Source organism: Crossiella sp. CA198, assembly GCF_052078295.1.
In the GTDB taxonomy this organism is placed as follows: Bacteria; Actinomycetota; Actinomycetes; order Mycobacteriales; family Pseudonocardiaceae; genus Crossiella.
Genome location: NZ_JBQJIM010000002.1, coordinates 113,491 through 167,553, shown reverse-complemented (window position 1 = coordinate 167,553; position 54,063 = coordinate 113,491). Strand labels below are relative to the sequence as shown.

Genomic DNA, 54,063 nt, shown 5'->3' with positions numbered 1-54,063 from the left:
CCGAGGCGGGTGAGGGTGTTGCCGCGCCACCGGGCCAGGTGTACGTCCGCGAGGAACAGGAACGGCAGTGCCGGGTCGATCGAATCGGGCGGCAGCAGGCTGCCCGTCTCGTCGAACGTGCGGAGTGCGTCTGTTCGCTGGCCGGTTGGGGCGAGTCCCTCGCCTTGAGCAACGGCGGCGTGGCTGCCTCGGCCTGGGTGCGCGCCTCGGCGAGTTGTTCGGACGCTCATCGCGCGGTCGCGCCACCGCAACTCGCGTGCAGTCGGTCGGTGATCGTAGCGAGTAGTTCGTAGGATCGGCGGCGGTCCGCGTGGCGATAGACCGGAGTGGTCACCATGAGTTCGGTGGTGCCCGTGGCGTCCAGGATCGCTTGCAGGTCGGTGGTCAGTTTTTCCGGGCTGCCGACCAGGAGCTTGGCGGCGTGGGCGGCCAGGTGGGTTCGGTCGGCTGCGGTGTAGGGATAGGTGGCGGCTTCTTCTGGGGTGGGGAGTTGGATTCGGGTGCCGTGGTGGCGGCTGAGGACTTTTCGGCGGATGGAACCTGCCAGGTATTCGGCTTTCGGGTCGGTTTCGGCGGCTATCGCGGAGAGGCTGATCAGGGTTGTCGGGGTTGGGGTTTGGGGGGTGGGGCGGAAGTGGGTTCGGTAGGTGTGGAGGGCTTCTGCCGCGGCGGTGGGGTTCAGGTGGTGGGCGTAGGCGTAGGGGAGGCCCAGGGTGGCGGCCAGTGTGGCGCTGGTGGGGGAGGAGCCGAGTAGCCACAGGGGTGGGGGTGTGCCGTTGATGGCGGGGATTGCTTTGATGGGCGCGTTTTCCTGCGGGTTGAGGTAGGTCTGGAGTTCGGTTAGTTGGTGGGGGAAGGGTTTTGCGGTTCGGGTGGGGGCGGGGCGGATTTCGTTGATCACTTGGGGGCGGCCGCCGGGGGCTTTGCCGATGCCGAGGTCTATTCGGCCGGGGTGTAGGGCGGTCAGGGTGGTGAATTGTTCGGCGATCACCAGGGGGGAGTGGTTGGGGAGTAGGACGCCGCCGGCGCCCAGGCGGAGGTGTGTGGTGGTGTTGGCCAGGTGGGCGATGAGGACCGCGGGGGAAGTGCTGGCCACGCCGCGCATGCCGTGGTGTTCGGGGACCCAGTAGCGGTGGTAGCCCAGGGTGTCGGCCAGGGCGGCCAGGTCGACCGTGTTGCGCAGGGCTTGTTGGGGAGTGGCGCCTTGGGCGATGGGGGAGGTGTCCAGGATGGACAGGCGGATGGGTTCGTTCATGGGGGTCCTTTGCGGGGGCTGGTGTTACCGGGATTCTCGCTGGTGGCTCAGTAGGGTGGGGTGGTGCGTGCGATTTCGGTGATTACCGCCGTGTACCAGCCTCGGATTGAGCATTTGCTGGCTGCTTGGGAATCGTTGCGGGGGCAGGAGTTGCCCGCGGGGTGGCGGTGGGAATGGCTGGTTCAGGAGGATGGGCGGACCGGGGTCGCGGTGGAGGTGTTGCCCGCGGATGAGCGGATCCGGTTCGGGGACGGGCGGCCGGGTGGGGTGGCGATCACCCGGAATCTGGCGTTGGCGCGAGCTTCGGGCGAGCTGGTGAAGAACCTGGATCAGGATGATGTGCTGACGCCGGGGGTGCTGGCGCGGGATATCGCCGCGGTCACTGGGCAGGACGGGGTGGGGTGGGCCACCTCGCGGGCGTTGGATTTGTTGCCCGATGGGGAATTGGCAGGGTTCGAGGGGGATCCGGCGGCGGGGCGGCTGGAGCCGGGGTTTGTGCTGGATCTGTGGCGGGAGAACGGGTTTCGGTTGCCGGTGCATCCGACGACCTTGTGCATCCGGCGGGAGCTGGCGGTGTTGCTGGGTGGGTGGATGGCGGTTCCGGGTAGTGATGACACCGGGTTGTTGCTGGCGGCGAGTGTGGTGGCGGGCGGGTTTTTCGAGTCCGCGGTGGGGTTGCACTACCGGAAGTGGCCGGGGCAGGGGTCGGCGGCGGGGAGTGCGCACTACGAGGCGGTGGAGTGGGCGGCGCGGATGAAGCTCGTTGGGGAGCGGGCCGACGCGTTGCGGGGGTTGGGGATGAGGTTGGGGGACTAGGTGGCCTTTGTGAGGGTTGCCAGGAGTGTGGTGGCGGAGGACTGCCAGTCCATGGTCGCGGTGGTGGCCTGGGCCGCGGTGGTCAGGTGGGTACGCAGGGTTTCGTTGCGGAGCAGGCGGAGGATGGCCGCTGCCATGGCGGTGCGGTCGCCTACGTTGACCAGCAGGGCGGTTTTGTTGTGGTGGCAGAAGTCCTCCACGCCGCCGTTGCGGGTGCTGACCACGGCGGCGCCGCAGGCCATGGCCTCGGCGGCGGGGAACCCCCAGCCTTCGGTGCTGGAACTGCACAGGTAGATGGCGCATTGGCGGTAGACGCGGTCGGCGAGGGCCTTGCCGGTCAGGCCCTGGGTGTAGTGGATCCAGGGTGGCAGGCGGCGGGGTTGGGGGATGACGCCGAAGGCCCGGACCTGGAGGGCGGGGTACTTGGCGTGCACCTGGTGCAGGGCGGCCAGGGCGGTGGGGGAGTCCTTGGCGGTGCTGTCGCTGAGCAGGACGGCGACGCCTGTGCGGGGCTGGGAGCGCGGGGGCGGGTGGTAGGTGGTGTGGTCCAGGCCGTTGGGGATGGTGGTTATCTGTCCACTGTGGACGCCCAGGTTGGTGAGGACTCGGGTGAGGTGGGTGGAGACGGTGATTTTGGGGATGGGGAGCAGTAGGGCTTCGTTGACGGGGGCGGGGTTGGGGACGTTCCAGGTTTCGTAGCCCTGGACGAGGTGGTGGGGGGCGCCATGGGCGGGGGCGAGGTGGGGGAGCAGGGTGGCGGTTTTCCAGTGGGTGGCCACGACCACGTCGGCGGGTGGGATGTGGTCGGGGGTGAGGGTGGGGACGATCGGCAGGCGGACCTGGGGGTCTATCGGCAGCCAGGGGATCGCTTGGTGCGGGGCGCGGGAGTTGCGGTGGTCGCGGGCCTGTTCACGCAGGTGGCGGAGGGGGTGCCTGCGACCTTCGCGCCAGCGTTCGTGCACGACCGTGACCTGGCAGCCCAGGGCGGTGAGGCGGTTGGCGTACTCGTAGACCACCCGGAAGCCGCCGATGGGGGTCCGGGGGAACACCGGCAGGATGAAGGTCACGCGCAACGCCATGCCTCCAGTTCTACCCGGCGGTGCTGAGCCAACTCACCCGGTGGGCCTCGGTGAGGTCGGGGGTTTCCCAGCGGTGCAGCAGGCGGTCGATCACCGCCGCAGGCACCGGCGCCGGCCGGGACCGGTTGCGGGCGTGCAGGATCGCCGGCGGGGCCTCCAGGGAGACCAGGTCGATGCGGGCGTGGTAGGCGGCGGCCAGGCCGATGCAGCGCTCGCGGAGCTGGCGGGAGATGTTGGTGGCGTTCCAGACGAAACTTCGGCCCGCGCGCAGGTGTTCGCGGGCGGCCTGGTGTGCGGCGGCGGCCACCGGGCGCTGGTCGCCGTCGGGGGCGATGCGGAGTTCCGCGCGCAGGGCGTCCAGGCTGACCACCGGGATTCCTGGGCGGTGCCGGGCGATCCAGTGGTCCTTGCCGGCGCCGGGGAGTCCACTGAGGACGGTGGCGGTGAGGCGGGTGTCGTCGTGCGCGGCGTAGTCCGGATCGCGGCCGGGGGTGCGGAAGTAGGTGAAGCGGGCGTGGTCGGAGGGAAACTCGCGGGGGCGGTCCAGGCAGCGGGCTTCGGCGCAGTACTGCTGGTACAGCGCGATGTTCTCCAGCACCTCGGCGGTGTCCGCGCAGCTCCGGCCGAGGATGTCGGCGGTGGCCAGCAGGACCAGGTCGGCGTTGCTCGCCAGCAGGCTGGCGCGGAAGGCGATGCGGTCCAGGTCCGGGCGTTCCAGGGCCCAGAACGGGACCTGGTGGTGCCGGATCAGGCAGCAGACGTGCTCGCGCCAGGCAATGGGCGCGTCCAGCTCCCACAGGATGCGGCGGGCCATGATCTCGCCGCGACGGGAATGGCCGCGGGCGGTGATCCGGCCCTCCTGGTCCACCTGGGTGCACACCGGTTTGGCCACGTCGTGCAGCAGGACCGTGGCGAACAGGCGTACTCGCTCCGCTGCCGGGCGGGACCGCCATTCGGGCAGTGCGGCCAGGGCCTCGCAGGCCATCCGGGTGTGTGTCCAGACATCGCCCTCGGCGTGGTGCACCGGGTCCTGGGCCACGCCGCGCAGGTGACGCACCCAGTCGAACGTCTCGGTGATCTCCGCCCACGGCACCGTCCACTGTGGACCGGTCGGGCAGAGTCGCTCAAAGACCCGCATACAGCGCCTCCGGGTCGGCGAGCCGGTTGGGCGTGATCGGGCGGTCCAGCCAGTGGCCGCCGGAATCGAGCACCTCGGTCAGGAAACTCGGGCGCACCCACTTATACCGGCCGATGGTCTCCGCGCCCTGCTCGACCTTGATGTAGAGCCCTTCCATCTGCTCCGGTCCGCAGGTGGACGGGCCGAGCAGCGCGGTCAGTTCGGCCACAGTGGACAGTGGGCCGGTGTGCAGCACCGGCACCGGGCACACCGGCAGCCCGTCGAGCAGTGCGCGACGGGCCGCGGTGGACAGGTAAACCCCGGTGTGCCGGTCCAGGGCGTCGAACTCGCAGAAGTAGTGCGGCAGCCGGTCGTAGTAGACAGTGTGCTTGGCGTAGAGCCATTCCCCGTACAGCACGTACCGGTCGGACAGCCGCGGCCACAGCAGGTGCGCGGCCGCCGCGGCCCAGGACTTGAACTGGTCGAACTGGCGTTCCCGAGGGCCGCCGGTGAGGTAGTGGCCGCGGCTCTGTAGCCGCAGCTCGCCCTCGGCGGTGAAGCTGATCGCGGCGTTCGCGCCGTCCAGCTTCTCCTCCACCACCAGGTACCGGCCGGCGATCTCGGCGTACCCGACCGCGGCGAGGTCGTGGTCACCGGGTTGCAGCCGGGACCCCTCCAGATGCGGCGTGCGCGGGTACTTGCGAAGCATGGCTGTTGTTCTACCGGCCCGTTCATCCCCCCGGCGACCGGATTTCGCGGTGGCTCAGGCCTTCTGGCGGCGGTTGCGGAAGATGATCACACCGGCGGCCACGGCGGCCAGGCCACCCGCGGCGAAGCCACCGACGGACATCCAGTCCAGGCTCTCGCCGAGGCCCTGCTGGGCCAGCGCGCCGCCACCGGTCTCGGCCGCACCCTTGGGCTTGACCTTGACCTGCTCGTTGGCCTTGGTCTCCACCGGCTTGCGCGGGGTGGCGCCGGGACGGCGCTTGCCGGGCAGCACCTCGAAGCTGCCGGTGATGGTCTTGCCCGCGCAGACGAAGGACAGCGTGTGCGTGCCGGGCCTGGCCTCCGGCTTGATCCGGCCGTCGGAGGTGTAGGACTCGCCGGGCTTGCCGGTCAGCGGCGGCGCGTCCAGCACCGCGGAGGTGATCTTCGAGCCGGTGAACCTCGGGTCCTTGCAGTAGGCCCGGACCAGGACCTCCTGGCCGGCCCGGATCGACTTGTCCTGCACGCCGATGGCGCCGATCACCTCGTCCGCGGCGAACGCGACCGGTGCGGCCAGAAATGCGGTGGCGATGGCGGCCGCGGTAATTCCGGTGAATGCGAGACGAGTACCCATTTCCTTTTTCCCCCTTGATGGATCGCCGCCGCGCAATTGGGGCGGTCTTGGTGGCTCCGTGAAGAAGACGCCTCCTGGGGCCCAGGGGTTGCCACCAGGTCTGCCGGTATATCGAGTCGTTATATTCGCTGGTGACGGAGGTCGTAGGCAACCTTTGACCGGCTCGCGCGTCGGGCGACCCTCAGTGCACCATCGAATGAATGTGGCGACGATGATCTTGGTTCGCCGTGCGCGCCCCCAGCGGTCGCCGACATACTCCCGGGTATGCGTATCGCTCGATCACTCACCGTTTTCGCTTTCGCGGTGACCGCATTCTCCGGCAGTGCGGTCGCCCTCGCGTCCCCGTCGGCTGAACAGGCGCCGTGCGGATTCTTCGTGGAGAACAACTACGCCAAGTACAACCACTGCGGCGCCGCGGACCGGATCACCATCCGGGTGCGCTGGTACGGCGGTCTCGGCGGCACCGCGGACCGGTGCGTCGGCAAGGGCGTGACGAACCTGGAACGCCAGGACAGCGTGGGTGACCGGTTCATCTCCAACGCCTATTACCTCCGCGACGGCTGCTGACCGACCGGCGGGACCGGGATGCGCCGAGAGCGAACCCGGTCCCGCGTTCCGGCCACCCGGTCTACCGTCGAGGGCAGACAACGACCAGGGAGGTGGGAACGTGGCTCAGGACAATGGGTTGCGGATGCGTGCGGGGGCCGGGTTCAGCCTCAGCGACTCGGTGTTCGACCGGCTGCTGAGCGAACGCATCGTGTTCCTCGGGTCCGAGGTGGACGATGAGAGCGCGAACCGGATCAGCGCCCAGATGCTGCTGCTGGCCGCCGAGGACCCGGAACGGGACATCGTCTTCTACATCAACTCCCCCGGCGGCTCGGTCAGCGCGGGCCTGGCCATCTACGACACCATGCAACTGATCGCCCCGGACGTCTCCACCTGGGCGATGGGCATGGCCGCCTCGATGGGCCAGTTCCTGCTCTCCTCCGGCACGCCGGGCAAGCGGTACGTGCTGCCGCGCACCAGGGTGCTGATGCACCAGCCGCACGCCGGACTCTCCGGCACCGCCTCGGACATCGCCATCCGCGCCGCGGAGTTCGCCAAGCTCAAGCTGCTGGTCGCGGAGATCACCGCGGCGCAAACCGGCAAGACGGTGGAGCAGATCACCGCCGACGCCGACCGCGACCGGTGGTTCAGCGCGCCGGAGGCGGTGGCGTACGGACTGGCGGATGAGGTGGTCAGCCGGCCGGGTGTGGTGGGCTGAGCCGGTCAGCGGCGGCGGTCGCCGAAATGCACGCCGCCGTGGATCTCACCGGCCTGGACGCCGTTCATCTCGCCGTGCACCGTGTTGTTCACCGCGCTGCTGGCCGCGACCCGGCGGGCCGCCTCGCCGGGCTTGTCCTCGGGCTTGGTCACCGGTTCGGGTAGTGGCTGGGGTTCGGCGAAGGCGGTGAGGCTTTCGGCGGCGAAGCCGGGGACCCGGATCCAGGCGGTGTTCTCGGTTTCCTTGTGCTGGAAGGTGATCCGGCTGAAATCGGATTGCTTGACCAGGTCGGTGTACGGGCCGCCGAAGACGTCCTGGTAGGCCTTGGCGGAGAGGATCAGGCCGGTGTTGAACTCCGCCGGAGCGGCCTGGGCACACTGGCGGAGCACGGTGCGGAAGGCCGGGGCGTCCAGCATCCGGGCGCAGTCGATGTTGGTGCGGTGCAGGCCCTCGTGGGTGGGCAGCGGGCCGATGCCGAGACAGACGCGCAGGCGGACGTCGGGCTTGTGCCAGCGGTTGTGCTCGGCGGCCAGTTCGTCGAGCAGCTGGGTGGCGTCGAGAAGGTTGCCGAGCATCTCCTGGGGGAAGGCGGCCAGCAGGCCGTCGCCGGTGTGCTGCCAGTCCACGGCGTCAGCCCTGGTTATCTCGCGGCCGGTCAGGGCCGCTTCGGTGAGTTCGCGCATTTTCTGGGCCGCCACGTCCAGGTGGTAGCCGGGGTTGCTGCCGGAGTCGATCAGGTCGATGCCGAGCACGGTCCGGTTTACGGGCATGAGGGCCACGCACTACCTCCACACGGGTGACAGACGGATAGGCCACGTCATGGGCGGGAGTGTGCTGCGAATGGCCGATGAGTTCTCCCGCGTCCCAGGGAGAACGGGCCAGACTGGGCTCAGACCTGTTCGGCCAGGCGGCGTGGGTCGGGCAGCAGGTAGCGCAGGCGGCTGGTGCGCACCAGGCCCTGGGCGCGGAACCGCTTGAGCGCGGCGTCCACCGTCTTGGCCGATGCGCCCACGGACTGGGCCAGTTCCTTCTGGCTCATGCCGCGGATGGCCACCCCGTGCTCGGTCTGCTCACCACGGTCATCGGCCCAGCTCAGCAGCTGTTTGGCCACCCTGGTCGGCACGTCCTGGAAGGCCACGGACAGGCCGCGGTGGTCGGCGTTGCGCAGGCGGCGCTGCAGGGTGGAGTTGACCAGCAGCAGCACGTCCTGGTTGGTGCGCATCAGGCTCAGGAACACCGCCCTGGGCACGTGCACGGCGCTGCCCGCGGTGTGTGCGATGACCGTGGCGCTGCGCGGCACCTCCTCGATCACGCCCAGTTCGCCGATCAGCTCGCCCGCCCCGTAGAAACCGGCGATCAGCTCGGTGCCGTTGCCGCCGGAGAGCAGCACCTTGACCAGGCCCTGCTCGATGAGCAGGACCTCGTCGCTCTCGGCGCCTTCGGACAGCAGGGTCTGTTGTCGGTGGAAGTCCCTGGACCTGCCGTAGCGGCGCAGCACTGCGCGGACCGCGTCCTCCCTCGCCATCACCGCATCATCTCCAACCGGCCAGCTCGCCAGGGAGGGACCGACCGGGTGAACGGTGGCTGCTCCGGTCACCCGATCGATGCAAGTCGGCGCCGGGTGTCCTCGGTGGAAAGGATGAAAGCCGCCATCGCCGCGTCCACGGCCGCCCGGTCGCCGGTGGCCAGCAGGTCCAGCAGCAGGCCGCGGGTGACCGCCACGCCGAGGCGGGCCTGGGCTTTGGCGGCCGCGTCCGGGAAACCGTTGGCCCGCAGCCAGTCCGCCATCGGTTCGGTCCAGGAGGTGACGATGCCGTCCAGGAAATCGGTGGTGCCGGGGCGACCCTGCAGGGCCTGGCCGTACAGCTCGAAGAACAGCCGGATCAGCGGGGCCAGTTCCGGATCGGTGAGCCTGCGCCAGAACTCCCGCGGCGCGCTGGCAGGGGAGGCGCCGGTGCGGTCCAGTTCGGCGAAGGCGGCGCGCTGGCGGCGTTCGACCTCGCGGACCACCTCGACCAGCAGGCCCGCTTTGGACTCGAAGTGGTAGATCAACATCCGGTGACTGGTGCCCAGCGCGGTCGCCAGCTGCCGCAGGCTCAGCTCGCCGACGCCGTGCTCCGCGCACCAGGTCACCGCCGCGGCCAGCAGTTTCTCCTTCGCCGCCGACACCGGCCGCTCCTTCCGTCGAGGTGAACCATATGGTACATGTACCAACTGGTACACGAGGGAGGATGCGAGATGGCGGTGCAGCGGATCGATGTCCGGGTGCGGTCCACGGCCGCGCCCGCGGCGGTCTACGAGCTGGTGCGCAGTGGGCCGAGCTGGCCGGGGTGGGCGCCGTTCACCGGGTTCGAGCTGGAGCGCGCGGGCGAGTCGGGCGGGGAGAGCGTGGGGGCGATCCGGCTGTTCCGGCGGGGTAAGCGGACCACCCGGGAGCAGGTGGTGGAGCTGGTGCCGGACCGCAGGCTGGGCTACACGCTGCTGGGTGGGCTGCCGCTGCGGGAGTACCGGGCGAACATCGACCTCGAACCCGCCGGGACGGGCACCGAGATCCACTGGCATTCCAGTTTCCGGCCCAGGGTGCCCGGCACCGGCTGGCTGTACCGGTGGGCGCTGACCGCGTTCATCCGCCGCTGCGCGCTGGGCCTGGCCGAGCACGCCGGCCACCGCTGAGTCCGGCGCGCACTGCGGTTTCCCGCACTGTTTTCCTGCGGTGCGCCCACCCGGATCCGATGGTCTGCCTCAGAGTGTTCTCAGGCCGGAATTCCTAGCGTTGGCACCATGTTCGACGGAATCATCACCTGGGTCACCGACCTCATGACCACCCTCGGCGCGCCGGGCGCCGGTCTGGCCATCGCGCTGGAGAACCTGTTCCCACCACTGCCCAGCGAGGTGTTCCTGCCACTGGCCGGGTTCACCGCCAGCCGCGGCGGGATGAGCCTGCTGGCCGCGATCATCTGGACCACCGCGGGCTCGGTGGCCGGCGCGGTCGCGCTGTACTACCTGGGCGCGCTGCTCGGCCGGGACCGCACCCGCGCCATCGCCGCCAAGCTGCCGCTGGTCAAGGTGGCCGACCTGGACCGCACCGAGGCCTGGTTCGCCAGGCACGGGGTCAAGGCGGTCTTCTTCGGCCGGATGATCCCGATCTTCCGCAGCCTGGTGTCGGTGCCAGCGGGCGTGGAGCGGATGCGGCTGGGCGTGTTCCTGCTGTTCACCGCGCTGGGCAGCCTGATCTGGAACACCGTGTTCGTGCTCGCCGGGTATTTCCTGGGCGAGAACTGGACGCTGGTGGAGACCTATGCCGGGTTCCTGTCCAAGGCGGTGCTGGCCGTGGTCGGGATCGCGGTGATCGCCTTCGTGGTGTCCCGGGTCCGGCGCCGGAGCAAGCAGCGGGTTTAACTGCCCAGGTAGCGCAAAATTGCCAGCACCCGGCGGCTGTAGCCGGTGGTGTGCGACAGGTCGAGTTTGTCGAAGATCGCGTTCACGTGCTTCTCCACCGCGCTCTGCGAGATGTGCAGCGCGGTGGAGATGCTCGCGTTGGTGTGGCCCTGGGCCATGTGCCGCAACACTTCCCGCTCCCGTTCGGTGAGCCGCGCGAGTGGATCGGTGTGCGTGGTGCGGGCCAGCAACTGGCGCACCACCTCCGGGTCGAAGGCGGCCCGGCCGGAGCCGACCCGGTCCAGCGCGTCCAGGAACTCCCCGACCTGGGCCACCCGGTCCTTGAGCAGGTAGCCGACCCGGGCGCTCTCCCCGGTGAGCAACTCGGTGGCATAGCGCTTCTCCACGTACTGGGACAGCATCAGCACGCCGACCTCGGGCCAGCGGGCCCGGATCTCCAGCGCGGCCTGCAAGCCCTCAGCCGTGTGCGTGGGCGGCATCCGGACGTCGATCACGCACACGTCCGGCTGTTCCTGAGCCACCGCGGCCAGCAGCGCGGCGCCGTCGCCGACCGCGGCGAGCACTTCGTGGCCCTCCTCCACGAGCAGGCGCACCAGGCCTTCGCGCAGCAGGATGGAATCGTCGGCGAGGATCAGGCGCATGGCAGGCTGGCTCCGATGACAGTGCCGCCGCCCTGGGGTGAGCGCACCTGGAACTCGCCGTCCATGGCCGCCACCCGCTGGGCGAGGCCGGCGAGGCCGCCGCCGTGTGGATCGGCGCCGCCGACCCCGTCGTCGGCGATCTCCACCAGCAGCCGGGCCGGTGCGTCGAGGCAGGTGAGCCGTACGGCCAGGGTGGCGGCGTTGGCGTGTTTGGTGGCGTTGGTGACGGCCTCGCACACGATGAAGTACGCGGCGGCCTCGACCTGCGCTGGCGGCCGCTGGGGCGGCAGTTCGCAGGTGACCGTGGTGCGCAGCGGGGAACCCTCGACCACCCTGGCGATCGCCTCGGACAGGCCCAGGTTGTCCAGCGCGGTGGGGTAGACCCGCCAGGCGACCTCGCGCAGATCGTTGAGGATCTCCTGGCATTCCTGGTGCGCCTGGGCCAGCAGCGTCTCGGCGCGGGCCGGGTCGGCGCCGCGGCGGGCCCGGCCGATCAGCAGGCCGAGCGCGACCAGGCGTTGTTGCACGCCGTCGTGCAGATCGCGTTCGATCCGGCGGCGTTCGGCGTCCACCGCCTCGACCACGCCCGCGCGGGTGAGCGTGAGGTCCTCGATCCGCTGCCGCAGCTCGGCCGGGCTGCGGCCGAGGAACTCGCGGACCAGCCGACGCTCCACAGTGGACAGTGCGTACAGCCCTTGCAGGGCGAGGTAGAGCAGCACCAGGCCGGGCAGGCTGAGCGCGAGGATGGACTCGGTGGTGATCCGGCCCGCCGGGTTGCCGGTGAAGATGCTGCCGCCGGTGAACCAGGCGCCGAAGCTGGCCACCACCGTGAGCAGGCCGTAGCCCAGCAGGAACAGGATGACGCCGCCGCCGAGGCCGACCGGTGTGCGCAGCAGCAGGTACATCCAGGTGCGGCTCTGCGCCTCGGCCTCGCCGCCGCCGAAGTACCTGGCCACCCGGCGGGCGTCCCGGCGGGCCAGCAGGCGCGCGCCCCGGAGCAGCAGTGCGCCCAGCCGGTGCCGGGCGGCGGGCCAGGGCAGCAGCAACACCAGCAGCAGGCCGGAGCTGACCAGGTAGGCGAGTTCGGCCAGGGCGGCCAGCGCGCCCAGGGCCAGCCCGGCCCCGATGCGCGCGGCGGCGGTGAGCAGGGGCAGCGGACGCACAGCGAGCAGGCTAGCGGGCAGGGCCGTTCGGGGGACTGTGGAAAACCGTACGAGTGGCGGGGGAAACCCGCAGCGTGGCTGACCTCATTGGACGATTGACCGGTGCGCGCGGGCGAACCTAGCGTCAGTCCGTCATGGAGTGGCCGGGCTCACAGCGAGGTGTGGCATGTCGGTAGGCATCGCAGGTCGGCTGACGACCATCGGGGCGGTGGCGGTCGCCGCGGCCGCGTTGTTCGCCTCTGGGGCGGAGGCGGCGGTCCGGCAGGTCCGGCATTACGTGGCACTGGGCGACTCGTTCACCTCGGGCCCGCTGATCCCGCTGCCGCGGCTGAACCCGTTGGGCTGCGCGCGATCCACCGAGAACTACCCGAGTCTGCTGAACCGGCGGATCCGGCCGGCCCGGTTCACCGACATCAGCTGCGGGGCCGCGGACACCACGAACATGACCCAGCCGCAGTCGGTGCCGCTGGGCCGCAACCCCGCCCAGTTCTCCGCGCTGACCAAGGACACCGACCTGGTGTCGGTGAGCATCGGCGGCAACGACTTCAGCGTGTTCGGCGACACCATCGCCACCTGCGCGAGCCTGCGACCCAGTGATCCGGGCGGCGCGCCGTGCGCGAAGAAGTTCGGCGATGAGCTGAGCAAGCGGATCGGGCAGACCGAGGGCCGGGTGCTGGCGGTGCTGCGCGGGATCCGGGAACGCGCGCCCAAGGCCAGGGTGCTGGTGGTGGGCTATCCGCGGATCGCCCCGCCCAGCGGCACCTGCCCGTCCACGCTGCCTTTCGCCACCGGCGACTACCCGTTCCTGGACGGGGTGGAGCAGCAGCTCAACGCGGCGCTGCGGCGGGCGGCCGGAGTCACCGGCGACACCTATGTGGACACCTACGGCCCGTCGCTGGGTCACGACGCCTGCCAGCGGCGCGGGGTGGCCTGGGTGAACGGACAGCACACCGACCTGCTCGCGGCCGCGAGTTACCACCCGTTCCGCACCGGCATGGTCGGCATGGCCGACGCGGTGCAGCGGGCGCTGACCACCCGGGCGCGGACCTAACCCACCCCCAGTCCGTCGAGTTGGCCAAACCGGTACGCCCGGTTGGGCCAACTCGGCGTACCGGTTGGGCCAACTCGGCGGGTCAGGGCTTGGTGGTGGCGAAGGCGAGGCCCATGCGCAGGGCGGCGGCGGCTTCCAGGGCGGCGTCGCGGCCGGTGTGGCCGATGCCGAGCACGTTGGCGAAGCCGTGGATCAGGCCGCGGCGGCGGCGCAGGAACACCGGCACGCCCGCCTTGGTCAGCTTGTCCGCGTACTCCTCGCCCTCATCGCGCAGCGGGTCGAAGCCCGCGGTGACCAGGTAGGTCGGCGGCAGCCCGGAGAGGTCCTCGGTGAGCAGCGGCGAGGCGCGCGGGTCGAGCACCTCGTCGGCGGAGCCGAGGTACTGCTCCTGGTACCAGTCCATCTTGTCCGAGGTCAGCACGAAGCCCTCGCCGAACAGGCGCCGGGACTCCCGGCGCACCGAGAAGTCGACCGCCGGGTAGATCAGCAGCTGGAAGGCGGGCACCGGGTCCCCGGCGGCCTTGGCCAGCTGGGCGGTGACCGTGGCCAGGTTGCCGCCCGCGCTGTCCCCGCCGACCGCGATCTGGCCGGGGTGCAGGCCGAGGGAGTCCGCGTTCGCCAAGGCGTAGCGGTAGACCGTGAGGGCGTCCTCGGTGGCGGCCGGGAACTTGTGCTCGGGGGCCAGCCGGTAGTCCGCGGCGAGCACCACGACGCCGGCGTGCACGGCCAGGAACCGGCACAGGTTGTCGTGGGTCTCCAGGTCGCCGACCACCCAGCCGCCGCCGTGGTAGAAGACCAGCGCCGGGGCCGGGCTGGGCAGTCCGGCTGGGAGGTAGACCCGGGTGCGGATCGGGCCGCCGGGGCCGGGCACGCTCAGCTCGCGCACCTCGGCCACCTCCAGCGCGGCGCCGCCGATGATGGCCGCGGTCTTGCGCAGGCCGCGCCGCGCCTCGACGACCGAACCCGCGCTGAGCGGGTTCTCCTTGGCCAGGCTCATCAGTTTGAGCATGGACTGCACCTCGGGGTGCAGTTCCTGACCGTCGATGACGGTGGTGCGGCCGCCGATCGCGCGCTGCGCCGGAGCGGGCAGCGCGCCGACCGCGGTGGCCAGCGAGCGTTCGACCAACTCACGCAGTGCCGGACGAGGAGGGGTCATGGCCCCGATGCTACCCACGGGTAGTGCGCTTGGCAGCCAACTGGATCCGGCGGCTCAGGGCGCGGTCAGGCCGGTGCGGTAGGCGTAGCGGGTGGCGTCGGCCCGGTTGCGCGCGCCGATCTTGGCGAAGGCGTTGTTGATGTGGGTCTTCACCGTGGCCTCGCTGATGAACAGGGCCGTGGCGATCTCCGGGTTGCTGCGCCCGCCCGCGATCAGGGTCAGCACCTCGGCTTCTCGGGCGGTCAGGCCGTCCGGCGGGCGGTGCGGTTTTGGCGGCTCTTGGCGGGTCAGCGCGGCGACCAGGCGCTGGGAGACCGCGGGGGCGAAGGTGGACTGGCCCGCCGCGGCGGCACGCAGGGCGGCGGCGATCTCGGCCCGGCCGGCCTCCTTGGTCAGGTAGCCGCGGGCGCCGGCGCGCAGCGCGTCGGCGATGGACTCGTCATCGGCGTAGGTGGTCAGCACCAGCACCCCGACCCCTGGGAAGCGCTCGGTGATCCGGCGGGTGGCCTCGACCCCGTCCAGCACCGGCATCCGCAGGTCCATCAGCACCAGGTCCACCTCGTGTTCGGCCAGCAGCGCCAGGGCCTGCTCGCCGTCGCCGGCGTCGGCGACCACCTCGATGTCCTCGACCAGGCCGAGCAGGGCGACCAGGCCCTCGCGCATGATCTGCTGGTCGTCGACGACCAGGACCCTGATGGTCATTCCGGCACCTCCGCGCGCACCAGCCAGCCGTCCCCGTCCGGGCCCGCGGTGAGTGTGCCACCCAGCAACGCCAGCCGCTCCCGCATCCCGGTCAGCCCGAACCCGCCACCGGGCACCTCCGTGCGCGCCGTGCCAGCCGCGTTGCGCACCGACAGCCGGACCGCTCCGTCCACATAGGACAGATCGACCTCGATCGGCGCGCCTGCGGCGTGTTTGCCCGCGTTGGTCAGCGCCTCGCGGGCGGTGCGCAGCAGGGAGACCTCGGCGGCGGGGGACAGGGCGCGGGTCTCGCCGTCGGTGCTCAGCCACACCGGGGACTGGTGATCCCGTTGGTGCGCCTGGGTCAGCTCGGCCAGTGCGGTGGGCAGCGGTGGCACGTCCGAGCGCAACGCGGCCACCGCGGCCCGCGCCTCGGTCAGCCCGTCCACGGCCAGCCGCCGGGACCGCCGCACCCTGGCCAGTGCCGCTGCCGGATCCCGGCCGTCGCTGAGCAGCGCCTCGGCCACCTCCAGCTGCACCGCCAGCGCGCCAAGGGAATGCGCCAGCACGTCGTGCAGTTCCCTGGCGATCCGGGTCCGCTCGGTCTCGGCGAGCAGCCGGGCGGCCTGCGCGGTCTGCTGCCGGTGCTGCCGCTGGACCAGGCCGAGCAGGGTGAGCAGCGCGAAAATGCCCAGGTTGCTCAGGATGACGCCGGTGCCGCGGTCCCAGAGCAGGCCGCTGACGGTGACCAGGGTGACGTCCGCGGCGGTCAGTGCGAAGCCGAGTCCCAGACTGGGCACCGGGTGCGAGATGAAGACCATCAGCCCGACCGCGGCCATGGTGGTGGCCGAGGCATCCGGCGCGCCGACGGTGGCCGAGGCCAGCAGCGAGCAGGCGGCCAGCGCGCTCAGCGCCACCCGCGGCGCGCGCCGGGTCAGGGCCAGGAACACCAGCCAGCCCAGGAAGGCCGGGCCGAGCACCAGCCAGGCCCATCCCGGTGTGCCCGGCGAGCTGAGCAGCGCGTACACCAGCAGCGCGGTGACCAGGACGTGCATGGCCCTGCGGTCGTTCACCGACGGCGTGGGGTGCATGGGGGCAGTCTGCGGGTGCCGGGGGTTCAGTGCCGCACCGGATGCCCCACCCGGGTGGCCAGCACCAGCGACTGGACCAGCAGGCTGACCCCCAGTGTCAGCATGATCGCGCCGCCGCCGCTGGTCAGGGTCGCGCCCATGGCGTGGCCGAGGAAGCCGAGCAGCACCCGCAGCCCGATGAAGCCGAGCCACACGCCGATGGCCGGACCGCGCATGCGGGTGAAGATCCGGCCCTCCTGGAGCCGCACCTCGCTGGCCCGGCCCAGGCCGACCCCGGCGCCTGCCGCCAGCAGCAGGCCCAGCACCAGGAAGGTCAGGTCGACCGGCGGGATGTGGTAGTCCGCGCCCAGCTTGTTCCTGAGCTGGAACAGGCCGATCACCGCGATCACCGCCGGGCCCACCCACACGTCCTCACCGCGTTTGGTCAGCTCGTGCCAGTTCATCCGGCGGATGATCACGAAGACCACCACGGCGATGGCGATGGCCCCGTTGAACAGCGTGCTCATGGTCATGGGAGCACGGTAGGAAGATCAGGGGGTGGAGTTCGTGGGCTCAGGGGTGGAGCCGGGGGTGGAGATCGAGCCCGGCGGCGGCCACTCGTCCTCCGGCACGCCGGGGAACAGCCGCCGCAGGTAGTAGTCGGCGGCGGCCATCGCCTCCTCCGGGGTGCTGTTGTCGAGCAGGATGTCCGAGCCGAGGGAATCGGCGATGCACCACAGCATCATCGATTCCTTGTCCGGGTCGATGCCCGGCGCGGTCACCCCGCGCTCCCGCGCCGCGCGGATCATGTCGGCGAAGAAGTTGAACAGCTTCGGCTGGCCCTGTAGGTAGATCCGGCGCAGCGAGGGCTCGTTGAGCGCCCGGATGAAGTAGGCGATGGCCACCAGGCGGCCGGTGCGGGTGTGCTCGTCGATGGGCATCGTCTCGACCATGCAGGCGCGCAGCACCGCCCACGGCGGCGGGTCGCCCGCCAGATCGCGGGCCAGCCGGGCCCGCACCCGGTCGCCGGTCTGCACGCTGCTGAACTCCAGCGCGAACTCCAGCATGTGGTCCTTGGTCTTGAAGTAGTGCTGGACCGATCCCATCGAGACGCCTGCCTCGGCGGCCACATCCCGCAGGCTCACCGCCTCCATGCCGTGCTTGGCGACGATCCGCCACAGCGCCTCGGCGATGTGCCGCCGACGTTCCTCGTGGTCAACCTGCTTCGGCACCGACAGCCACACTTTCTTCATGCGGACGCATTGCAACGGCTCCCACGTCGTGGTTACCATGCACCTGCATTGTAACCGGCCGGGAGCTGGTTACCAGGGGATCAACTGGGGGAGTCGTGACGCAAGTCCAGGTCAGCGGGCAAGGAGTGGAGACGCGGGTGCTGCCGCCGTTCGCCAGGGTGCCGGTGCTGGCGGTCGCCGGGGTGCTCGGCGTGCTGCTGGTGGCCCTCGCCGATCGGTACGGGTGGTTCGGGGACGAGCTGTACTTCATCGCCGCCGGGCAGCGGCTGGACTGGGGATATGCCGACCAGGGGCCGCTGGCGCCGTTGCTGGCGCTGGTGATGGAGTCGGTGTTCCCCGGCTCGCTGACCGCGCTGCGCCTGCCGTCGGTGCTGATGGTCATGGCCACCGTGGCGGTGACCGCGCTGATCGCCCGCGAACTGGGCGGCGCCCGGCGGGCGCAGACCCTGGCCGCGCTGGTCACCGCGGGTTCGCCGTTCTTCCTCGGCAACGGGCACCTGCTCACCACCAACTCGCCGGACGTGCTGATGTGGGCGCTGGCCTGCTGGCTGCTGGTGCGCTGGGTGCGCACCCGGCGGGACGCGGTGCTGCCCTGGCTGGGTGTGGTCACCGCGATCGCGATGCAGAGCAAGTTCCTGATCGCCGGGTTCTGGGTGGTGCTCGCGCTGGCCGTGCTGGTGGCCGGGCCGAGGGAGCTGCTGCGCAGGCCGATGTTGTGGCTGGGCGCGGGAATCACCCTGCTGGCCACGCTGCCCAGCCTGCTGTGGCAGGCCGAGCACGGCTGGCCGCAGCTGGGCATGACCGGGCAGATCGCCACCGAGGGCGCGGTGATGCACGGCGGGCTGCTCGGCTACCTGCCGATGATGCTGTTCCTGGCCGGGCTGATCAGCGGGCTGGTGGTGCTGCTCTACGGGACCTGGCGGCTGCTGCGCTCGGCCGAGCTGCGGCCGTACGCCTTCCTGGGCTGGACCTTCCTCGGCGTGGCCGCGCTGTTCCTGATCGCCGGCGGCAGGCCGTACTACGTGGCCGGGATGTTCCCGGTGCTGTTCGCGGCCGGGGCGGTGGAGCTGTCCCGCAACCGGGTGGCCGGCTGGTGGCGCTGGTCGGCGAGCCTGCCGGTGGCGGTGGTCTCCACACTGGCCATGTCCTTCTTCGGGCTGCCGCTGGAACCGGTGGCGAGCCGGGCCGGGGCCGGGTCGGTGGACTTCATCAGCACGCACAGCGTGGGCTGGGCCGAGCTGGCCGACCAGGTGGCCGCCGAGTACCGCAAGCTCCCGCCGGAGCAGCGGGCCCGGACCGCGGTGCTGACCAACGGCTACTGGACGGCGAGCGCGCTGGCCTGGTTCGGGCCGGAGCGCGGACTGCCCGCGCCGCAGAGCGGGTCCAGGGGCTACTGGTACTTCGGCGCGCCGCCGGAGTCCGCGGACGCGGTGCTCTTCGTCGGCCGCCCGCAGCCGGTGCTGGCCGAGTCCTTCCGCACGGTGACCCAGCTGCGGGTGCTGGAGACGAACTTGAAGGCCAACAAGGCCGTGGACGGCGCGCCGTTGCTGCTGGCGACGGGGCGCACACAGAGCTGGGCCGAGCTGTGGCCCCGATTCCGGAAGCTGGGGTGACCCCATGACCGTGCTGAACCCTTCCGCGCCCAGGCTGCGCCCGCCGCGCTACCGGGTGGATCCGGGCGCGCGCCGCTGGTGGACCGTGCAGGCGCTGCTCACCGTGACCGGGCCTGCGTTCCTGGTCGCGCTGACCATGACCACGCTGTCCCTGCTGTTCTTCCCCGGCGCGCTGCGCTGGCTCGGCCCGCTGCTGCTCGGCGTGCTGGTGCTGCCCGGCCTGGGCTACCTGCTGATCATGCCGCCCTGGCGGTACCGGGTGCACGCCTGGGAACTGGGCGAGCACGCGGTCTACTCGGCCAGCGGCTGGTTCTGGCAGCGGCGGCGGATCACCCCACTGACCAAGGTGCAGACCGTGGACACCGTGATCGGCCCGATCCAGCGCGGTTTCGGCCTGGCCACGGTGATCGTGACCACCGCCTCCACCGCGGGGGACGTGCGGATCTCCGGGCTGGCCCTGGACGAGGCGAACGAACTGGCCCGCCGGATCGGCGAGGCCGCCGCGGTCGAGGAGGCGTGATGGACTGGCGCAGGCTCGACCCGCGCATGATCGCGGTGCACTCGAGCTGGCTGGCCGCCCCGCTGGGCTCCTTCCTGCTCACCCTGCTGATCTCCGGCGGCCGGCTGGACCTGCGGTCCTGGCTCACCCTGGCCGGGGTGACGCTGGGCTTCCTGACCTTCACCACGATCGGGATCGCCACCTGGGCCAAGACCCGGTACCGACTCACCGCCGACGCGGTGGAGGTGCGCACCGGGATGTTCATCAAGACCCTGCGCACGGTGCGGCTCAACCGGATCCGCAACGTCGACCTCACCGCCAGCCCGGTGCACCGGATCTTCGGGGTGACCACGCTGCGGATCGGCACCGCCGGGTCCAACGACACCGGCAGCGAGATCAAGCTGGACGCGTTGTCCAGGGCGGACGCCCAGGCCCTGCGCGCCGAACTGCTCGCGCACGTCACCCGCTCCGCCGCCCAGGACCCGGTGGTCTCGGCGATGAACCTGCGCTGGCTGCGGTACGCGCCGCTGACCTTCTGGGTCTTCGGCGGGGTGGTCCTGGTGCTCGGGCTCGGCTACCGGGCGCTGGAGGCGATCGGCATCGAGGCCTGGCGGCTGCCGGTGGTGCAACAGCTGGCGGTGGAGTTCGGCTCCAGCGCGCTGTGGCTGACCATCCCGCTGGTGTTGCTCGCCTCCACCCTGCTCGGGGTGATCGGCGCGCTCGGGCTGTACCTGGAGAACTGGTGGCGGTACCGGCTGGAATGGGTCAGCGACCACCTGCTGCGGGTGCGCCGCGGCCTGCTCACCACCCGCTCGGTCTCCATCGAGCGCAACCGCCTCTTCGGTGTGCTGCTGCGCGAACCGCTGCTGCTGCGGGCAGGCGGCGGCGCCACGGTGAAGGTGGTGGCCGGTGGGCTGGGCAACGAGGAGCAGGACAGCGCGCGCAGTGCCGTGCTGCCGCCCGCGCCGCTGACCGAGGCGCTGCGGGTGACCGCGGGCGTGCTGCGTGAACCCGTTGGCCCGCTGGTGGATCCGGTGCTGGCCGGGCATCCGCGGGTGGCGCTGCGGCGGCGGATCGTGCGCGGGCTGCTGTTCGTGACCGCGCCTTTGCTGGTGGTGCAGGGGATTCTGGGCTGGCTGCTCACTGATGTGTTGCTGCACTTGGCCTGGAGCACCGCGCTGGCCAGCCTGCCGTTCGTGCTGTTCTTCGCCAGGGACGCCTACCGCAACCTGGGCCACGGCCTGTCCGGGGCCTACCTGCTGGCCCGCTCGGGCACGTTCAGCCGGGACACCGCGGCCCTGCGCCGCGACGACGTGCTGTCCTGGACCTTCACCGACAGCCCGTTCGCCCGCCGCGCCGGGGTGGTCACGCTGACCGCCGCGGTGGCCACCGCCGCGGGCGGCTACCGGGTGCCGGACATGGCCGCGGCGGACTCGGCCGGGTTCGCCGACCGGGCCGCGCCCGGGATCCTGACCGAGTTCCTAGACCGCGACGCCGACCGGGAACAGCTCCCGGCGGAGTTCCTGTACTGCGGTGCGAGCGGCCCGGTTGGCGCCGATGGTGCTCGCTGACGGCCCGTAACCCACCAGGTGCAGCCGCGGCTCGGCGGCGGGATGCCCACCGGCCATCACGATCCCGCCGCCGGGCGCGCGCAGCTTCAACGGGGCCAGGTGGTTGAGCGCGGCCCGGAACCCGGTGGCCCAGATGATCGTGTCGACCTGTTCGTGGCTGCCGTCGGCCCAGGTCACGCCGTCCGGGGTGATCCGCTCGAACATCGGGCGGCGGCGCAGCACACCCCGCGCGGTCAGGTCCTTGATCAGCGGGGTGAGCGCGAGCCCGGTGTTCCAGACCACGCTGCGCGGTGGTTTCCCGGCCCGCACCGACTCCTCGACCCTGGCGATGATCGCCCGGCCGCGTTCGGGGGTGAACTCGGCGTCGCTGAACTCCGGTTCCCGCCGGGTCACCCAGATCGTCTCCGCGATCGGGGACAGCTCGTCCAGGAACCGCAGCGCGGAGGCCCCGCCGCCGACCACCAGCACCCGCTGCCCGGCGAACCCGGCCGGTCCGCGGTAGTGCGCGGTGTGCAGCTGGGTGCCGAGGAACTCCCGCGCGCCCGGGTAGTGCGGCCACAGCGGATGGCTCCACGAGCCGGTCGCGTTGATCACGCCCCTGGCCCGCCAGCTGCCCTGCGGCGCCTCCACCAGGAAGTCCGGGCCGTCATGCCGGACCGAGCGGACCTGGACCGGGCGGATCACCGGCAGGTCGAAGCGCTGCTCGTACTCGGTGAAGTAGGCCGGGAGCACCTCGGCGGCCGGCCGCTGCGGGTCGGGCACGATCAGCGGCAGGTCCTGCAGGGCGTGGAAACCGTGCACATCGGCGTAGCGCAGCGAGGGCCAGTAGTGCTGCCAGGCGCCACCGGCGTGCGGAGCCGAGTCCAGCAGCACGTGCCCGATCCCGGCCCGGCGCAGGAAGTACGAGCTGGACAGACCGGCCTGACCGGCCCCGATCACCACCACGTCCGTGTCCACGTCCGCGCCAACGCCGGTGGGCGGGTGGTCCATTCCCCTGCGGAAGGAAAGTCACACCCGCCCACCGGCACGACGACCGTCGAGGGTCGGCCGGTCGCCGCGGCCTTACGGGGCGCCGCTGGTCAGCGTGTAGGCGCCGGATCCGCTGTAGGCGTGCACGCGGTAGCGGTAGTAGCCCGCGGTGCCCTGGTAGGTGATCTTCTCGGTGTTGCCGGGACTGGTGGACTCGGCCACGTCCGCCCAGGAGCCGCCGGTCCACTTCTGCAGGTACAGGTCGAAGTCGGCGCCGGCGGGCCCGCTCAGGCAACCGGTGTGCGGGCCTGAAGCGGTGGACTGGTAGTAGCTGTTGTCCGGCTGGTACGCGCTGCCGTTGGCGGCCAGCGAACCGGTGTGGGTGCCCTTGCCGCACGCGCCGGGCGGCGGGGTGCCGCCGTTGGTGAGCAGGGTCAGGCCGTAGGTCTGCAGGATCTCGTTCACCGGCTGGAAGTAGGTGGTGCCGCCGCTGGAGCAGTTGCCGGAGCCGCCGGAGGTCACGCCCTGGGCCTGGTTGCCCGCCAGCAGCGAGCCGCCGGAGTCACCGGGTTCGGCGCACACACTGGTCTGGATCAGCCCGCTCACCGTGCCCTGCGGGTAGGTCACCGAGGAGTTGCGGGCCTGGATGGTGCCGCAGTGCCAGCCGGTGGTCGACCCTGACCGGCACACGGTGGCCCCGACCGGCGCGTCCTGGGAGCCCGCCACCGCCACGCGGCCGCCCCGGTAGTCGTTCACCGCGCCGATCGGGGTGTTGCCCGCGGCCACCTGCACCCAGGCGTAGTCGTTGCCGGGGAAGCTGGAGCCGCGGAAGCTGCCGCTGGGGTTGCTGGTGGCCGCGCCGGTGTTGCCGCAGTGCCCGGCGGTGACGAACCCGCCGGTGACGGCGAACCCGACCGAACAGCGGGAACCGGAGCCGATGTGGTAGGCGTTGCCGCCCACCACATCGATCAACGGCCGGGCCTGCTCCAGGCTGGACTCGAACCGCACCGCGCTCGCCTCCGCCCCGCTGGCCAGCACGAACGCCCGCGCGGCTGCCAGCGCCTCTGGCCGGGACCGGATCACCACGGCGTTGCGGGCCGGGTCCACGTACCAGCCGTGCACGGTGGCCGGGGCCCTGCCAGCCGCACTGTCCACAGTGGACTTGACCGCGGTGAGCGCGTGCTCGGTGCGGGCGACCGGCCGCGGGATCGCCCCGGCCCGGCGGACTGCCTCGGCGCGGGCCTGGTCGGTGACGCCGACGACCAGGCGGCCGGTGGCGTCCAGCCAGGAACCGCCGTCCGCGATGCCTGCCAGACGCTTGCGGGTGACCCGTGCGGTGTCCTCAATGGACAGTCGACCGCGGGCCTGGTCCGCGGTGAGGCCCAGGTCGCGCTGGAGTGCGGCGAGCAGGCCGGGGTCGGTCTCGGCGGGCGCGCCGACGGAAGAAGGGGCCACCGCGCCGGAGAGCGCCATGGTGGTGAACGCGGCGGCCAGCAACGCGGACAGGCGTCGGCTCATGCCGGATCTCCTCGGGGACAGGGATGCAGGGACCTGCACGTTAGGCCCGGCTCGTTCGCCAGTGGGAGATACCAGTCAGCTCATACCGAAGCCGGGATGCCCGGCCAGCCAGTCGGTGTAGCGCGGGCTGCGGGCCAGCACGTCGGCGTAGGCGGACAGCGCGTGCCCGGCCAGTCTGGCCACCTCGTCCGGACTCTGGCCGCCGCTGTGCCAGCCGATGAACTGCCGCCAGCGCAACGGGACCCCGGCGATCGGCACCGGGATGACGCCCGGCATCTCGCGGAAGGTCGGCTGGCACAGCGCGATCGCGTCCCCGGAGCGGACCAGGTCCACGCAGCTGACCACATCGGTCTCGTAGAGGTCCCTCGGCGCGAATCCGGCGCGGGCGCAGGCGGCGGCGAAGCAGTCGCCGAAACAGCCGTCCCCCGGGGTGGCCGACCAGCGCGCCTCGGCCAGATCGCTCAGCTCCACCTCGTCCTTGTCCGCCAGGGGGTGGTCCTCGGGCAGCAGCACGAACACCGGGTCCACCGCGAGCAACCGCCACCGCACGCCCGCCGCGACCGGCGGCGCGGACTCCCCGCACACCCCGACCAGCGCGTAGTCCAGCCGGCCCGCGGCGACCAGCTCGGTCAGCTCATCGGCCGACCAGGAACTTTGCGGGGAGATCCGGGCCTGCGGCCGGGCCGCGCCCAGGTGGTGCATCAGCCCGCCCAGCATCGGTCCGTTGGTCGCGCCGATCCGGTAGTGCGCGGTGTCCTCGCCCGCCGAGTTGGCCAGTCGCGCGGCCTCCTCGCGCAGTTCGCTCACCGCGGGCAACAACATCCGGGCCCTGGCCAGCACCAGCTCGCCGAGCGGGGTGGGCCGGGAACCCCGCCGGTCCCGCTCGAACAGGGTGCCGCCGAGTGCGCGTTCGATCCGGTTGAGCTGGGCGGTCAGCGCGGGCTGGGCGAGTCCGAGCCGGGCCGCCGCCTTGGTCACGCTGCCGGTGTCCGCGACAGTGCAGATGACCCGCAGATGCCGCAGCTCCAGTTCCATACGTCGACGCTAAATCCCTTGCGGCTCAGGCGGAAGGGTTTGCCTCCAGTGGCGGGAACCGGTGCTCGTTGCGGTCGATCTTGGCGTGCGCCTCGGCAGGGAGGTCCAGACCACACACATCGGCGAAACGCACCAGGTAGAGCAGCACGTCGGCGACCTCGTCGGCCACCCGCTCGCGCAACGCGCCATCGACCAGCTGCGCGCGGATCTCCTTGTCGCTCAACCATTGCAGTTCCGCGACGAGTTCGCCGACCTCGCCGGAGAGCGCCATGGCCAGGTTCCGCGGGGTGTGGAAGGGCTCCCACTCCCGCGCCGCCGCGAACGCCCGCAACCGGGGGACAAGCTCGTCGAATCCAGACATGCCGCAACCCTAGGACTCGCTCAGCTCCCGCTTGAGCAGGGTCAGCTCCCGCCGCCGGATCGCCCTGGTCAGCACCACCGCCGCCAGCGCGACCAGGCGGCCGCCCAGCGCGAGCGCCACCGGCAACGCTGTGTCCGGTCCTCGGTCACGCACTCACCTCCCAGCCGGTCACCGGCTCAGTCGGCCCGGCCCCCGGAAAGGTTCGCGCCCCGCCACAACCCACCCTGGGTAACGACCCGGTCAGCCCCCGTGACCCGGCTTGCTGTCGATCTACCTAGTCATCCAGACTCGCACACGTGTTCGACCGAACGGTGCAACTCGCTCCCTCCCTCGGCCGGGTCTACGACCGCAGCAAACCGGTCTGGGTGGACCTCAACGAGCTGTACCGGCACGGCTTCCTGGGCGACCGCACCGCCGCCAGCCTGCTCATCCGCCAACAGGGCCTGGTGCTCACCGGCCGGGTCCCCGGCACCCTGCACGCCTGGCTGCGGACCGAGGAGGGGTACTGGGCGGGGCTGGTGTCCTACTACGTGGCGGCGCGGCCGGGCGGGGCGGTGCCACCGCTGGAGATCAAGAACCTGGTGCCGAGGGGGGCGTTGCGGCCGCGGGCGCCGGAGGACCGGGATCGGGAGTCGCGGTTCTGAGCACGGCCGGGCCGGGTGGTTCCTCGGCGCCGTCCTGGGAGGAGGGCGCGGTGGACACCAGGGCCACCGGCACCTCCTCGGGCGGGATGAAGGCCGAGTCGGGCCGCAACCGGGGCGGCTGCGCGGCCCAGGGTTTCAGGTTCTGCAGCACGTCCTCGTAGAAGCGGTTGACGGCCTCGAGCACGGAGTCGATGAACGCGCCCCGGCCGGTGCCGCGCTTGCCGCCGAGCGGGAAGGTCTGGGCCACCCGGAAGGACCGGATCTCCTTCTTCGGATCGTCGATGAGCACCGCCGGATCCAGCCGCACCGCGCGCAGCAGTTCCGCCGCGCCCGCGCCGCGCGCGTGCAGCACGGCGGATTCCACCCGCACCTGCTCGGGGGCGTCCTTGAGCTGGCGCACCAGCCAGTTGACCCGGGTGGTGGGCCGTCCCTCCCGCGGCGCGTCGACGTCCACCAGGCAGCACACCTGGCTCGCGCGCAGGTCCGCGGTCACCGACAGGGTGCCCACCGTGTCCGGGATGCGGATGCCGCCGGAGAGCGTGCCGCCGCCGACCAGCTGCGCCACCTGGCTCTGCACCCGCAGTTGCGGGTCGGCCAGTTCGCGGCGGCTCAGCGCGGGCACTACCTCGGCGCCGAGCCTGCGGCCCAGCTGGAGTCCGGCGAAACGCAGCAACGCGTCGAAGCGCAGGGCGATCTCGGCGGCGGTGGTGTCGGTGGCGCGCAGGGTGCCCGCGCTGACCGCCTCCCGCAGCGGAACCCAGGCCGGACCCATGTCCTCGAAGGCCATCGCGCCCGAACGCGGATGCTCCAGGTACCGGATCAGCTCGCCGAGGATCCACGCCTGGTCGGGATCGGCGACGCCGCGATGCTCCTTCTGCAGCACCGCCTCGCAGAGCACGTGCGTCCAGGACCAGTGGTGCAGCGCGACCTTGCGCAGCTTGCGTTTGTCGATCCGGGCCGGGTGCTGGCCGGGCATGGCCGGGATCTGGTTGGAGATGGTGATCAGCGCGTCGAAGCCCTGTTCCCGCGCCAGGTCCAGGTAGTTCTCCAACTGCTCGGTCTGCAGTTCGTTGGTGCCGGTCTTGACCTCCACCAGCGCAGTCCAGCTGCGCTGCCCCCTGCTCACCCGGATCAGGCCGTCCGGGATGACCTTGCGATCGCCCAGCGCGAAGGGCACCTCGATGAAGGTGCGCACCGCACCGGCCGGGGCACCCAGTGGCTGGGTGAGCACCCGGCCGAACTCGCGCACCGCGGCGAGCACCGCCAGCAGCGCCGAGGTCGCGCGCCGCTCCTGCTCCTCGGCTCCGTTGATGCCGGAGGTCGGGATCAACCGGGCCGAATGCCAGGACTCCTCGGACAAAGACGCCTCCCCGCGTTTGGTCGGCGCTGCTCCGGCCGACACCACCTGCACGGAGAGTCGCGAATCACTGACCGGGCGTTAGCGATCTTCCGGGGGTTTTGTCCGATCGTGTCCGGCTAACCCCGGTAGTGTCCCGGCCAGTCCTGGTGCCGGATCCGGGTCGTCTCCAGCACCTCGCCCACCGTCCCCCACTCGTCCCGCCCCAGCCGCGCCAGTGGCCGCAGCCGCTCGATGTCCGGCAGGTCGTCGGTGCACATCTCCTCGGCCACCGCCGCGTGCACCACCCGGCCGAACACCACCGTCGAATCGCCCAGCCGCACCGTGCTGTGCAGCACGCACTCCAGCGCCGCCGGACTGCTGGCCACCCGGAACGGCTTGACCTTGCTGCTGGGTTCCCTGGCCAGGCCGACGGCGTCGAACTCGCTGATGGTCGGCGGGAAGTCGGTGCCGGTGGCGTTGATCTGGGCGAAGTTGGCCTGGTTGGCCAGGTTGACCACGAACTCGCCGGTGGCCTCGACGTTGGTCAGGGTGTCCTTGCGGCCGACCGAGGTGAACTGGACGATCGGCGGGGCGACGCAGGCCACGGTGAAGAAGGAGTGCGGGGCGAGGTTGTCCACGCCCTCGGCGGAGACCGTGGACACCCAGGCGATCGGGCGCGGCACCACCACGGCGGTGAGCAGCCGGTAGAACCGGCCGATGCCCGTGGTGTCCGGGTCGAAGTCCAGGCGCATGGCCCGATTCTCACTCAGCGGTGCCTGCGCAACAGTTCCGCCTCCCACTGGCCGCGGACCATCTCGGTCAGCGTTGACTGCTGGGGTGACCAGCCCAGACGTTGTCTGATCAGCGTGGTGTCGCCGACCGAGCGCTGGGTCTCGCCGGGGTTGGCTGGACGGTGGGTGACCCGGATCTCCCGGCCGGTCACCGCGCGCACGGTGTCCACGATCTCGGCCACGCTGGCCGGGATGGCGCCCACGTTGTAGACGTCGAACCGGCCCGGCGTGGCGTCCTCCAGGGCGTGCACCATGGCCCTGGCCACGTCGTTGACGTGCACGAAGTCCCGGATCGCCGAACCATCCCCGTTGATCTCCACCGACGGCAGGTGGCCGGCGGCCACGCCCACCGCCCTGGTGATGATCCGGGTGTCGTCGTAGTCGCCCAGCTCGCCGACCGCGCCGGCGATGTTGAAGATCCGCAGCACCGCCGCGCCCAGGCCGCCGGTGGCCACCTGCCAGCGGATGGCCTCCTCGGCGGCGACCTTGGAGGCGGCGTAGGGGTTCGCCGGGGCCACCGGGGTGGTCTCGTCGATGGGCTGGCGCGCCGGGGTGCCGTAGACGCTGGCGGTGGAGGCCATCACCAGCCGGGGTTTGACCCCGGTGACCTCGGCCTGCCTGGCCAGCGCCTCCAGCACGTGCAGGGTGCCGCCCAGGTTGACCCGGTAGTACAGCGTGGGGTGCGCGAAAGCCTCTCTGATCCGGGTCAGCGAGACCAGGTGCACCGCGGCATGCACCCCGTCCGCGGCCGCGAGCAGGCCCTCGCCGTCCAGCACGTCGCCCCTGCGCAGCTCCACCCCCTCGGGCAGGTTGACCACTGAGCGGTGGACCAATGCCACGACATCGTGGCCGGTCTGGGAAAGTTGGCGTACGACGGCCTGTCCGACATAGCCGCTCGCGCCGGTGACGAGGACTCGCATACCACCATCTCACCAGAAGGAAATGGGTGTACCGGCAAGTTTTGTGGCCTTCACACGGAGGTCGGGATTACCTTACTCCGGTAGGGAGAAACGCTGTGACAGGGAGTTGTTCGCATTGGGCCGTTCGGGGCATTATCTGCTGGCTATCGGGTGAGTAGTGGACCTTTCCCCTCCATATTCCCTGGCGTCAACGTCGACCCTTCAACTATGAGCGTGGAAGGGCTCGGGGCGGCCAGCCGGGTTTTACTGGCCGACGTCGGGCGTCGTCGCAGCGTGCGCCGGGGCACGGTGCTGTTCAGGCAGGACAACGAGTCCGACTCGGTCCTGCTGGTCGAGCACGGGCTGCTGCGGATCTCGGTGGTGAGCCAGGACGGCACCGACAGCGTGCTCGCGCTGCGCGGCAGCGGTGAGCTGGTCGGCGAGTTCGGCGCCATAACAGCACGTCGGCGCTCGGCCACCGTGGTCGCGCTGACCGACTCGACGGTCGTGGTGATCGCCTCGGCCCGGTTCCGCTCGCTGCTGCGCCAGTTCTCCGGGCTCGCCTGCGACGTGCTGTCTTTACTCGTCACCCGGGTGGATGAATCTGACCGGCGGCGGCTGGAGGTCGGCACCTGCACGGTGTCCCAGCGACTCGCTCGTTTCCTCGGCGAGCTGGCCGCCACGCACGGCACCGAGCGGGCCGACGGCGGGGTGGAGATCGCCGCGCAACTGACTCAGGAGGAGCTGGGCAGCGCGATCGGCGCCACCAGGGAGTCGGTCTCCCGCGCGCTGGCCGAGCTGCGGGACGACGGTCTGCTCAGCACCGCACGCAGGCGGATCACGATTCTGGCGCCCACCCGGCTGGACTCCTACCTTGGGACGTAAGGCTGAATCACACCTCGAAAGTGCGTTGGATCACAGATTGACCTGCGGTTTTAGGGTAAACACACGCTGATGCAATACCACCCGGTGCATTTCTCGATCGTGGTCGTCGACATCGCGAAGTTCGGCACCCGAGATGACCGGTTCCAGCTGCTGCTGCGCAGCGGACTGACGGCTGTCCTCAAGCAGGCGTTCGAGGAGTCCGGCATCGACTGGGACGAACTCGCGATCGAGGACCGAGGGGACGGCAAGTGCCTGCTCATCCCGGCCTCGGTGTCCAAGGTCCGGTTGCTGGACCCGCTCATCAGCAGGCTCGCGGTGGCGCTGCGCCAGCACAACCAGTTCACCAGCGAGCAGGGCCAGATCCGGCTGCGCATGTCGGTGCACGCCGGTGAGGTGCACCGGGACCGGGACGGCTGGTCCGGCACCGACCTGAACTTCGCCTTCCGCCTGGTCGGCAGCGAGGCGCTCTACGAGGTGCTGGCCGCGGTGCCGGAGGCCGAGCTGGTGGTGATCGTCTCCGAGGCCATCCACAACGCGGTGGTCCGGCACGGCTACGGCGCGGTCGACCCGGCCTCCTTCCACCAGATCGAGGTGCGGCGCAAGGAGGTCAGCGCCGAGGCGTGGGTGCACGTGCCGGGCATCCTGGCCCCGCTGGCCCGGCTGGAGCTGGACAGCGGCGGCAGCGGCCCGCCCGCGATCACCGTGCGCGGCAACGTCAACGGTGACGTGGTCGGCCGGGACAAGCACGTCGGCGGGCCATGGTGAGTGCCGACCGCGTCGGAGGACTGGCCGAGCCGCTGCCGGATCGGGCACACCACGGGGTCGACCACACCGGCCGCGCGGGCAGCGGCGGGCCGGGCGCGGCCGAGGGCGAGGGCGGCCCGCACCGGGAGGCGGCCAGGGCGCTGACCATCGACAAGATCAAGGAACAGCTCAGCAACCCGGCCCGGCTGCTCGACTCGGTCTCGCTGGTGGAGGAGATCCACCGCCAGGTCAGCACGCTGCGCCCGGCCGGTGGCGGCGGGCAGGCGGCCGCGCCGATCGTGATCATGGGTGATGTCACCGGGGACGTGGTCGGCAGGGACTCCTTCGTCGGCCGCCGCGGTGGCGGGGTGGACACCGCCGAGCCGGTGGCCCGCCGGGTGGCCGCGCCGGTGCTGGCCGGTTTCCGCGGCGCCTTCGTCGAACCCGGCAGTGCCGGGGCGATCCGGGACCGGCTGGCCCGGCCTGGGCTGGTGCTGCTGGCCGGGCCCAGGGGCTGGGGCAAGACCGCGCTGGGCATGGTGCTGCTGGCCGAGCGCTGCCAGGGCGAGGTGTATGAGTTCGAGCCGATCGAGGACCTGCTGCGGCTGCCCACCGGCGCACTCAAGGCCGGTCGCGGCTACCTGGTCACCGACCTGCCGCCGCATGTGCTGACCGCGGCCCGCGGCGCGGACCTGCACCGGCTGGACGAGGAGGTCACCGCCCGCGGCGCCCGGCTGGTGCTCACCGTGGCCGGGGCGGGCGCCGCGGCCAAGCCCTGCCAGCTCCCGGTCGCCGACCACCCCGAGCCCAGGGCGCTGGTGCTGGCCCACCTGGGCAGGCTGCTGGCCGCCGAGCGGGTGGCCGAGCTGACTGGGCAGCACGCGGTGGCCGAGCTGATCGAGGTCAGCTGCCAGGAGCCGTTCGAGGCCGCCGCGCTGGTCCGGCTGGCCGAGGAGCTGGCCCGGCTGGACCGCGGCGCCGAGGTCACCGAGCTGGCCCAGCGGCTCACCGTGCGCTCCAAGGAGGAGCTGCGGGCCTGGCTGGACGAGGTGTCCTCGCCGGACCGGGCCTTCCTGCTGTGCGTGGCCATGTTCGACGGCCTGGCCTACGGCACCGTGGTGGACCTGGCCGAACGGCTGGACCGGCTGACCACCGGCCGGGCCGCGGCCAGGGTGGACGGGCCGCCGCACGGCCGCCAGGCGCGCTGCGAGCGCACCCGCACCGAGATCCTGCGGGCCTGGAGTCACACGCCGTATGGCCGGGTGCCCACCGAGATCGTCCGGCTGCGCCAGGCCGACCACCGGCCGTGGATCGTGGACCAGCTCTGGTGCGCCGGCTACTACGGCCGCCCCGCGCTGCTGCGCTGGCTGCGCGAACTGGGCACGCACCACGCCCGGCCGGTGCGCGGCGGGGCAGGCGCGGCGGTCGGGCTGCTGATGTCCCGGGAGTTCGAGACCTTCCGCCGGGCGGTGCTGGAGCCCTGGGCCGCGGGCGAGGATCCGGCGGGCCGGGAGGCCGCGCTGGTGGCCCTGGGCGTGGCCGCCGGGGACTTCCAGCTCACCGGCGCGGTGGTGCGGCTGGCGCACAGCTGGTCCCGCTCCGGCGAGTGGCAGCTGCGGCGCACCGCGGCCCGCGCCTTCGGCGAGTCACTGGGTCACCTGGTGCCGGACACCGCCTTCGAGGTGCTCGGCGAGCTGGCCGGGCAGTCCGATCCCGGCGGGGTGTTCGCGATCTCGCAGAGCCTGGTGGAGCTGGCCCGCTCCGCCGACGACGCGCTGCTGGCCACCGTGGTGGCCACGGTGGAGAGCTGGGCGACCTCGCACCGGGCGCACCGCAGGCACGTGGGGGTCTACGGTTTCCTGCAGCTCTGCGCGGACCTGTGCCGGCCCGGTGAGCACAGCGCGCCGCGGCTGTTGCAATGGGCTGACCAGGGCGCGGAGCCGACCATGGCGCTGGCCGGGCTGTGGCGGCGGGCGCTGATCGACCCGCTGGTCAATCGCCCGGCCAGGTGGGTGCTGCGCTGGTGGGCCCAGTCCTGCGAAGGTGATACCGCCGCCACCACGGCCCTGGCCAGGCTGGCCCGCTCCGTCGCGCGACTGCCGAGGGAGGTTGAGATTCTGCGTCGCGCCGCGCTCACCTGGCCGGACGCCGACCCGCCAGCCACCGCGGCCGCGGCCGCGGTGCTCGACGCGCTGTCGTCACCAGTCCGAGGAGCACGGCCTTGACCGCACCCCATGACGAGCACACGGCGGAACCCCACCTCACCGCCGACCTCCGCAGCCCCATCCGCAGTGAGATCGAACTGCCTGCCCGCAGGCTGCTGGCCAACCGCCCGGCGCCCCGCCCGCACACCACGTTCGTGCTGTCCACGGTGGACGGCAACGCCTACGTGCCGACCCGGATGCCCAGTGCCAGGGAATGGCGCTCCACCGGGGTGCGCTGGCTCTACGAGGTGGACCTCGCCGATCACTGGGCGCTGACCACCGTCCTGCTGCCCTGTCACGGCGACCTGTTCCAGTTCCACACCGAGCTGGAGTTCGGCTGGCGGGTGCACGATCCGGTGCAGGTGGTGCGCAACCGGCTCACCGACGCGGTGGAGCTGTGCCGCAGGCACCTGCTGGCCCAGCTCCGGCAGGAGTCCCGCCGGTTCGACCCGGCGGCCACCGCGCTGGCCGAGACCGCGCTCAACCAGCTGCCCGCGCTCTCCCCGGCGGCGCTGCCGGAGGGCGTGACGCTGTTCCGCTGCCACGTGCGGATCACCCAGGACCACCGGCTGCGCGAGCACCGGCTGGCCATGCTGGCCGACCAGCAGCAGGGCGAGCTGATCGTGACCAGGGCGCAGCGGCTGCGCAGGCTGGTCGAGGACGGGCACTACGCGGTGCTGGCCCTGCACCTGGCCGAGCATCCCGGCGACACCGCGAAGGTGGTGCAGCTGCTGGCCGAGCAGGAGAAGCTGAGCCTGGACACCAGCCGGGGCATCGTACAGTCGCTGCTGGACTCCGGCTTCGCCCAGGACGTGGACATCGACCAGCTGGGCGGCGAGGCGCTGCGCCGGGTGCTGGCGCACCTGCAGGCCGGTCCGGGGCGGGCGCTGCGGGAGTTCGCGGCCAATCGCAACCAGCTGCCGGAGATGCCGGACTATCCGGCCGCCTCCCGGTTCCCGCCGGACCCGCGTAACGGCCAGGGGTCACTCTGACTCCCGACTGGTGGAGGATTGTCCAGGAGTAGGACATGTGCGAAAAAGTTTGACATGTTCGCGCGTGTGGTTCGACGGGCGGCGCTCGCCCTGGCAGTGACGACCCTGGCGCTGGTGAGCACGGCCGCTCCGGCCGTGGCCTTCCCCGGCGCGTTCCTCCCCGCGTTAGGCGCGGGCAACCGGGGCGCCGATGTGCTGGCGCTCCAGCAGTTGCTGCGTCAGCAGGCCCAGACCCCGCCCGCTGACGGCGTGTTCGGCGCCAGCACGACCACCGCGGTCCGGGCCTTCCAGCAGGCCAAGGGCCTGGCGGTGGACGGCATCGCGGGTCCGGCGACCTGGGGCGCGCTGCTGGTCACCCGCCGCCAGGGGGACAGCGGCCCCGCGGTCTCCGCGTTGCAGGCCCAGCTCAGCGCCAAACGCCGGATCACCCTGCCGGTCACCGGCACCTTCGACGCGGCCACCCGGTCCGCGGTGCTGGCTTTCCAACAGCACGCCGGGATCGGCGCCGACGGCGTTGCCGGCCCGGACACCTGGCGAAACCTGTTGTGGCACTACGACTATCCCGACCTGACCAGCCTGTGCGACCAGGACCCGGACGGCAACGGCACCGCCAACTGGGGCACCGCCTCGGCCATCGGCCAGCTGGAAGCCGCGGCCCGGAGTTTCGCCGCCACCGGCCAGGGCAAGGTGCCGCTGGGAGACGTGAGCAAGGAACACGGCGGCGACATCGGCGGCCACGCCAGCCACGAGGTCGGCCTGGACGCCGACCTGTGGCCCATCCGCACCGACAACGCCCAGTGCACCGCGGGCCGGATCACCTGGCAGTCCGCCACCTACGACCGGGCCGCCACCAAGGCCCTGGTGCAGGCCCTGCGCGCGGCCGCCCCCGGCCGGGTGAAACTGATCTTCTTCAACGACCCCGAGCTGATCAGGGCGGGCCTGACCACCCGGTATGACAACCACGACAACCACCTGCACATCCGGTACTGCGCGCCGGTGCATCCGAACCCGCTCTACGCCTGTTGATCTCCGCCGGACTGTGGTCTGCTTCCCGGGTGAGCGAACAGCTGAGCTGGCTGACCGGCCGGATCATCACCAGTGACATGCCGCGCTACGCCGAGGTGTGCACCGGGTGGAACAGCCGGATCCGGCATCGCCCGGAGGTCGTGGTCACTCCCGGAGACGCCGCCGACGTGCAGGCCGCCGTCCGCTTCGCCGCCGAGCTGAGCCTGCCGGTCCGGGTCCAGTCCACCGGTCACGGCGCGCTGGCCGCCGCCGAGGGCGGACTGCTGCTGGACACCAGCGCGCTCACCGGCATCCGCCTGGACCCGGTGGCCCGCACCGCCGAGGTGGGCGCGGGCATCCGCTGGCAGGAACTCCTGGAGGCCGCGCACCCCTACGGCCTGGCCGGGCTGTCCGGCTCCTCCGGCAACCTGGGTGTCACCGGCTACGCCCTCGGCGGCGGCTCCGGCTGGCTGGCCCGCAAGCACGGGCTCTGCTCCGACAGCATCCTGGCCGCGGAGATCGTCACCGCCAACGGCAGGCTGCGCTGGGTCGACACCGACCGCGAACCCGAGCTGTGGCAGGCGGTCCGCGGCGGCGGCCCCAACGTCGGCGTGATCACCAAGCTGCGCCTCGGCCTGGTCACCGTCCCGCAGGTCTTCGCCGGGGCCACCTACTGGCCGATCGAGGACGCCGCCGGGGTCTTCGCGCTGTACCGGGACTGGGTCGCGGGCACGCCCCTGGAACTGACCTCCGCGCTGACCTTCCTGCAATACCCGGAGAGCCCCGCGCTGCCGGAACCCTTGCGTGGCCGCACCTTGGTCGCCCTGCGCGGGGTCTACGCCGGGCCGGAATCGGCGGCGGCGGAAGTGTTGCACCCCTTGCGTTCCCGGCCGGGGGCGGTGCTGGACACCTTCCGCGAGATGGCCTACCGGGAGATCGACACGGTGACCAACGACCCGGTGAAACCCTTGCCGCGCACCGGATACTCCACCGCCGTGACCGAGTTGCCCGCGGCCTTGGTCGAGCTGGCCAAGCCGGGGGAGTCCTTCGTCTCGGTGGAGGCCCGGCACGTCGCGGGCGAGGGCGCGCGACTGGGTGCGGCGGGCGCGGAGTTCCTGGTGTTCACCATGGCGGTGACGCCGGATGAGACCAGCGTGGCCGAGGCCGGGGAGTTCGGCCGGAAGGTGGCGCAGGTGTGCGCGCCGTACCGGACCGGGCACAACCTGATGAGCTTCCTGCTGGCGCCGCCGGAGGCCGGTGGCCTGCCGGAGCAGGTGGCCGCGGCGTTCCCGGCGGAGTACCGGGAGCGGCTGGCCGCGGTCAAGGCGCACTACGACCCGGCCGGATTGTTCGGCGGGGACCGCAGGCTGGTCCAGCCCTAGGGCGCGGGCAAGAAGACGACCACCCGGCTCAGCAGGTGGTCATCCCCCCAGAAAAGCCCTGATCAGACGGCAGGCTGGCCGTCGGCGGCCTGCGGCTTGCGGTTGAGCATGAACGCGATGGTGATCAGCGCGCCGACGGCCGCGACGCCGATGCCTGCCCAGGGCTGGTAGTCCTCGATGAGGCTCATCAGGCTGAACTGGAAGCCGATCATGGGCAGGACGAAGGAACCGACGCCCAGGACGAGAAGCAGGATGCCGAACTGCACGGTGTACTCCTTGGAACGGTGAGACGAGCGGTGGACTTTAACCCGATCGGGCTCGTTCCGTAGCAGGTTTGGCCAACCTGTTGCCGAGGCCCGGCTCACGTGTGCGCGGCGTGACCGGTCCGGTCCCAGCGGCGTTCGCGCAGCGTGGTGTGGTCGGCGATCATGCGGCGGGCCAGCCGGTCGACCGCGGCGGTCAGCTCGGCCTCGCGTTCGGGGTCCTCGGTGGTCAGCAGCTCGGTCAGCCACTCCCGCCACACCCCGGCCAGCCGCACCATCGCCGCTTCGCCCTCGGCGGTGAAGCTCAGCCAGTCGCCGTCGCGGGCCAGCAGGCCGCGCCGGATGAGGTCCTCGGCGGTGGGGGCCAGGATGCCCGGCGGCAGGTCCAGCGGGTCGGCGATCTCGGCCAGGGTAGTGCGGCCCTCCTGCTTGCTGTTCCGGTAGATCTGGGCCAGCAGCCAGGCGTCGGTCTCGTCCATGCAGTGCCGCAGGCGTTCGCGCAGCACCGGGCGCAGTTCCTTGCGGCGGCGCTGCCAGACCGCGGCCACCGACTTCTCCAGCTCCTGTTCGCTGGTGTGCGATTCGGGCATGCCGAAGGCATCGCCCAGGTCGCCGGACTTGTCCCGGACCGAATCGCGCAGCTTGACCTCGGGCAGCAGCCAGGCGATGGCGAAGGCCAGCAACGCGACCGGCAGGGCCCACAGGAACACCGTTTGCAGGCTGTCCTGGTAGGCGGTGGCCAGTGGGCCGAGCAGTTCGGCGGGCAGGTGCCGGATCATCTCCGGGTTGGCCGCCGCGCCGGGGTCGAAGCCGGGCGGCAGGTTGGCGCCCGCCAGGTTGGCGGTGAGCTGGGCGGAGAAGATCGCGCCGAAGACCGCCACGCCGAAGGAGCTGCCCAGGGTGCGCAGGAAGGTGACGCCGCTGGTGGCCGCGCCCAGGTCGGCGTAGTCGCAGGTGTTCTGCACCGCGATCACCAGCACCTGCATGCCAAGGCCGATGCCAAGGCCGAGCACGATCATGTACAGCGAGGCGGTGACCAGGGTGGTCTCCCGGTCCAGGTGCGACATCAGCCACAGGCCGACCGCGGTGATGCCGGTGCCGATGATCGGGAAGTGCCGGTACCGGCCGGTGCGGCCGACCATGGTGCCGCTGAAGATCGAGGCCGCCATCAGCCCGGCCACCATCGGCAGCATCCGCAGCCCGGACTCGGTGGCCGAATGGCCCTGCACCACCTGCAGGAAGATCGGCAGGTAGGTGATGCCGCCGAACATGGCGAAGCCGATCACGAAGCTGAGCACGCCGGAGACGGAGAACACCCGGCCGCGGAACAGCCGCATCGGCAGCACCGGCTCACTCGCGCGCAGCTCCACCCAGACGAACAGCGCCACCGCCACCAGCGAGGCCACGCCCAGCCACAGGATCTCCGCGGAGTCCCAGGCGTAGGTGGTGCCGCCCCAGCTGGTCACCAGGGTCAGCCCGCCCGCGCCAAGGGCCAGCAGCAGGATGCCCAGGTAGTCGATCACCGGCCGGGAGCCCTTGGGCACCTTCGGCATCACCGCGCCCGCCACCAGCAGCACCAGCAGGCCCAGCGGCACGTTGATGTAGAAGGCCCACCGCCAGCTGAGCTGGTCCACGAACAGCCCGCCCAGCAGCGGCCCGGCCACCGTGACCACGCCGAAGACCGAGCCCATCAGGCCCTGGTACTTGCCGCGCTCGCGCAACGGGATCAGGTCGGCCACCAGCGCCATCGAGGTCACCATCAGCCCACCCGCGCCGAAGCCCTGCAGGGCCCGCGCCGCGACCAGCCCGAACATGCCGGTGGCCATCCCGCAGAACAGCGAGCCCACGGTGAACAAGGCCACCGAGATCTGGAAGACGACCTTGCGCCCGAACAGGTCGCCGAACTTGCCGAACAGCGGGGTGGCGATGGTCTCGGCCAGCATGTAGCCGGTGACCACCCAGGACAGGTGGTTCGCCCCGCCCAGCTCGCTGACGATGGTGGGCAGCGCGGTGGCCACGATGGTCTGGTCCAGGGCCGCCAGCAGCAGGCCGAGCACCATCGCGCCGAACACCAGGTTCGTCCTGGAACCGCTCTCGACCTCTACGGCAGCCGTCATACCCCGGAACCTAGGGCGCGGCCCCGGGGGTCTGCTGGGCGGCGGAGATCGCTCGTTCGGTGGAAAGCGGCGCGATCAACCCGTCCGCCACCCGATCGATGAGCGCGTCATCCGGCGGCACCCCGCGCACCAGCAACTGGAACAGGTACAGCGCGCCCACCAGGTCGCGGAGCATCTCCGGGTCCACGCCGGGGGCCAGTTCGCCGCGGGCCTCGGCGCGGCGGACCACCAGGTCGGCCAGGTCGGGGCCGGACTGCTGCATGCGTTCCAGGTACAGCCGGGCCAGTTCCTCGTCCCGGCGGCTGCCCTCCAGCAGGCCGATCACCAGGCCGCGGGTGTCGGCGTTGCTCTGCGCCACGGCCATCCGGCCCAGCACCCGGAAGTCCTCCACCAGCGAACCGGTGTCGGGGCATTCCGGGCGGGCCCGGTAGGTGTGGATGGCGTCGATGATCAGCGCGGCCTTGGACGGCCAGCGCTGGTACAGGGTGGCCTTGCTGGCCTGCACGCGGCGGGCGACCAGGTCCATGTTGAACCGTTCGTAGCCGACCTCGGCCAGTACCGAGCGGGCCGCGGACAGCACCTCCCGGTACCGGTCCGGATCGCTGAGCGGGACCTTCTTCCGCGAGCCTGTCACTGCTCCTCCTCGCCGCTCAGCACTCGCGGGTGGCGCGCGGGTGCCCGCCGGGGAACCGGTGTTGCTCCAGGTCCTGCGCGCCGGCCAGCTTGGTCAGCAGCTCGTGCAACCGGGTCCGCTCGTCCTCGGTCAGCGGGGCGGTGACCTCCGCGTCGTGGGTGGCGGCCTCCGCCAGGGCGGTCTCCAGCAGTTCGCGGCCGCGGTCGGTCAGGTGCAGGGCGTAGGCGCGGCGGTCGGCCGGGTTGCGCCTGCGCTGCACCAGGCCGCGGTGTTCCAGGTCGTCGACGAAGGCGACCATCCGGCTGGGCGCGATCCGCATCCGCTCGCCGATGGCCTGCTGGGACTGGCCCTCGGCCCCGGCGACCATCCGGAGCAGCCCCACGTGCCGCGGCTCCAGGTCCAGCGGGGCCAGCCGCTCGGCGAAGCGCCGGGCCGCGGCGAACCCGAGCTGCGCCAGCAGGAACGCCGAGCTGCCGCCCTGGGGATAGCCGCCGTGGTGCATGGGGGCACTCTACTGCCGGGGCAACAATTCCCCGGTTGAACGATTTTCCATCGACCGCGCTCCGTCGTGGGTTGCTCACCGAACGCGAGCGCACCAGGATCGATCCGTGGCGGTGGTGTGGTCGAGGTGGCGTGAACTCCCCGGTGCCTGGGCGGCGGCGGTCACCCGGCCGCGCTGGCAGCTGGTGCTGGCCTTCCCCATCTCGCTGTGGGTGCTGGTCTGGGTCGGCGCCCAGTTCACCACCACCGGCGCGGTGTTCACCCCCCTGGACGCGCCACGGGCGGTGCTGGCCCGCTTCGGTCCGGGCGCCACCGGCTGGCTGGACGTGGTCAGCTCCTGGCTGCGCGATCCAGCGCACACCGGCGTGCTCACCGCGGCGGCCTGGGCGGCCGGACTGCTCTGGGCGGCCACTTCCGAACGCGCCCAGCTGCCCGCGCTGGCCGGCTGGCTGGTGGTGATGGCCGCGGCCGAGGGACTGGGCTACCAGCCCGCCGTCTCCAGGGCGGTGGGCGTGCTCGCCGGGTTCATCGCGCTGCTCGCGCTGTGCGCCCTGCCCAACCGCGGCAAGCTGGTCGACCGGCGGCCCCGGCTGCTGCCCCTGGACGTGCTGACCGCGGGCGCCGTCGCGGCTGCCCTTTCGGGCATGGTTCCGTTGCTGGCCCCCGGTTTGGCGCTCACCCGGCTGCTGCGGCCCTACCTGACCAGACCCGCCCGGCCCGACCCGTCCCGGCCGAACATCCCGGCGGCCCGCCCGCCGACCGACTTGAGGGCGCGGCCGAGTGTCCCTCGGGCGGGTGAAATGAGGTCACCGAGTCGTAACGAGTCCGCTGTGGCCGATGTCTCCGAGTGATCTCAGAGGGGCCGAACGGCAGCTAGGTAAATAGGCTGTTCGGCGTCATTCTCTAGACCAAATGGAGTAAAAGCTGACTACCGGTCAGTTGCGTCCCCCGTTCGGACGATTTTTGTCTGTTTTTGCCGTCGACTACCTTCCGTTCGGGACGGGGAGTTTCACGCAGCGCGGAATCTACGGCGACAGAAGCTTCAGCCTGGGCGCGGCCAGGCGGCTTTCAGTAAGTCTCCGACAGGCAGGCGTTGACCGTTACCTGGTCACGGGGGATTAGGTAACAATCGTGGCTCTCCTATGCCCAAAAAACGGTGGCGTTACCGCGAGGTGAATAAGTGCGAGCCGCTTTGTGGCAAACGGGAGAGAAGAAATTATCGGCAACCGAGGCCCCCGCGTTACAGGCCCGGAAGGTTTTCGCAGGGTGGGAGCTGCGTTACCAACTGGCTGTCGTGGTGGGAGACCTGCTGACCATCGTTTGCGCGGTGGTGGCGGTCGGCGTGTTCAAGACAACCGAGGCGGCCGGGTCAGGTCGCCTGGCCCTGCTGCTGGGACTGGCCACCGGGGCGACGGCGCTGCTGGCGCTGCCGCTGAGCCGGGCCTGGGATCCACGGGTGCTGGGGCAGGGTCCGGAGGAGTTCCACCGGGTCGGGCGCGCCGCGCTCACCGGCATGGTCGCCCTGGCGCTGGTCGCGCTGGCGACCGACATCCAGGGCCTGCGCGGCTGGGTCTTCGCCGCGCTGCCCGCCTTCGCCGGGATCGCCATCCCGGTGCGTTACCTGCTGCGCCGGGTGCTGCACCGGCGCCGCCGGATCGGCAGCTGCCTGCTGCCGGTGCTGGCCGCCGGTAGCCCGGAGGCAGTGCGCGACCTGATCGAACGCACCCGCAAGGACTCACACCTGGGCTGGCGGGTGGAAGCCGTCTGCACCCCGCACGGGGCGGGCTACGGCCGCCGGGTGCCGGGGGAGATCGCCGGCGTGCCGGTGGTCGGCGACCTGGACGACCTGGTCGACCGGGTCCGGCTGGGCGGCTACCGGATGGTGGCCGTGGCCGGGTCCACCGACTGGACCCCGGCCCGGTTGCAGCGGCTGGCCTGGGAACTGGAGGGCAGCACGGCCGAACTGGTCGTGGCGCCCTCGCTGGTGGAGATCGCCGGACCGCGGCTGCACGTGGCCCCGGTGTTCGGGCTGACCATGCTCTGGGTCAGCGCGCCCACCTTCAGCGGCGCGGGCTGGCTGGTCAAGGCGGTGGTGGACCGGTTGTCCGCACTGCTGCTGGCCGTGCTGCTCAGCCCGGCGTTCCTGGTCATCGCGCTGGCGATCAAGACCACCAGCCGCGGCCCGGTGCTCTACCGGCAGTCGCGGGTGGGCCGGGACGGGCGGATGTTCACCATGCTCAAGTTCCGGTCCATGGTGCCGGACGCGCACCACCGCAAGGCCGAACTGGCCGGGGCCAACCAGGCCGCCGGACCGCTGTTCAAAATGCGCCGCGACCCCAGGGTGACCAGGGTCGGCGCGGTGCTGCGGCGCTACTCGATGGACGAGCTGCCGCAGATTTTCAACGTGCTCGCCGGCTCGATGTCCCTGGTCGGTCCGCGCCCGCCGCTGCCGGAGGAGGTCGCCCGCTATGGCCCCGACGCGCGCAGGCGCCTGCTCGTCAAACCGGGACTCACCGGGTTGTGGCAGGTCAGCGGGCGCAGTGACCTGTCATGGGAGGAGTCGGTGCGGCTTGACCTGCGTTATGTGGAGAGTTGGTCGTTGTTCATGGACCTGGTGATCCTGTGGAAGACCGCGTCGGCGGTCGTCGGTGGGCGGGGTGCTTACTGATGACCTGCCGACTGTGCGGCTCCGCCGCGCTGCACAGCGTGGTCGATCTGGGCGCGAGCCCGCCGTGTGAGCACTTCCTCACCGCCGCGGAACTCGACCTGCCAGAGCAGACCTATCCGCTGCACCTGCGGGTGTGCGCGGACTGCCTGCTCGCGCAGCTGCCGCCGCTGATCACGCCGGAGGAGACCTTCACCGAGTACGCCTACTTCTCCTCCTTCTCCACCTCCTGGGTGGCGCACGCGGAGAAGTTCGTGACCGAGGCGGCCCAGCGCCTGGGACTCGACGGTGACTCCTTCGTGGTGGAGGTGGCCAGCAACGACGGCTACCTGTTGCAACACGTTGTGGCCCAAGGCATCCGCTGCCTGGGCGTGGAGCCCTCGGTGAACGTGGGCGAGGCGGCCAGGGCCAAGGGCGTGCCCACCGTGACCGCGTTCCTCTCCCCGGAGACCGGGGCGAAGGTGCGCGCCGAACACGGGCCCGCCGACCTGGTGGTGGCCAACAACGTCTACGCGCACATCCCGGACGTGCTCGGCTTCAGCCAGGGCCTGCGGGCGCTGGTGGCCGAGGACGGCTGGGTCTCCATCGAGGTCCAGCACCTGCTCACGCTGGTCCAGCGAACCCAGTACGACACGATCTACCACGAGCACTTCCAGTACTACACCGTCGCCTCGGCCCAGCGCGCGCTGGCCAGCGGCGGGCTCACCCTCCTCGACGTCGAGCTGCTGCCCACCCACGGCGGGTCCATCCGGCTGTGGGCGCGGCCCAGCGAGATCGCCGGGGAACCCGGCCCCCGGGTCGCCGCGGTCCTCGACGAGGAGGCCGCGGCGGGTCTGCACACCGTGGCCGGGTACGGCGAGTTCGCCCGGCAGGTCGGGCGGGTGCGCCGCGAGCTGCTGCGCTTCCTGCTGGAGGCGGCCGAGGCCGGCAAGACCGTGGTCGGCTACGGCGCGCCGGGCAAGGGCAACACCTTGCTCAACCACTGCGGCATCCGGCCCGATCTGCTCCGCTACACCGTGGACCGCAACCCGTACAAGCACGGGCGGTTCACCCCCGGCACCCGGATCCCGGTGCTGCCGGTGGAGCGCATCGAGGCGGACCGGCCGGACTACGTGCTGGTGCTGCCGTGGAACCTGCGCGCCGAGTTGACCGAACAACTCCGCGGTGTGGCGGAATGGGGCGGTCGTCTGGTTTTTCCCATTCCGCGACTCTCGATAGTCGATCCCGCCGCAGGCACGGCCGACGGACACAATGAGGTGAACCCATGAAGGTAGTGCTGTTCTGCGGTGGTTACGGGATGCGCATGCGCAACGGTTCCGCCGACGATCTGCCCAAGCCGATGCACCCGGTTGGCCCAAGGCCGTTGCTCTGGCATGTGATGCGGTACTACGCGCATTTCGGACACAAGGACTTCATTCTGTGCCTGGGATACGGCGCGCAGTACATCAAGGATTTCTTCCTGAACTACGCCGAAACCACGTCCAACGATTTCGTGCTGCGCGACGGCAAGGTCGAGCTGCTCTCCACCGACATCAGCGACTGGACCATCACCTTCGCCCAGACCGGCCAGAACTCGCCGATCGGCGAGCGACTGCGCCGGGTGCGGCACCTGGTCGAGGGCGAGGAGATGTTCCTGGCCAACTACGCCGACGTGCTCACCGACGCCCCCCTGGACGAGATGGTCCGCCGGTTCGGCCTCAGCGGCGCCTCGGCCTCGATGATGGTGGTGCCGCCGCAGTCCTCCTTCCACTGCGTGGACCTGGGGGAGAACGGCAAGGTTTCCGGGATCACGCCGGTGAGCAGCCTGCCGCTGTGGGAGAACGGCGGCTTCTTCGTGCTCCGGCCGGAGGTTTTCGAGCACATCCCGGAGAACGGGGACCTGGTCGAGGACGGCTGCGGCGCACTGGCCAAACAGGGCAAGTTGCTGGCTTACCCGTACCGCGGTTTCTGGCAGCCCGCCGACACGGTCAAGGAACGGGTCGCACTGGAACAGGGGTACCAGGCCGGTGACCGGCCGTGGATGTTGTGGGAACAGGAGTCCTCGGCCGCCGTGGACTCCGCGCCCGTGGCCAAGGTGCTCCGGCTGAGCGGGGTGTGAGGTGCTCTCGTTGTCCCCGGCCGGATCCGCGCCCGTGGTGGTGCTCGGCGCGCACTGCGACGACATCGCCATCGGCTGCGGCGGCACGCTGCTGTCGCTGTGCGCGGCCCGGCCGGGGCAACGAGTGCGCGCGCTCGTGCTCACCGGCGCGGGCAGCAAACGTGAGGACGAGGAACGCGCCGCACTGGCCGCGTTCTGTCCCGGCGCGGACCTCGAGGTGACCGTGCTCGACCTGCCCGACGGCCGGGTGCCCCAGCACTGGGGCCGGGCCAAGGACGAGCTGGCCGCCTTCCGGGACCGGGTGCGGGCCCAGCTGGTCTTCGCCCCGGCCCCGCACGACGTGCACCAGGACCACCGCGCCCTGGCCGAGCTGGTTCCCCAGGTCTTCCGGGACCAGCTGCGCCTGGGCTACGAGATCCTCAAGTGGGAGAGCGACCTCGCCCAGCCCACCGTCTTCCAGCCACTCGAACCCGCCGTCGCGCAGGCGAAAGCCGCGCTGCTGGACGAGCACTACCCGTCGCAGCGGGCGAAGGACTGGTTCGACCGGGAGACCTTCCTCGGCCTCGCCCGGATCCGCGGCGTGCAGACCCGCGCCCGGTACGCGGAGGCCTTCCACACGGACAAGATCCAGCTCCGGCTGGACACAGAAGGGTGAGATCCATGCGGGTGCTGCTCACCGGGCATCAGGGCTACCTGGGCAGTGTCATGGCCCCGGCGCTGATCGCGGCCGGGCACCAGGTGCACGGCCTGGACTCCGGACTGTTTGCCGACTGCGTGCTCGGCCCCGAGCCCGCCGATCCGCACGGCCACGCCGTCGACCTGCGCGATGTCACCGCCGACCACGTCGCCGGCTTCGACGCGGTGATCCACCTGGCCGCGCTGTCCAACGACCCGCTCGGCTCGCTGGACCCCGGCCTGACCTACGACATCAACCACGCCGCCTCGGTGCGGCTGGCCCGGCTGGCCAAGGACGCCGGGGTCAGCCGGTTCCTCTACGCCTCCACCTGCTCGGTCTACGGCGCGGCCGGGGAGGAGCTGGTCGGGGAGAACGCGCCGCTGCGGCCGGTCACCCCGTACGCGGAGAGCAAGGTGCGGGTGGAGGACGACCTGGTCAACCTGGCCGGGGCCGGGTTCAGCCCGGTGTTCCTGCGCAACGCCACCGCCTTCGGCTTCTCGCCGCGGCTGCGCGCGGACATCGTGCTCAACAACCTGGTCGGCCACGCCATCCTCACCGGCCAGGTCCGGGTGCTCTCCGACGGCACGCCCTGGCGGCCGCTGGTGCACGCCGCCGACATCGCCGCGGCCTTCCTGGCCGCGCTGCACGCGCCCGCCGAGACCGTGCACTGCCAGGCGTTCAACGTGGGCATGGTGGAGAACAACCTCACCGTGGCCCAGATCGCCGAATCGGTGGTGGCCGCGGTGCCCGGCGCGGAACTGCTCATCACCGGCGAGGCGGGCAACGACCCGCGCTCCTACCGGGTCGACTTCGCCAAGATCACCGAGGCACTGCCCGAGTACCGTCCACAGTGGACAGTCCTGGGCGGCGCGGCCGAACTCGCCGACGCCTACCGCAAGTTCGCCCTCACCCAGGAAACCTTCCAGCGCACCTTCACCCGCCTCCCCCGCCTCTCCGACCGAATGGCGGCAGGCACCCTCGCCCCAGACCTGCGCCCAGTCTGGGAGCCGGTCCCGTGACCGCCCCCATCCCCCCGCGTGTTGGCCGTTGTCGTACGCCACGTTGGCCGTTGTCGTACGCCTCCGATGGCGAGTTGGGCCAACCGGTACGCCGGTTTTGCCCAAGCGGGCGTACCGGTTGGCCCAAGTGGTACGAGTCAGCGCAGGGTGGCGCGCAGCGCCGACCAGGGGCCGGCGGCGGCGTCGCGGGGGCTGATCAGCTCGACCGGGTGTGGCCAGGGGATGGCCAGGTCCGGGTCGTCGTAGCGCACCGCGACGTCCTCGGCCGGGTCGTGCGGGCGGTCGATCCGGTAACACACGTCAGCCGTCTCGCTCAGTACCTGGAAGCCGTGCAGGAAGCCCGGCGGGACATAGAGATGGGCGAAGGTCTCGTCGTCGAGCCGGAAGGCCTGGTGCCGGCCGAAGGTGGGCGAGCCGGGACGGATGTCGACCAGCACGTCGTGCACGGCGCCGCGGGCGCAGCGGACCAGCTTGGCCTCGCCGCGGCCGATCCGGCCGTGCAGGCCGCGCAGCACCCCGGCCCTGGAGCGGGACTGGGAGTCCTGGCGGAAGGAATCGGGGTCCAGGCCGTGCGCGGCGGCGAGGTCGGCGTCGAAGGTGCGGGTGAACAGGCCCCGGTCGTCGTGGTGCGGGGCGGGCACGAACAGCAGGACATCGGCGAGGCCGGTGCGGCGAATCTCCACCCGGGCATCCTGCCCCAGCGAGGCACCGATGGACACTGACCAGAAGAGTGTCGTTGCGGCACAAGGAAAACCCGCCGCCGGCCAGCGGCACGCCTGCCGGTTCTGCCGCGGTGGGCACGGCCTGGTGGTGCTGGACCTGCACACCCAGCCCGCCTGCGACCACTTCCCGGCGGCCACCGACCCTGGACCCGATCCGGCCTACCCGCTGCAACTGTGGCTGTGCGACAACTGCGGACTGGCCCAGCTGCTCGACGATCCGACCGTGCCCGAGGAGCCCAGGGCCACCGAACCGGCCGCGCTGGCCGAGCAGGCCGCCGACGCCGTGCACCGGGTGGCCGCCGCCGGGCTGCTGCCGGAAGGGGCCACCGTCGCCGAGTACGGCAGCCCGCACGGCGGCTCCTGGCTGCCCCGGCTCACCGAACGCGGCCTGCACCCGGTCGCGCCGGGCGAGACCGCCCAGGTGGTGCTGGACTGCTTCGGGCTCATGCACCACGCCGACCAGGCCGCCGCGCTCAAGGAACGGGTGGACCGCCTGGAACCCGGTGGCGTGCTGCTGGTCCAGTTCCACTCACTGGCCACCATCCTCCGATGTGGACAGTGGAACGCGCTGCGGCACGGCCACTACGCCTACTACTCCACCCCGGCGCTGGCCCGGATGCTCACCGTTGCCGGGCTCAGCCCGCGCGCGGCCTGGGTGTTCGACCTCTACGGCGGCACCGTGCTGCTGGCCGCGGTCAAGGGACCGGCCGCGCCGGAACCCGGCCTGTCCGCGCTGCTGATCGGGGAGAACTCCCTTGGCGCGACCGATCCGGCCGTGCTCGCCACGTTGCAGCGCCAGGTCAGCGTGAGTGCGGAGGCCCTGCACGGCTACCTGACCCAGCGGCGGGCCGCCGGGAAACGGGTGCTCGGCTACGGGGCCGCGTCCAGGGCCGTCGCGCTGCTGTGCGCGGCCGGGGTCGGACCCGAACTGCTGCCCGCGGTGGCCGATGCCTCCCCGGCCAAGCACGGACGGCGGATGCCGGGCAGCGGGGTGCCCGTGGTCGCGCCGGCCGAGCTGATCGCGGCCGCGCCCGATGAGGTGCTGCTGTTCCTGCCGGATCTGCTCACCGAGGTCCGGGCCGCCTACCCGGAGATCACCGGCTGGGTCATCGCCGAACCCGAGCCACGAGCCGCGCAGCCGCCGAGCCGAGAGGAACCCCCGATGAGCGCCCCGACCGACGACCGACCCGCCAGTGCCCCGCGTCCGGCGCCCACTCTCATCGGCAAGGCCCCCGCGCCCATCGCGATCGGCTTCCCGGTGCGCAACGGCAAGCCGTACCTGCAAGGCGCGCTGGACTCGCTGCTGGCCCAGCGCGGGGTGGACTTCGAGCTGCACATCGCGGACAACTGCTCCGACGACGGCACCGAGGACATCTGCCGCGAACTGGCCGCCAAGGACGAACGCGTGCACTACCAGCGCCGGACCGAGAACGTGGGCGTCACCGCCAACCACAACCTGCTGGTGCGCGAGGTGAACAGCCCCTACTTCCTGTGGGCGGCCTCCGACGACGCATCCCACCCGGACCGGTTACGCCTGCTGCTGGAGGCACTGGAACGGGACCCGTTCGCGGTGCTGTCCTTCAGCGCCGCCCGGCAGATCGACAGCAACGGCAACACCCTGGAGATCTGGCGCAACCCGTGCCGGACCAACCACCTGGACCCGGTGGCGCGGCTGCGCGACCTGATCGGGCTGGAACACGAGAACTACCACTGCTACGGCCTGATGAAGCGGGACGTGCTGCTGCGTACGCTGTTGCTGCCGCCGGTGAAGAACAACGACCGCATCCTGGTCGCCGAACTGGCGCTGCACGGACCCTTCGCCGAGGTGGAACAGGACCTGCTGTTCCACCGGCTGCACGAGCGCAGGCTGACCCAGAGCGTCTCCCAGCGGGACTGGTACCGGCAGCAGCGCACCGACGGGCGCAAGCTGGTGCTGCCCAACGTCGAGGAGGCCGGCTGGTACCTCAAGGCGGTGCGCAACTCGCCGCTGCGAGGGACGGAACTGGGCCGGGCGCTGTGGGCGCTGCGACCCTGGTTCCAGGCCAACGCGGTGCCGATGGCGCGCAACCTGGCGCGGGCAGCGGTGGACGGAGCGAGAATGATCACCGGGCCGGGACGCCCGGACGATCGGTGATCGGGAGAGAGCACGTGGACGCACTGGATGTCTTTCGGGTGCTGCGGCGACGGTGGAAGCTCACCGCCCTGCTGCTCGCCGGGCTGGTCCTGCTACTGGGCGCGGTCGCCTTCGCGGTGCCGCAGCAGTACCGGGCGACCAGCCTGACCATGGTGCTGCGCCAGTACGGTGGCCAGGACCGCAACCCCTTCGCCGCGGTGGACCGCGCGCAGGGCCAGGCCGCGGTCGTGGTGATCGCGGTGCTCAACTCGCAGCAGACCCGCAGGGAGCTGGCCGCCCAGGGCGGCACCGCGGCCCTGGAGGTCTCCAACGAGGGCGGCGGGGTGTCCACAACGGACAGTCCGTTCATCACCGTGATCGCCACCGGGGTCAACGAGGCCGCGGTGCGCAAGACCGGGCAGCTGGCCATGCAGCGGATCAAGGACGAACTCAAGCGACGGCAGGACACCCTGCTGGTGCCGGTCGAGCAGCAGCTCACCCTGAACGAGGTGCTCTCGCCGAACGAGGTCAGCACCACCAGGGCCGGGCAGCTGCGCGCGCTGGGCATCACCGGCGGCATCGGCCTGATCATCGTGGTGCTCACCGTGATCCTGGTCGACCGCCGCGGCAACCGGAACCGGCCACCCGCGCCGGAGCCCGAGTCGAAACCCTCGCCGCGCAAGCGGTTGCAGGACTCCGACGCGGAGGTCACCGAGCACATCAAGCTCGCGGAGGTGGCCGAAGTCCGCCCCCAGGAACGCCAGTGAACGTGCGCGTGGCGGCCCTCCCGGTCGCCCCGGCACGGCGGCTGCCACCGCACCGGGTGCTGGTGGCGGCCGCGCTGCTGTTCGCGCTGCCGCAGAACCTGGTGATCTCCGGGGTCGGCGGCTCGCTCACCCCCGGCAGGCTGCTGGGGGCGCTGTGCCTGCTGTGGTGGCTGGTGGCCCGCTTCGGCGGTGGCCTCGGGCTGAAACCCGCGCCCAACCCGGTGCGGGCCACGCTGTTCGGCGCGCTGCTGGTCTTCGCCGCGGCCAACGCGCTCGCGCTGTTCCTCGGCGTGCCGGACGACCGGCTCGGCTCGGCGGACCGCAACACGTTGCTGCTGGCGGTGTGCACCGGGGTCGCGCTGCTGGCCTGCGACGGCCTGAACCGGCCCGCCATGCTGCGCGCGGTCTTCGGCGCGGTGGTGCTCGGCGCCGCGGTGTCCGCCTTCGCCGCCGGCGTGCACTTCGCGCTCAAGATCGACCTGCGTGGTTATCTCAGCTTCCCCGGCCTGACCGCCCAGGGCCTGGGCACGGTGGACCTGGCCCGCGGCGGCCTGGAGCGCGCGCTGGGCTTCGCCAACCACCCGATCGAACTGGCCGCGGTCTGCGCCACCGCGGTCCCACTGGCCCTGCACCTGGTGCGGCACGGCCGGTACCCGCTGCTGTGGTGGGCCTGCGTGGCCGTGCTCGGCGGCGGGATCGTGGTCAGCATCTCCCGCACCGGCCTGCTCGGTCTCGTCTTGGTGCTGCTGCTGAGCCTGCCCCGGATCGGCGGCCTGCGCTGGATCACCGGCGTGCTGGCGCTGGGCAGCGTGGTCGCCCTCGCCGCGGTGGCGGTGCCCAGGCTGGCCGAGGTGCTGGGCAACTCGATCCTGGGCGCGCGCACCGACAACAGCCTCACCGGCCGGCTGGACGACTACGGCTACGTGGCGGAGAAACTGGCCGCCGCGCCGTTGAGCGGTCAGGGATTCGGCACCTACACCGCGCCACCACAGCCTTACCTGGACAACCAGTACCTGCTCACCGCGGTCGAATCCGGCCTGCCCGGCGTGCTCGCGCTGCTCGTCCTGCTGCTGATCCCGGCCTGGCTGGCCTGGCGGATCTTCCGGCGGCCTGGCAGCATCGCGCCCGAGCTTCGCGACGCGGCGTGGGCGGTGGCCGTGGGACTCCTGGTGTGCGCGGTCTGCTTCGCCACCTTCGACGCGTTGTCCTTCCCCCAGTTCCAGGCGCTGACCTTCCTGATGATCGGGATGTCGGGCGCGATCGTGACCCAAGCCGGAGGAGAACGATGACCTCGCGAGTACCCGCCGTGGTGCTGGCCGTGGTGACCTACAACTCCGCGGCCGACCTGCCCGCCTTCCTGGACGCCCTGCCAGCCGCCCTGGACGGGGTGCCGGAATGGCGGCTGGTGGTGGCGGACAACGCCTCCAGCGACGGCAGCGCCGAACTCATCGCCGAACTCGCGCCCAAGGCCACCGTGCTGCACACCGGCGGCAACCTGGGCTACGCGGCCGGGATCAACGCCTGCCTGGAACTGGCGGGCGCCGATGAGGCCGTGCTGGTGCTCAACCCGGACGTGCGGCTGGAATCCGGCGCCGTGCGCGAACTCCTGGAGGTCTGCGCCGATCCCGCGGTGGGCATCGCGGTGCCGCTGGTGCGCCACCCGGACGGCCACCCCGAGTCCACCCTGCGCCGCCGCCCCACCCCGCCGCGGGTGCTGGCCGAGGCACTGCTGGGCGGGCGCGCCGGGTCCTACGGCGAGCAGCTGCCGCCCGGCCCGGCCAGGGAGCGGATCGACTGGGCCAACGGGGCCGCGCTGATGCTCGCGCCCGGCGTCGCGCACCGGGTCGGCCGCTGGCGCGCCGAGCTGTTCCTCTACTCCGAGGAGACCGACTACTGCCGCCGGGTCACCGACGCGGGCTGGCGGATCCGCCAGGCCCCCCGCGCGCACGCGCTGCACCGCGGCGGCGAGTTCGGCGTCTCGCCCGCGCTGTGGGCGCAACTGATCACCAACAAGGTCGTGCACCTGGCCACCTGGGAGTCCCGCCCCGCCGCCGTGGCCGGCTGGCTCGCCCTGGTGTTCAGCCAGGCGCTGCGACTCCCGCTGCGCCGCGGCACGCACCGCCGCGCGCTGCGGGAACTGCTGACCGGACGTGCCCGGCTGCTCGCCGGGTTCCCGACCAACCCGGCCGCCACCGCCGAGGTCGCAGCGCTGCTCGCGGAAGGGTGAGGATGGGCAACCGGGACTACGGGCTACTGCCCGACGGGGTGAAACAGGCGTTGCGCCGCACCGTCGGGCGTTACGTGGTGGCCGAGGGCTGGTGGCGGCTGAAGTTCGCCGCCGACCGGACCGCGGCGCGCAAGGCCGAGGACAGCGAGATCGCCCGCCTGGCGCCGACGCTGCCGGTGCGGCCGACCGCGCTGGTCACCGTGGCCGTGCCCACCTACCGGCGGCCGGCGGCACTGGGCCGGGCGGTGCGCAGCGCGCTCGCGCAGACCGTCACGGACCTGTCCGTGGTGGTCGTCGACGACGGCGGCGGCGAACTCGGCGAGCTGCCCGCCGACCCACGCCTGACCGTGTTGTCCTTGGGGCGCAACCACCACAGCCCCGGACTGGCCCGCAACATCGCCATCCGGCTGACCCGCTCGCCGTTCGTGGCCTTCCTCGACGACGACAACACCTGGCGCCCGCACCACCTGGCCACCGTGCTGCCCGCGCTGCGCCGCGGCGCCGGACTGGTCTACACCGACCTGCACCGCGCCCGCGCCGACGGGTCCACAGTGGACGTTCTCGGCCGGGACTTCGACCGGCGGGCGCACGCCGACACCGCCTGGGTGGACGTCAACGCGCTGGCCGTGCGTCGTTTTCCCGGCCTGCGCTTCGATCCCTGGGCGCGGCCGGGCTGGGTACACCCCCGAGAGGACTGGGAACTGGTGCATCGGCTCTCCGCGCGACTCCGCGTCGAGCACCTGCCGGAGGTGACCGTGGACTACGCGGTGCACGCGGGCAGCTACTTCAGCGAGTGGACCACCGAGGCGCTCGGAGCGAGCCGGTGACCGCCGACGGAGCCGTGCCGCAGGCCGAACTCGGCGGCCGGTTCCGCCGCGGCCTTGGCCTGAGCCTGCTCAACACGCTGCTGTCCCGGCTGGGCACCTTCCTGCTCGGCGTGCTGCTGGCCCGGCTGCTCGCGCCGGAGGAGTTCGGCCTCTACGCCGCCGCGCTGGTGGTGCAGATGCTGTTGCTGACCTTCAACGACCTCGGCGCGGCCGCCTCGGTGGTGCGGCACTCCGGCGATGTGCGGCCACTGCTGCCCACCGCGTGGACGGTCGCGGTCTGCGGTGGCACCGCGGCCTTCGCGCTGTGCCTGGTGATCGCGCCCGCGCTGGCCACCGGCCTGGGCAGTCCGGCGGCCACCGACATCGTGCGGTTGCTGGCCGCCAACGTGTTCCTGGACGGTTTCGCCGCCGTGCCGGGCGCGCTGCTGACCAGGGAGCTGCGTCAGGCCAGCAGGCTGGTCGCGGACCTGTCCGGCGTGGTGGTCAACCTGGCGCTGACCGGCGGGCTGGCGCTGGCCGGGTTCGGCGCCTGGGCACTGGCCATCGGGCATGTCGCAGGCACCCTGGTGGTCGTGGTGGTGTTGCTGTGCGTGAGCAAGCAGTTGCCGCGCTTCGGTTTCGACCGCGAGCACTTCGGCGAGGTCGGCCGGTACGGGATCACCGTGGTGGCCTCCGGCATCGTGATCGTGCTGTCCAACACGGTGCCCCTGGTGGTCACCGGCAGCGTGCTCGGCATCACCGCTCTAGGTTTCCTGCACCTGGCCAACAACGTCGCCAACTGGCCGGTGTCGATCGTGTCCACCACCCTGGACCGCATCGCGCTGGCCACCTTCTCCCGCGCCAGGGACCGCGGTGTCGATCTCAACCTGGCCGCGGGCGAGGTGGTCGGCATGGTCGGCATCGCGGTGCTGCCGGGCGGGCTGGCGCTGGCGATCCTGTCCGGGCCGATCGTCGAGGTGATCTACGGTTCGGCCTGGGCGCCTGCCGCGCACGTGCTCAGCGCGCTGGCCATCGCCGCGATCGCCAGGGTGCTCACCGATCTCGCCTTCCAGCTGCTGCTGGCCGTGGGCGCGCCGCTGTCCTCGGCCCTGGTGAACGTGTCCTGGCTGGTCGCGCTGGTGCCGGCGACCATTGTCGCGGCGATGACGTGGGGGCTGGTCGGGGTCGGCTGGGCGCAGGCGGTGGTGGCCTTCGCGGTCGCCGTGCCGGTGCACGCCTGGCGGTTGCACCGCGCCGGGATCTCCCTCGGCGCGCTGGCCAAGGGACTGGCCTACCCCGCGCTGGCCGGGCTGCTCGCGGTCACCGGACTGCTGGCCATCCGCGCCTTCGCCGACTCACCGCTGCTGGACGTGGCCCTCGGCGGCGCCCTCACCGCAGCCATCGTCGGCGTGGGCTGGTACGCCCGACGGCACCACATCGAACGTGCGCTGAACGGCGCATCACCCCAACGACCAGTCGCGACCTTGCGGGAAGGGTCCTAGTCTCACAGGTTCTGGCACCCCCAGCAGGGGACAACAAACCCACACGGGAGCAAAGCTGATGGGATCGAACACAGCGCGCCGACGGGGGTTGGCGGCGACCGGGATCACGCTGCTCTTAGCCGTGGCCGCGTGCTCAACTCCGGAGCCCGCGGCCGCCCCCGCCAGCTCGACCGAACCCCCGGCCCTGGCCGAGTCGACCTCGGTGCCCGAGCTGCCGT

58 protein-coding genes (2 of these 58 cut by a window edge) are annotated in these 54,063 nt (G+C 71.7%); 29 read left to right on the top strand and 29 right to left on the bottom strand.

Going from position 1 to position 54,063, the window contains the following annotated elements:
- Window positions 1-230 carry the 5' end (the start) of a hypothetical protein gene (locus tag ACTOWY_RS03275; RefSeq protein WP_441308107.1) on the bottom strand. Its footprint begins 241 nt before the window's first position, so 230 of the gene's 471 nt are visible here — the first part of the coding sequence; its start codon is at window positions 228-230; its stop codon lies off the left edge, out of view.
- Window positions 227-1,255 (bottom strand): LLM class flavin-dependent oxidoreductase, encoded by a 1,029-nt coding sequence (locus ACTOWY_RS03270; protein ID WP_441308106.1) that lies wholly within the window; start codon window positions 1,253-1,255, stop codon window positions 227-229. Before ACTOWY_RS03270 ends, ACTOWY_RS03275 begins: the two co-directional genes overlap by 4 nt.
- A 60-nt stretch (window positions 1,256-1,315) precedes the next feature.
- On the opposite strand from ACTOWY_RS03270, the gene ACTOWY_RS03265 reads away from it, so the two are divergent.
- A complete protein-coding gene (locus tag ACTOWY_RS03265) occupies window positions 1,316-2,071 on the top strand; it encodes a glycosyltransferase (RefSeq protein ID WP_441308105.1) in 756 nt (251 codons plus the stop codon).
- Here ACTOWY_RS03265 and ACTOWY_RS03260 read toward each other — a convergent pair.
- Genes ACTOWY_RS03260 through ACTOWY_RS03245 form a run of 4 tightly spaced genes read right to left on the bottom strand, consistent with a single transcriptional unit; the run spans window position 2,068 to window position 5,606 of the window.
- Window positions 2,068-3,150, bottom strand: coding sequence for a glycosyltransferase family 4 protein (locus tag ACTOWY_RS03260; RefSeq protein ID WP_441308104.1), 1,083 nt, complete (start codon window positions 3,148-3,150; stop codon window positions 2,068-2,070). The two genes, ACTOWY_RS03265 and ACTOWY_RS03260, sit on opposite strands and share 4 nt — an antisense overlap.
- A gap of 10 nt (window positions 3,151-3,160) precedes the next feature.
- The gene (locus tag ACTOWY_RS03255) at window positions 3,161-4,288 is read right to left on the bottom strand and encodes an AAA family ATPase (protein ID WP_441308103.1); all 1,128 of its coding nucleotides are present in this window, start codon (window positions 4,286-4,288) and stop codon (window positions 3,161-3,163) included.
- A complete protein-coding gene (locus ACTOWY_RS03250; RefSeq protein ID WP_441308102.1) occupies window positions 4,275-4,976 on the bottom strand; it encodes an RNA ligase family protein in 702 nt (233 codons plus the stop codon). Before ACTOWY_RS03250 ends, ACTOWY_RS03255 begins: the two co-directional genes overlap by 14 nt.
- Before the next feature lie 54 nt (window positions 4,977-5,030).
- Window positions 5,031-5,606 (bottom strand): hypothetical protein, encoded by a 576-nt coding sequence (locus ACTOWY_RS03245; protein WP_441308101.1) that lies wholly within the window; start codon window positions 5,604-5,606, stop codon window positions 5,031-5,033.
- Between the two features lie 264 nt (window positions 5,607-5,870).
- On the opposite strand from ACTOWY_RS03245, the gene ACTOWY_RS03240 reads away from it, so the two are divergent.
- Window positions 5,871-6,173, top strand: a complete 303-nt coding sequence (locus ACTOWY_RS03240; RefSeq protein ID WP_441308100.1) for a DUF6355 family natural product biosynthesis protein — start codon at window positions 5,871-5,873, stop codon at window positions 6,171-6,173.
- Between the two features lie 124 nt (window positions 6,174-6,297).
- Complete coding sequence (locus tag ACTOWY_RS03235; RefSeq protein ID WP_441308388.1) at window positions 6,298-6,870, top strand: ATP-dependent Clp protease proteolytic subunit; 573 nt, start codon at window positions 6,298-6,300, stop codon at window positions 6,868-6,870.
- A gap of 5 nt (window positions 6,871-6,875) precedes the next feature.
- Here ACTOWY_RS03235 and ACTOWY_RS03230 read toward each other — a convergent pair whose 3' ends face one another.
- From ACTOWY_RS03230 to ACTOWY_RS03220, 3 genes are all read right to left on the bottom strand, one after another.
- The gene (locus ACTOWY_RS03230; protein WP_441308099.1) at window positions 6,876-7,640 is read right to left on the bottom strand and encodes a hypothetical protein; all 765 of its coding nucleotides are present in this window, start codon (window positions 7,638-7,640) and stop codon (window positions 6,876-6,878) included.
- Window positions 7,641-7,759: 119 nt separating this feature from the next.
- Window positions 7,760-8,395, bottom strand: coding sequence for a Crp/Fnr family transcriptional regulator (locus tag ACTOWY_RS03225; protein WP_185002297.1), 636 nt, complete (start codon window positions 8,393-8,395; stop codon window positions 7,760-7,762).
- Between the two features lie 68 nt (window positions 8,396-8,463).
- Window positions 8,464-9,039, bottom strand: coding sequence for a TetR family transcriptional regulator (locus tag ACTOWY_RS03220; RefSeq protein WP_441308098.1), 576 nt, complete (start codon window positions 9,037-9,039; stop codon window positions 8,464-8,466).
- A gap of 69 nt (window positions 9,040-9,108) precedes the next feature.
- On the opposite strand from ACTOWY_RS03220, the gene ACTOWY_RS03215 reads away from it, so the two are divergent.
- Window positions 9,109-9,543, top strand: coding sequence for an SRPBCC family protein (locus ACTOWY_RS03215; RefSeq protein WP_441308097.1), 435 nt, complete (start codon window positions 9,109-9,111; stop codon window positions 9,541-9,543).
- Window positions 9,544-9,651: 108 nt separating this feature from the next.
- Window positions 9,652-10,269 (top strand): DedA family protein, encoded by a 618-nt coding sequence (locus ACTOWY_RS03210; protein WP_441308096.1) that lies wholly within the window; start codon window positions 9,652-9,654, stop codon window positions 10,267-10,269.
- Here ACTOWY_RS03210 and ACTOWY_RS03205 read toward each other — a convergent pair.
- Together ACTOWY_RS03205 and ACTOWY_RS03200 are read right to left on the bottom strand one after the other, a co-directional pair.
- Window positions 10,266-10,910, bottom strand: a complete 645-nt coding sequence (locus ACTOWY_RS03205; protein ID WP_441308095.1) for a response regulator — start codon at window positions 10,908-10,910, stop codon at window positions 10,266-10,268. The two genes, ACTOWY_RS03210 and ACTOWY_RS03205, sit on opposite strands and share 4 nt — an antisense overlap.
- The gene (locus ACTOWY_RS03200) at window positions 10,901-12,073 is read right to left on the bottom strand and encodes a sensor histidine kinase (protein WP_441308094.1); all 1,173 of its coding nucleotides are present in this window, start codon (window positions 12,071-12,073) and stop codon (window positions 10,901-10,903) included. Before ACTOWY_RS03200 ends, ACTOWY_RS03205 begins: the two co-directional genes overlap by 10 nt.
- A 166-nt stretch (window positions 12,074-12,239) precedes the next feature.
- Between ACTOWY_RS03200 and ACTOWY_RS03195 the strand changes: the two genes are divergently transcribed.
- Entirely contained in the window at window positions 12,240-13,124 is an 885-nt protein-coding gene (locus ACTOWY_RS03195) for an SGNH/GDSL hydrolase family protein (protein ID WP_441308093.1), read from the top strand.
- A gap of 82 nt (window positions 13,125-13,206) precedes the next feature.
- Here ACTOWY_RS03195 and ACTOWY_RS03190 read toward each other — a convergent pair whose 3' ends face one another.
- From ACTOWY_RS03190 to ACTOWY_RS03170, 5 genes are read right to left on the bottom strand one after another with little or no spacing between them, the layout of a single operon-like run.
- Window positions 13,207-14,280 carry an alpha/beta hydrolase fold domain-containing protein gene (locus ACTOWY_RS03190; protein ID WP_441308092.1) on the bottom strand — a complete coding sequence of 358 codons (1,074 nt, stop codon included), beginning with the start codon at window positions 14,278-14,280 and terminating at the stop codon, window positions 13,207-13,209.
- A 54-nt stretch (window positions 14,281-14,334) separates the two neighbouring features.
- Window positions 14,335-14,982, bottom strand: coding sequence for a response regulator (locus ACTOWY_RS03185; RefSeq protein WP_247759760.1), 648 nt, complete (start codon window positions 14,980-14,982; stop codon window positions 14,335-14,337).
- Window positions 14,979-16,052: a sensor histidine kinase gene (locus ACTOWY_RS03180; protein WP_441308091.1), complete on the bottom strand. Its 1,074-nt coding sequence runs from the start codon at window positions 16,050-16,052 to the stop codon at window positions 14,979-14,981. Before ACTOWY_RS03180 ends, ACTOWY_RS03185 begins: the two co-directional genes overlap by 4 nt.
- 26 nt (window positions 16,053-16,078) lie before the next feature.
- Window positions 16,079-16,564 (bottom strand): hypothetical protein, encoded by a 486-nt coding sequence (locus ACTOWY_RS03175; RefSeq protein WP_441308090.1) that lies wholly within the window; start codon window positions 16,562-16,564, stop codon window positions 16,079-16,081.
- A gap of 18 nt (window positions 16,565-16,582) precedes the next feature.
- Entirely contained in the window at window positions 16,583-17,284 is a 702-nt protein-coding gene (locus tag ACTOWY_RS03170) for a TetR/AcrR family transcriptional regulator (RefSeq protein ID WP_441308089.1), read from the bottom strand.
- 95 nt (window positions 17,285-17,379) lie between these two features.
- Between ACTOWY_RS03170 and ACTOWY_RS03165 the strand changes: the two genes are divergently transcribed.
- The 3 genes from ACTOWY_RS03165 to ACTOWY_RS03155 are packed head-to-tail and all read left to right on the top strand — an operon-like array spanning window position 17,380 to window position 20,967.
- Entirely contained in the window at window positions 17,380-18,897 is a 1,518-nt protein-coding gene (locus ACTOWY_RS03165) for a glycosyltransferase family 39 protein (RefSeq protein ID WP_441308088.1), read from the top strand.
- Between the two features lie 4 nt (window positions 18,898-18,901).
- A complete protein-coding gene (locus ACTOWY_RS03160; RefSeq protein ID WP_441308087.1) occupies window positions 18,902-19,417 on the top strand; it encodes a PH domain-containing protein in 516 nt (171 codons plus the stop codon).
- Entirely contained in the window at window positions 19,417-20,967 is a 1,551-nt protein-coding gene (locus ACTOWY_RS03155) for a PH domain-containing protein (protein ID WP_441308086.1), read from the top strand. The genes ACTOWY_RS03160 and ACTOWY_RS03155 overlap by 1 nt, the downstream gene beginning before the upstream one ends.
- Here the strand turns inward: ACTOWY_RS03155 and ACTOWY_RS03150 are convergent.
- The 5 genes from ACTOWY_RS03150 to ACTOWY_RS03130 all read right to left on the bottom strand — a co-directional run bounded on the left by ACTOWY_RS03150 (window position 20,878) and on the right by ACTOWY_RS03130 (window position 25,003).
- On the bottom strand, window positions 20,878-21,957 hold the full coding sequence (locus ACTOWY_RS03150) for an NAD(P)-binding domain-containing protein (RefSeq protein ID WP_441308085.1): 1,080 nt from the start codon (window positions 21,955-21,957) through the stop codon (window positions 20,878-20,880). The two genes, ACTOWY_RS03155 and ACTOWY_RS03150, sit on opposite strands and share 90 nt — an antisense overlap.
- Window positions 21,958-22,029: 72 nt before the next feature.
- Window positions 22,030-23,454, bottom strand: a complete 1,425-nt coding sequence (locus ACTOWY_RS03145; RefSeq protein ID WP_441308084.1) for a S1 family peptidase — start codon at window positions 23,452-23,454, stop codon at window positions 22,030-22,032.
- 75 nt (window positions 23,455-23,529) lie between these two features.
- Window positions 23,530-24,489: a LysR family transcriptional regulator gene (locus ACTOWY_RS03140; protein ID WP_441308083.1), complete on the bottom strand. Its 960-nt coding sequence runs from the start codon at window positions 24,487-24,489 to the stop codon at window positions 23,530-23,532.
- Between the two features lie 25 nt (window positions 24,490-24,514).
- Window positions 24,515-24,850, bottom strand: a complete 336-nt coding sequence (locus ACTOWY_RS03135) for a nucleotide pyrophosphohydrolase (protein ID WP_441308082.1) — start codon at window positions 24,848-24,850, stop codon at window positions 24,515-24,517.
- Window positions 24,851-24,859: 9 nt separating this feature from the next.
- Complete coding sequence (locus ACTOWY_RS03130) at window positions 24,860-25,003, bottom strand: hypothetical protein (protein ID WP_441308081.1); 144 nt, start codon at window positions 25,001-25,003, stop codon at window positions 24,860-24,862.
- A gap of 143 nt (window positions 25,004-25,146) precedes the next feature.
- Here ACTOWY_RS03130 and ACTOWY_RS03125 point away from each other — a divergent pair, with 143 nt between their 5' ends.
- On the top strand, window positions 25,147-25,494 hold the full coding sequence (locus tag ACTOWY_RS03125) for a hypothetical protein (protein WP_247759783.1): 348 nt from the start codon (window positions 25,147-25,149) through the stop codon (window positions 25,492-25,494).
- Here the strand turns inward: ACTOWY_RS03125 and ACTOWY_RS03120 are convergent.
- The 3 genes from ACTOWY_RS03120 to ACTOWY_RS03110 all read right to left on the bottom strand — a co-directional run bounded on the left by ACTOWY_RS03120 (window position 25,421) and on the right by ACTOWY_RS03110 (window position 28,544).
- On the bottom strand, window positions 25,421-26,854 hold the full coding sequence (locus tag ACTOWY_RS03120; protein ID WP_441308080.1) for a hypothetical protein: 1,434 nt from the start codon (window positions 26,852-26,854) through the stop codon (window positions 25,421-25,423). The two genes, ACTOWY_RS03125 and ACTOWY_RS03120, sit on opposite strands and share 74 nt — an antisense overlap.
- A gap of 116 nt (window positions 26,855-26,970) precedes the next feature.
- Window positions 26,971-27,585: a flavin reductase family protein gene (locus ACTOWY_RS03115; protein WP_441308079.1), complete on the bottom strand. Its 615-nt coding sequence runs from the start codon at window positions 27,583-27,585 to the stop codon at window positions 26,971-26,973.
- Between the two features lie 14 nt (window positions 27,586-27,599).
- Complete coding sequence (locus tag ACTOWY_RS03110) at window positions 27,600-28,544, bottom strand: NAD-dependent epimerase/dehydratase family protein (RefSeq protein ID WP_441308078.1); 945 nt, start codon at window positions 28,542-28,544, stop codon at window positions 27,600-27,602.
- A gap of 207 nt (window positions 28,545-28,751) precedes the next feature.
- Between ACTOWY_RS03110 and ACTOWY_RS03105 the strand changes: the two genes are divergently transcribed.
- From ACTOWY_RS03105 to ACTOWY_RS03080, 6 genes are all read left to right on the top strand, one after another.
- Window positions 28,752-29,408: a Crp/Fnr family transcriptional regulator gene (locus ACTOWY_RS03105; RefSeq protein WP_185002317.1), complete on the top strand. Its 657-nt coding sequence runs from the start codon at window positions 28,752-28,754 to the stop codon at window positions 29,406-29,408.
- Between the two features lie 69 nt (window positions 29,409-29,477).
- Complete coding sequence (locus ACTOWY_RS03100) at window positions 29,478-30,173, top strand: hypothetical protein (RefSeq protein ID WP_441308077.1); 696 nt, start codon at window positions 29,478-29,480, stop codon at window positions 30,171-30,173.
- Entirely contained in the window at window positions 30,167-32,377 is a 2,211-nt protein-coding gene (locus ACTOWY_RS03095; RefSeq protein ID WP_441308076.1) for a hypothetical protein, read from the top strand. Before ACTOWY_RS03100 ends, ACTOWY_RS03095 begins: the two co-directional genes overlap by 7 nt.
- Window positions 32,374-33,348, top strand: coding sequence for a hypothetical protein (locus ACTOWY_RS03090; protein WP_441308075.1), 975 nt, complete (start codon window positions 32,374-32,376; stop codon window positions 33,346-33,348). Before ACTOWY_RS03095 ends, ACTOWY_RS03090 begins: the two co-directional genes overlap by 4 nt.
- A gap of 114 nt (window positions 33,349-33,462) precedes the next feature.
- Complete coding sequence (locus ACTOWY_RS03085; protein ID WP_441308074.1) at window positions 33,463-34,374, top strand: penicillin-insensitive murein endopeptidase; 912 nt, start codon at window positions 33,463-33,465, stop codon at window positions 34,372-34,374.
- Between the two features lie 29 nt (window positions 34,375-34,403).
- Window positions 34,404-35,735, top strand: a complete 1,332-nt coding sequence (locus ACTOWY_RS03080; protein WP_441308073.1) for an FAD-binding oxidoreductase — start codon at window positions 34,404-34,406, stop codon at window positions 35,733-35,735.
- Window positions 35,736-35,797: 62 nt separating this feature from the next.
- On the opposite strand, the gene ACTOWY_RS03075 is transcribed toward ACTOWY_RS03080, so the two are convergent.
- The 4 genes from ACTOWY_RS03075 to ACTOWY_RS03060 form a co-directional block, all read right to left on the bottom strand.
- Window positions 35,798-36,001: a hypothetical protein gene (locus ACTOWY_RS03075; RefSeq protein ID WP_441308072.1), complete on the bottom strand. Its 204-nt coding sequence runs from the start codon at window positions 35,999-36,001 to the stop codon at window positions 35,798-35,800.
- 95 nt (window positions 36,002-36,096) lie between these two features.
- Window positions 36,097-38,115 carry an MFS transporter gene (locus tag ACTOWY_RS03070; protein ID WP_441308071.1) on the bottom strand — a complete coding sequence of 673 codons (2,019 nt, stop codon included), beginning with the start codon at window positions 38,113-38,115 and terminating at the stop codon, window positions 36,097-36,099.
- Window positions 38,116-38,125: 10 nt separating this feature from the next.
- Complete coding sequence (locus ACTOWY_RS03065; RefSeq protein WP_441308070.1) at window positions 38,126-38,749, bottom strand: TetR/AcrR family transcriptional regulator; 624 nt, start codon at window positions 38,747-38,749, stop codon at window positions 38,126-38,128.
- 16 nt (window positions 38,750-38,765) lie between these two features.
- On the bottom strand, window positions 38,766-39,251 hold the full coding sequence (locus ACTOWY_RS03060; protein WP_247759802.1) for a MarR family winged helix-turn-helix transcriptional regulator: 486 nt from the start codon (window positions 39,249-39,251) through the stop codon (window positions 38,766-38,768).
- 106 nt (window positions 39,252-39,357) lie between these two features.
- On the opposite strand from ACTOWY_RS03060, the gene ACTOWY_RS03055 reads away from it, so the two are divergent.
- From ACTOWY_RS03055 to ACTOWY_RS03030, 6 genes are all read left to right on the top strand, one after another.
- Complete coding sequence (locus tag ACTOWY_RS03055; protein WP_441308069.1) at window positions 39,358-40,101, top strand: hypothetical protein; 744 nt, start codon at window positions 39,358-39,360, stop codon at window positions 40,099-40,101.
- Between the two features lie 446 nt (window positions 40,102-40,547).
- Window positions 40,548-41,918, top strand: coding sequence for a sugar transferase (locus tag ACTOWY_RS03050; protein ID WP_441308068.1), 1,371 nt, complete (start codon window positions 40,548-40,550; stop codon window positions 41,916-41,918).
- Window positions 41,915-43,183 carry a methyltransferase domain-containing protein gene (locus ACTOWY_RS03045; RefSeq protein WP_441308387.1) on the top strand — a complete coding sequence of 423 codons (1,269 nt, stop codon included), beginning with the start codon at window positions 41,915-41,917 and terminating at the stop codon, window positions 43,181-43,183. Before ACTOWY_RS03050 ends, ACTOWY_RS03045 begins: the two co-directional genes overlap by 4 nt.
- On the top strand, window positions 43,180-44,013 hold the full coding sequence (locus ACTOWY_RS03040) for a glucose-1-phosphate cytidylyltransferase (RefSeq protein ID WP_441308067.1): 834 nt from the start codon (window positions 43,180-43,182) through the stop codon (window positions 44,011-44,013). Before ACTOWY_RS03045 ends, ACTOWY_RS03040 begins: the two co-directional genes overlap by 4 nt.
- 1 nt (window position 44,014) lies before the next feature.
- Window positions 44,015-44,668 carry a PIG-L deacetylase family protein gene (locus ACTOWY_RS03035; RefSeq protein WP_441308066.1) on the top strand — a complete coding sequence of 218 codons (654 nt, stop codon included), beginning with the start codon at window positions 44,015-44,017 and terminating at the stop codon, window positions 44,666-44,668.
- Between the two features lie 5 nt (window positions 44,669-44,673).
- Window positions 44,674-45,708, top strand: a complete 1,035-nt coding sequence (locus ACTOWY_RS03030; protein WP_441308065.1) for an NAD-dependent epimerase/dehydratase family protein — start codon at window positions 44,674-44,676, stop codon at window positions 45,706-45,708.
- A 137-nt stretch (window positions 45,709-45,845) separates the two neighbouring features.
- Here ACTOWY_RS03030 and ACTOWY_RS03025 read toward each other — a convergent pair whose 3' ends face one another.
- Window positions 45,846-46,391 carry a dTDP-4-dehydrorhamnose 3,5-epimerase family protein gene (locus tag ACTOWY_RS03025; RefSeq protein WP_441308064.1) on the bottom strand — a complete coding sequence of 182 codons (546 nt, stop codon included), beginning with the start codon at window positions 46,389-46,391 and terminating at the stop codon, window positions 45,846-45,848.
- A 28-nt stretch (window positions 46,392-46,419) separates the two neighbouring features.
- Here ACTOWY_RS03025 and ACTOWY_RS03020 point away from each other — a divergent pair, with 28 nt between their 5' ends.
- The 7 genes in view from ACTOWY_RS03020 to ACTOWY_RS02990 are tightly spaced (at most 58 nt apart) and all read left to right on the top strand, a layout consistent with a single transcriptional unit that may run on beyond the window.
- The gene (locus tag ACTOWY_RS03020) at window positions 46,420-48,564 is read left to right on the top strand and encodes a glycosyltransferase (protein WP_441308063.1); all 2,145 of its coding nucleotides are present in this window, start codon (window positions 46,420-46,422) and stop codon (window positions 48,562-48,564) included.
- A 14-nt stretch (window positions 48,565-48,578) separates the two neighbouring features.
- Window positions 48,579-49,310, top strand: coding sequence for a Wzz/FepE/Etk N-terminal domain-containing protein (locus ACTOWY_RS03015; protein ID WP_441308062.1), 732 nt, complete (start codon window positions 48,579-48,581; stop codon window positions 49,308-49,310).
- Window positions 49,307-50,599, top strand: a complete 1,293-nt coding sequence (locus ACTOWY_RS03010) for an O-antigen ligase family protein (protein WP_441308061.1) — start codon at window positions 49,307-49,309, stop codon at window positions 50,597-50,599. Before ACTOWY_RS03015 ends, ACTOWY_RS03010 begins: the two co-directional genes overlap by 4 nt.
- Window positions 50,596-51,537, top strand: coding sequence for a glycosyltransferase family 2 protein (locus ACTOWY_RS03005; protein ID WP_441308060.1), 942 nt, complete (start codon window positions 50,596-50,598; stop codon window positions 51,535-51,537). Before ACTOWY_RS03010 ends, ACTOWY_RS03005 begins: the two co-directional genes overlap by 4 nt.
- A gap of 2 nt (window positions 51,538-51,539) precedes the next feature.
- Entirely contained in the window at window positions 51,540-52,364 is an 825-nt protein-coding gene (locus ACTOWY_RS03000; RefSeq protein ID WP_441308059.1) for a glycosyltransferase family 2 protein, read from the top strand.
- On the top strand, window positions 52,361-53,845 hold the full coding sequence (locus ACTOWY_RS02995; RefSeq protein ID WP_441308058.1) for an oligosaccharide flippase family protein: 1,485 nt from the start codon (window positions 52,361-52,363) through the stop codon (window positions 53,843-53,845). The genes ACTOWY_RS03000 and ACTOWY_RS02995 overlap by 4 nt, the downstream gene beginning before the upstream one ends.
- Window positions 53,846-53,903: 58 nt before the next feature.
- A protein-coding gene (locus ACTOWY_RS02990) for a glycoside hydrolase family 6 protein (protein ID WP_441308057.1) crosses the window boundary here: on the top strand, window positions 53,904-54,063 show its 5' portion. Its footprint extends 980 nt past the window's final position; the window shows 160 of its 1,140 coding nt (coding positions 1-160); the start codon lies at window positions 53,904-53,906; its stop codon lies beyond the right edge, outside the window.

What these genes read in the sequence shown, in the direction of transcription:
- ACTOWY_RS03180 (WP_441308091.1), bottom strand. Translation starts at nt 16,052, where the DNA reads ATGCACCCCACGCCGTCGGTGAACGACCGCAGGGCCATGCACGTCCTG.
- ACTOWY_RS03235 (WP_441308388.1), top strand. Translation starts at nt 6,298, where the DNA reads ATGCGTGCGGGGGCCGGGTTCAGCCTCAGCGACTCGGTGTTCGACCGG.
- ACTOWY_RS03210 (WP_441308096.1), top strand. Translation starts at nt 9,652, where the DNA reads ATGTTCGACGGAATCATCACCTGGGTCACCGACCTCATGACCACCCTC.
- ACTOWY_RS03060 (WP_247759802.1), bottom strand. Translation starts at nt 39,251, where the DNA reads ATGCACCACGGCGGCTATCCCCAGGGCGGCAGCTCGGCGTTCCTGCTG.
- ACTOWY_RS03005 (WP_441308060.1), top strand. Translation starts at nt 50,596, where the DNA reads ATGACCTCGCGAGTACCCGCCGTGGTGCTGGCCGTGGTGACCTACAAC.
- ACTOWY_RS03185 (WP_247759760.1), bottom strand. Translation starts at nt 14,982, where the DNA reads ATGACCATCAGGGTCCTGGTCGTCGACGACCAGCAGATCATGCGCGAG.
- ACTOWY_RS03135 (WP_441308082.1), bottom strand. Translation starts at nt 24,850, where the DNA reads ATGTCTGGATTCGACGAGCTTGTCCCCCGGTTGCGGGCGTTCGCGGCG.
- ACTOWY_RS03020 (WP_441308063.1), top strand. Translation starts at nt 46,420, where the DNA reads ATGGACACTGACCAGAAGAGTGTCGTTGCGGCACAAGGAAAACCCGCC.
- ACTOWY_RS03255 (WP_441308103.1), bottom strand. Translation starts at nt 4,288, where the DNA reads ATGCGGGTCTTTGAGCGACTCTGCCCGACCGGTCCACAGTGGACGGTG.
- ACTOWY_RS03240 (WP_441308100.1), top strand. Translation starts at nt 5,871, where the DNA reads ATGCGTATCGCTCGATCACTCACCGTTTTCGCTTTCGCGGTGACCGCA.
- ACTOWY_RS03170 (WP_441308089.1), bottom strand. Translation starts at nt 17,284, where the DNA reads ATGAAGAAAGTGTGGCTGTCGGTGCCGAAGCAGGTTGACCACGAGGAA.
- ACTOWY_RS03160 (WP_441308087.1), top strand. Translation starts at nt 18,902, where the DNA reads ATGACCGTGCTGAACCCTTCCGCGCCCAGGCTGCGCCCGCCGCGCTAC.
- ACTOWY_RS03040 (WP_441308067.1), top strand. Translation starts at nt 43,180, where the DNA reads ATGAAGGTAGTGCTGTTCTGCGGTGGTTACGGGATGCGCATGCGCAAC.
- ACTOWY_RS03270 (WP_441308106.1), bottom strand. Translation starts at nt 1,255, where the DNA reads ATGAACGAACCCATCCGCCTGTCCATCCTGGACACCTCCCCCATCGCC.
- ACTOWY_RS03245 (WP_441308101.1), bottom strand. Translation starts at nt 5,606, where the DNA reads ATGGGTACTCGTCTCGCATTCACCGGAATTACCGCGGCCGCCATCGCC.
- ACTOWY_RS03230 (WP_441308099.1), bottom strand. Translation starts at nt 7,640, where the DNA reads ATGCCCGTAAACCGGACCGTGCTCGGCATCGACCTGATCGACTCCGGC.
- ACTOWY_RS03095 (WP_441308076.1), top strand. Translation starts at nt 30,167, where the DNA reads ATGGTGAGTGCCGACCGCGTCGGAGGACTGGCCGAGCCGCTGCCGGAT.
- ACTOWY_RS03215 (WP_441308097.1), top strand. Translation starts at nt 9,109, where the DNA reads ATGGCGGTGCAGCGGATCGATGTCCGGGTGCGGTCCACGGCCGCGCCC.
- ACTOWY_RS03175 (WP_441308090.1), bottom strand. Translation starts at nt 16,564, where the DNA reads ATGACCATGAGCACGCTGTTCAACGGGGCCATCGCCATCGCCGTGGTG.
- ACTOWY_RS03110 (WP_441308078.1), bottom strand. Translation starts at nt 28,544, where the DNA reads ATGCGAGTCCTCGTCACCGGCGCGAGCGGCTATGTCGGACAGGCCGTC.
- ACTOWY_RS03195 (WP_441308093.1), top strand. Translation starts at nt 12,240, where the DNA reads ATGTCGGTAGGCATCGCAGGTCGGCTGACGACCATCGGGGCGGTGGCG.
- ACTOWY_RS03155 (WP_441308086.1), top strand. Translation starts at nt 19,417, where the DNA reads ATGGACTGGCGCAGGCTCGACCCGCGCATGATCGCGGTGCACTCGAGC.
- ACTOWY_RS03105 (WP_185002317.1), top strand. Translation starts at nt 28,752, where the DNA reads ATGAGCGTGGAAGGGCTCGGGGCGGCCAGCCGGGTTTTACTGGCCGAC.
- ACTOWY_RS03150 (WP_441308085.1), bottom strand. Translation starts at nt 21,957, where the DNA reads ATGGACCACCCGCCCACCGGCGTTGGCGCGGACGTGGACACGGACGTG.
- ACTOWY_RS03070 (WP_441308071.1), bottom strand. Translation starts at nt 38,115, where the DNA reads ATGACGGCTGCCGTAGAGGTCGAGAGCGGTTCCAGGACGAACCTGGTG.
- ACTOWY_RS03000 (WP_441308059.1), top strand. Translation starts at nt 51,540, where the DNA reads ATGGGCAACCGGGACTACGGGCTACTGCCCGACGGGGTGAAACAGGCG.
- ACTOWY_RS03100 (WP_441308077.1), top strand. Translation starts at nt 29,478, where the DNA reads ATGCAATACCACCCGGTGCATTTCTCGATCGTGGTCGTCGACATCGCG.
- ACTOWY_RS03225 (WP_185002297.1), bottom strand. Translation starts at nt 8,395, where the DNA reads ATGGCGAGGGAGGACGCGGTCCGCGCAGTGCTGCGCCGCTACGGCAGG.
- ACTOWY_RS03115 (WP_441308079.1), bottom strand. Translation starts at nt 27,585, where the DNA reads ATGCGCCTGGACTTCGACCCGGACACCACGGGCATCGGCCGGTTCTAC.
- ACTOWY_RS03260 (WP_441308104.1), bottom strand. Translation starts at nt 3,150, where the DNA reads ATGGCGTTGCGCGTGACCTTCATCCTGCCGGTGTTCCCCCGGACCCCC.
- ACTOWY_RS03250 (WP_441308102.1), bottom strand. Translation starts at nt 4,976, where the DNA reads ATGCTTCGCAAGTACCCGCGCACGCCGCATCTGGAGGGGTCCCGGCTG.
- ACTOWY_RS03030 (WP_441308065.1), top strand. Translation starts at nt 44,674, where the DNA reads ATGCGGGTGCTGCTCACCGGGCATCAGGGCTACCTGGGCAGTGTCATG.
- ACTOWY_RS03190 (WP_441308092.1), bottom strand. Translation starts at nt 14,280, where the DNA reads ATGACCCCTCCTCGTCCGGCACTGCGTGAGTTGGTCGAACGCTCGCTG.
- ACTOWY_RS03140 (WP_441308083.1), bottom strand. Translation starts at nt 24,489, where the DNA reads ATGGAACTGGAGCTGCGGCATCTGCGGGTCATCTGCACTGTCGCGGAC.
- ACTOWY_RS03205 (WP_441308095.1), bottom strand. Translation starts at nt 10,910, where the DNA reads ATGCGCCTGATCCTCGCCGACGATTCCATCCTGCTGCGCGAAGGCCTG.
- ACTOWY_RS03145 (WP_441308084.1), bottom strand. Translation starts at nt 23,454, where the DNA reads ATGAGCCGACGCCTGTCCGCGTTGCTGGCCGCCGCGTTCACCACCATG.